This is a genomic window from Bordetella tumulicola (assembly GCF_054779135.1).
Genome location: NZ_BAAGYU010000014.1, coordinates 55289 through 111176 on the forward strand (window position 1 = coordinate 55289; position 55888 = coordinate 111176).

At 60.6% G+C, this 55888-nt stretch carries 54 protein-coding genes (1 of these 54 only partly in view); 17 read left to right on the plus strand and 37 right to left on the minus strand.

The window, feature by feature from the left end:
- The first annotated feature begins 83 nt into the window (after positions 1 to 83).
- Entirely contained in the window at positions 84 to 494 is a 411-nt protein-coding gene (locus ACYVDM_RS25395; protein WP_415793009.1) for a MarR family winged helix-turn-helix transcriptional regulator, read from the plus strand.
- Between the two features lie 38 nt (positions 495 to 532).
- On the opposite strand, the gene pcaD is transcribed toward ACYVDM_RS25395, so the two are convergent.
- The 5 genes from pcaD to ACYVDM_RS25420 are packed head-to-tail and all read right to left on the minus strand — an operon-like array spanning position 533 to position 3335.
- Positions 533 to 1312 carry a 3-oxoadipate enol-lactonase gene (gene pcaD, locus ACYVDM_RS25400; protein WP_415793007.1) on the minus strand — a complete coding sequence of 260 codons (780 nt, stop codon included), beginning with the start codon at positions 1310 to 1312 and terminating at the stop codon, positions 533 to 535.
- A gap of 59 nt (positions 1313 to 1371) precedes the next feature.
- A complete protein-coding gene (locus ACYVDM_RS25405; RefSeq protein ID WP_415793006.1) occupies positions 1372 to 1668 on the minus strand; it encodes a YciI family protein in 297 nt (98 codons plus the stop codon).
- A 23-nt stretch (positions 1669 to 1691) separates the two neighbouring features.
- Positions 1692 to 1967, minus strand: coding sequence for a muconolactone Delta-isomerase (gene catC / locus ACYVDM_RS25410; RefSeq protein ID WP_415793005.1), 276 nt, complete (start codon positions 1965 to 1967; stop codon positions 1692 to 1694).
- Positions 1968 to 2010: 43 nt separating this feature from the next.
- Positions 2011 to 2655 (minus strand): 3-oxoacid CoA-transferase subunit B, encoded by a 645-nt coding sequence (locus ACYVDM_RS25415; protein WP_415793004.1) that lies wholly within the window; start codon positions 2653 to 2655, stop codon positions 2011 to 2013.
- Positions 2652 to 3335: a 3-oxoacid CoA-transferase subunit A gene (locus tag ACYVDM_RS25420; RefSeq protein ID WP_415793003.1), complete on the minus strand. Its 684-nt coding sequence runs from the start codon at positions 3333 to 3335 to the stop codon at positions 2652 to 2654. The genes ACYVDM_RS25415 and ACYVDM_RS25420 overlap by 4 nt, the downstream gene beginning before the upstream one ends.
- A 157-nt stretch (positions 3336 to 3492) precedes the next feature.
- Here ACYVDM_RS25420 and ACYVDM_RS25425 point away from each other — a divergent pair, with 157 nt between their 5' ends.
- A complete protein-coding gene (locus ACYVDM_RS25425; protein WP_415793002.1) occupies positions 3493 to 4269 on the plus strand; it encodes an IclR family transcriptional regulator in 777 nt (258 codons plus the stop codon).
- Between the two features lie 39 nt (positions 4270 to 4308).
- On the opposite strand, the gene ACYVDM_RS25430 is transcribed toward ACYVDM_RS25425, so the two are convergent.
- The 3 genes from ACYVDM_RS25430 to ACYVDM_RS25440 form a co-directional block, all read right to left on the minus strand.
- Complete coding sequence (locus ACYVDM_RS25430) at positions 4309 to 5034, minus strand: SDR family NAD(P)-dependent oxidoreductase (RefSeq protein WP_415793001.1); 726 nt, start codon at positions 5032 to 5034, stop codon at positions 4309 to 4311.
- 22 nt (positions 5035 to 5056) lie between these two features.
- Positions 5057 to 6394: a short-chain fatty acid transporter gene (locus ACYVDM_RS25435; protein WP_415793000.1), complete on the minus strand. Its 1338-nt coding sequence runs from the start codon at positions 6392 to 6394 to the stop codon at positions 5057 to 5059.
- Positions 6395 to 6510: 116 nt separating this feature from the next.
- Positions 6511 to 7440 carry a 3-hydroxyacyl-CoA dehydrogenase family protein gene (locus tag ACYVDM_RS25440; protein ID WP_415792998.1) on the minus strand — a complete coding sequence of 310 codons (930 nt, stop codon included), beginning with the start codon at positions 7438 to 7440 and terminating at the stop codon, positions 6511 to 6513.
- Between the two features lie 396 nt (positions 7441 to 7836).
- Here ACYVDM_RS25440 and ACYVDM_RS25445 point away from each other — a divergent pair, with 396 nt between their 5' ends.
- Positions 7837 to 8775, plus strand: coding sequence for an alpha/beta hydrolase (locus ACYVDM_RS25445; protein WP_460475492.1), 939 nt, complete (start codon positions 7837 to 7839; stop codon positions 8773 to 8775).
- A gap of 58 nt (positions 8776 to 8833) precedes the next feature.
- Here ACYVDM_RS25445 and ppc read toward each other — a convergent pair whose 3' ends face one another.
- Positions 8834 to 11683 carry a phosphoenolpyruvate carboxylase gene (gene ppc, locus ACYVDM_RS25450; RefSeq protein WP_415792996.1) on the minus strand — a complete coding sequence of 950 codons (2850 nt, stop codon included), beginning with the start codon at positions 11681 to 11683 and terminating at the stop codon, positions 8834 to 8836.
- A gap of 252 nt (positions 11684 to 11935) precedes the next feature.
- On the opposite strand from ppc, the gene queC reads away from it, so the two are divergent.
- A complete protein-coding gene (gene queC / locus ACYVDM_RS25455) occupies positions 11936 to 12640 on the plus strand; it encodes a 7-cyano-7-deazaguanine synthase QueC (RefSeq protein ID WP_415792995.1) in 705 nt (234 codons plus the stop codon).
- A gap of 182 nt (positions 12641 to 12822) precedes the next feature.
- Here queC and ACYVDM_RS25460 read toward each other — a convergent pair whose 3' ends face one another.
- The gene (locus tag ACYVDM_RS25460) at positions 12823 to 13422 is read right to left on the minus strand and encodes a GNAT family N-acetyltransferase (protein WP_415792741.1); all 600 of its coding nucleotides are present in this window, start codon (positions 13420 to 13422) and stop codon (positions 12823 to 12825) included.
- Between the two features lie 26 nt (positions 13423 to 13448).
- A complete protein-coding gene (locus ACYVDM_RS25465) occupies positions 13449 to 13838 on the minus strand; it encodes a barstar family protein (protein ID WP_415792742.1) in 390 nt (129 codons plus the stop codon).
- A gap of 373 nt (positions 13839 to 14211) precedes the next feature.
- Here ACYVDM_RS25465 and ilvD point away from each other — a divergent pair, with 373 nt between their 5' ends.
- Positions 14212 to 16071: a dihydroxy-acid dehydratase gene (ilvD, locus tag ACYVDM_RS25470; protein WP_415792743.1), complete on the plus strand. Its 1860-nt coding sequence runs from the start codon at positions 14212 to 14214 to the stop codon at positions 16069 to 16071.
- Between the two features lie 364 nt (positions 16072 to 16435).
- Here the strand turns inward: ilvD and ACYVDM_RS25475 are convergent, their stop codons facing one another.
- Entirely contained in the window at positions 16436 to 17245 is an 810-nt protein-coding gene (locus ACYVDM_RS25475) for an SDR family oxidoreductase (protein ID WP_415792744.1), read from the minus strand.
- A 97-nt stretch (positions 17246 to 17342) separates the two neighbouring features.
- Positions 17343 to 18527: an MFS transporter gene (locus ACYVDM_RS25480; RefSeq protein WP_415792745.1), complete on the minus strand. Its 1185-nt coding sequence runs from the start codon at positions 18525 to 18527 to the stop codon at positions 17343 to 17345.
- Positions 18528 to 18638: 111 nt separating this feature from the next.
- On the opposite strand from ACYVDM_RS25480, the gene ACYVDM_RS25485 reads away from it, so the two are divergent.
- Positions 18639 to 19520: a LysR substrate-binding domain-containing protein gene (locus tag ACYVDM_RS25485; protein WP_415792746.1), complete on the plus strand. Its 882-nt coding sequence runs from the start codon at positions 18639 to 18641 to the stop codon at positions 19518 to 19520.
- An 83-nt stretch (positions 19521 to 19603) separates the two neighbouring features.
- On the opposite strand, the gene ACYVDM_RS25490 is transcribed toward ACYVDM_RS25485, so the two are convergent.
- From ACYVDM_RS25490 to ACYVDM_RS25510, 5 genes are all read right to left on the minus strand, one after another.
- Positions 19604 to 20941 (minus strand): NAD(P)H-dependent oxidoreductase, encoded by a 1338-nt coding sequence (locus ACYVDM_RS25490; protein ID WP_415792747.1) that lies wholly within the window; start codon positions 20939 to 20941, stop codon positions 19604 to 19606.
- A gap of 142 nt (positions 20942 to 21083) precedes the next feature.
- Positions 21084 to 21644 carry a 5'-3'-deoxyribonucleotidase gene (locus ACYVDM_RS25495; protein ID WP_415792748.1) on the minus strand — a complete coding sequence of 187 codons (561 nt, stop codon included), beginning with the start codon at positions 21642 to 21644 and terminating at the stop codon, positions 21084 to 21086.
- A 299-nt stretch (positions 21645 to 21943) separates the two neighbouring features.
- On the minus strand, positions 21944 to 23461 hold the full coding sequence (locus tag ACYVDM_RS25500; RefSeq protein WP_415792679.1) for an efflux transporter outer membrane subunit: 1518 nt from the start codon (positions 23459 to 23461) through the stop codon (positions 21944 to 21946).
- An 88-nt stretch (positions 23462 to 23549) separates the two neighbouring features.
- Positions 23550 to 26747, minus strand: a complete 3198-nt coding sequence (locus ACYVDM_RS25505) for an efflux RND transporter permease subunit (RefSeq protein WP_415792512.1) — start codon at positions 26745 to 26747, stop codon at positions 23550 to 23552.
- A gap of 138 nt (positions 26748 to 26885) precedes the next feature.
- A complete protein-coding gene (locus tag ACYVDM_RS25510) occupies positions 26886 to 28121 on the minus strand; it encodes an efflux RND transporter periplasmic adaptor subunit (RefSeq protein ID WP_415792513.1) in 1236 nt (411 codons plus the stop codon).
- Positions 28122 to 28362: 241 nt separating this feature from the next.
- On the opposite strand from ACYVDM_RS25510, the gene ACYVDM_RS25515 reads away from it, so the two are divergent.
- From ACYVDM_RS25515 to ACYVDM_RS25525, 3 genes are all read left to right on the plus strand, one after another.
- Positions 28363 to 29376, plus strand: a complete 1014-nt coding sequence (locus ACYVDM_RS25515; protein ID WP_415792515.1) for a LysR family transcriptional regulator — start codon at positions 28363 to 28365, stop codon at positions 29374 to 29376.
- Positions 29377 to 29519: 143 nt separating this feature from the next.
- Entirely contained in the window at positions 29520 to 30641 is a 1122-nt protein-coding gene (locus tag ACYVDM_RS25520) for an AI-2E family transporter (RefSeq protein WP_415792516.1), read from the plus strand.
- Between the two features lie 112 nt (positions 30642 to 30753).
- A complete protein-coding gene (locus ACYVDM_RS25525) occupies positions 30754 to 31521 on the plus strand; it encodes a phytanoyl-CoA dioxygenase family protein (protein ID WP_415792517.1) in 768 nt (255 codons plus the stop codon).
- Between the two features lie 427 nt (positions 31522 to 31948).
- On the opposite strand, the gene ACYVDM_RS25530 is transcribed toward ACYVDM_RS25525, so the two are convergent.
- Entirely contained in the window at positions 31949 to 33748 is a 1800-nt protein-coding gene (locus ACYVDM_RS25530; protein ID WP_415793404.1) for an ABC transporter ATP-binding protein/permease, read from the minus strand.
- 158 nt (positions 33749 to 33906) lie between these two features.
- On the minus strand, positions 33907 to 34821 hold the full coding sequence (locus ACYVDM_RS25535; RefSeq protein WP_415793405.1) for a LysR family transcriptional regulator: 915 nt from the start codon (positions 34819 to 34821) through the stop codon (positions 33907 to 33909).
- A gap of 135 nt (positions 34822 to 34956) precedes the next feature.
- Here ACYVDM_RS25535 and ACYVDM_RS25540 point away from each other — a divergent pair, with 135 nt between their 5' ends.
- On the plus strand, positions 34957 to 36123 hold the full coding sequence (locus ACYVDM_RS25540; RefSeq protein WP_415793406.1) for a mandelate racemase/muconate lactonizing enzyme family protein: 1167 nt from the start codon (positions 34957 to 34959) through the stop codon (positions 36121 to 36123).
- Between the two features lie 108 nt (positions 36124 to 36231).
- Here ACYVDM_RS25540 and slmA read toward each other — a convergent pair whose 3' ends face one another.
- The 3 genes from slmA to argB are packed head-to-tail and all read right to left on the minus strand — an operon-like array spanning position 36232 to position 38501.
- Positions 36232 to 36804 carry a nucleoid occlusion factor SlmA gene (gene slmA / locus ACYVDM_RS25545; RefSeq protein ID WP_415793407.1) on the minus strand — a complete coding sequence of 191 codons (573 nt, stop codon included), beginning with the start codon at positions 36802 to 36804 and terminating at the stop codon, positions 36232 to 36234.
- Between the two features lie 45 nt (positions 36805 to 36849).
- A complete protein-coding gene (locus ACYVDM_RS25550) occupies positions 36850 to 37599 on the minus strand; it encodes a pyrimidine 5'-nucleotidase (RefSeq protein WP_415793408.1) in 750 nt (249 codons plus the stop codon).
- Positions 37599 to 38501 (minus strand): acetylglutamate kinase, encoded by a 903-nt coding sequence (gene argB, locus ACYVDM_RS25555; protein ID WP_415793409.1) that lies wholly within the window; start codon positions 38499 to 38501, stop codon positions 37599 to 37601. Before argB ends, ACYVDM_RS25550 begins: the two co-directional genes overlap by 1 nt.
- 234 nt (positions 38502 to 38735) lie before the next feature.
- Between argB and ACYVDM_RS25560 the strand changes: the two genes are divergently transcribed.
- Positions 38736 to 39521 (plus strand): MetQ/NlpA family ABC transporter substrate-binding protein, encoded by a 786-nt coding sequence (locus ACYVDM_RS25560; protein ID WP_415793410.1) that lies wholly within the window; start codon positions 38736 to 38738, stop codon positions 39519 to 39521.
- Positions 39522 to 39535: 14 nt separating this feature from the next.
- On the opposite strand, the gene ACYVDM_RS25565 is transcribed toward ACYVDM_RS25560, so the two are convergent.
- The 4 genes from ACYVDM_RS25565 to ACYVDM_RS25580 form a co-directional block, all read right to left on the minus strand.
- On the minus strand, positions 39536 to 40030 hold the full coding sequence (locus ACYVDM_RS25565; RefSeq protein ID WP_415793411.1) for a peroxiredoxin family protein: 495 nt from the start codon (positions 40028 to 40030) through the stop codon (positions 39536 to 39538).
- 15 nt (positions 40031 to 40045) lie between these two features.
- Positions 40046 to 40780, minus strand: a complete 735-nt coding sequence (locus ACYVDM_RS25570) for a BON domain-containing protein (RefSeq protein ID WP_415793412.1) — start codon at positions 40778 to 40780, stop codon at positions 40046 to 40048.
- Positions 40777 to 41370: a phosphoheptose isomerase gene (locus tag ACYVDM_RS25575; protein WP_415793413.1), complete on the minus strand. Its 594-nt coding sequence runs from the start codon at positions 41368 to 41370 to the stop codon at positions 40777 to 40779. Before ACYVDM_RS25575 ends, ACYVDM_RS25570 begins: the two co-directional genes overlap by 4 nt.
- 94 nt (positions 41371 to 41464) lie before the next feature.
- The gene (locus tag ACYVDM_RS25580; protein WP_415793415.1) at positions 41465 to 41965 is read right to left on the minus strand and encodes a YraN family protein; all 501 of its coding nucleotides are present in this window, start codon (positions 41963 to 41965) and stop codon (positions 41465 to 41467) included.
- A 69-nt stretch (positions 41966 to 42034) separates the two neighbouring features.
- On the opposite strand from ACYVDM_RS25580, the gene rsmI reads away from it, so the two are divergent.
- A complete protein-coding gene (rsmI, locus tag ACYVDM_RS25585; RefSeq protein ID WP_415793416.1) occupies positions 42035 to 42973 on the plus strand; it encodes a 16S rRNA (cytidine(1402)-2'-O)-methyltransferase in 939 nt (312 codons plus the stop codon).
- Complete coding sequence (locus tag ACYVDM_RS25590) at positions 42970 to 43620, plus strand: methylated-DNA--[protein]-cysteine S-methyltransferase (protein ID WP_415793417.1); 651 nt, start codon at positions 42970 to 42972, stop codon at positions 43618 to 43620. Before rsmI ends, ACYVDM_RS25590 begins: the two co-directional genes overlap by 4 nt.
- 5 nt (positions 43621 to 43625) lie before the next feature.
- Here the strand turns inward: ACYVDM_RS25590 and ACYVDM_RS25595 are convergent, their stop codons facing one another.
- Positions 43626 to 44777 carry a septal ring lytic transglycosylase RlpA family protein gene (locus ACYVDM_RS25595; protein WP_460475493.1) on the minus strand — a complete coding sequence of 384 codons (1152 nt, stop codon included), beginning with the start codon at positions 44775 to 44777 and terminating at the stop codon, positions 43626 to 43628.
- A complete protein-coding gene (rapZ, locus tag ACYVDM_RS25600) occupies positions 44768 to 45640 on the minus strand; it encodes an RNase adapter RapZ (RefSeq protein ID WP_415793419.1) in 873 nt (290 codons plus the stop codon). The genes ACYVDM_RS25595 and rapZ overlap by 10 nt, the downstream gene beginning before the upstream one ends.
- 300 nt (positions 45641 to 45940) lie before the next feature.
- Here rapZ and ACYVDM_RS25605 point away from each other — a divergent pair, with 300 nt between their 5' ends.
- Complete coding sequence (locus ACYVDM_RS25605) at positions 45941 to 46603, plus strand: c-type cytochrome (protein ID WP_415793461.1); 663 nt, start codon at positions 45941 to 45943, stop codon at positions 46601 to 46603.
- Positions 46604 to 46612: 9 nt separating this feature from the next.
- On the plus strand, positions 46613 to 47917 hold the full coding sequence (locus ACYVDM_RS25610) for a c-type cytochrome (RefSeq protein ID WP_415793420.1): 1305 nt from the start codon (positions 46613 to 46615) through the stop codon (positions 47915 to 47917).
- 57 nt (positions 47918 to 47974) lie between these two features.
- Here the strand turns inward: ACYVDM_RS25610 and hprK are convergent, their stop codons facing one another.
- From hprK to ACYVDM_RS25650, 8 genes are all read right to left on the minus strand, one after another.
- Complete coding sequence (hprK, locus tag ACYVDM_RS25615) at positions 47975 to 48901, minus strand: HPr(Ser) kinase/phosphatase (RefSeq protein ID WP_415793421.1); 927 nt, start codon at positions 48899 to 48901, stop codon at positions 47975 to 47977.
- 19 nt (positions 48902 to 48920) lie between these two features.
- A complete protein-coding gene (locus ACYVDM_RS25620) occupies positions 48921 to 49376 on the minus strand; it encodes a PTS sugar transporter subunit IIA (RefSeq protein WP_415793462.1) in 456 nt (151 codons plus the stop codon).
- Positions 49377 to 49603: 227 nt separating this feature from the next.
- Complete coding sequence (gene hpf / locus ACYVDM_RS25625) at positions 49604 to 49942, minus strand: ribosome hibernation-promoting factor, HPF/YfiA family (RefSeq protein ID WP_415793422.1); 339 nt, start codon at positions 49940 to 49942, stop codon at positions 49604 to 49606.
- Between the two features lie 153 nt (positions 49943 to 50095).
- Positions 50096 to 50887 (minus strand): LPS export ABC transporter ATP-binding protein, encoded by a 792-nt coding sequence (gene lptB, locus ACYVDM_RS25630; RefSeq protein ID WP_415793423.1) that lies wholly within the window; start codon positions 50885 to 50887, stop codon positions 50096 to 50098.
- 31 nt (positions 50888 to 50918) lie between these two features.
- On the minus strand, positions 50919 to 51557 hold the full coding sequence (gene lptA, locus ACYVDM_RS25635; RefSeq protein WP_415793424.1) for a lipopolysaccharide transport periplasmic protein LptA: 639 nt from the start codon (positions 51555 to 51557) through the stop codon (positions 50919 to 50921).
- The gene (lptC, locus tag ACYVDM_RS25640) at positions 51554 to 52171 is read right to left on the minus strand and encodes an LPS export ABC transporter periplasmic protein LptC (RefSeq protein WP_415793425.1); all 618 of its coding nucleotides are present in this window, start codon (positions 52169 to 52171) and stop codon (positions 51554 to 51556) included. The genes lptA and lptC overlap by 4 nt, the downstream gene beginning before the upstream one ends.
- 14 nt (positions 52172 to 52185) lie before the next feature.
- Positions 52186 to 52791 (minus strand): KdsC family phosphatase, encoded by a 606-nt coding sequence (locus tag ACYVDM_RS25645; protein WP_415793427.1) that lies wholly within the window; start codon positions 52789 to 52791, stop codon positions 52186 to 52188.
- Entirely contained in the window at positions 52788 to 53777 is a 990-nt protein-coding gene (locus ACYVDM_RS25650) for a KpsF/GutQ family sugar-phosphate isomerase (protein ID WP_415793428.1), read from the minus strand. Before ACYVDM_RS25650 ends, ACYVDM_RS25645 begins: the two co-directional genes overlap by 4 nt.
- A 110-nt stretch (positions 53778 to 53887) precedes the next feature.
- On the opposite strand from ACYVDM_RS25650, the gene purT reads away from it, so the two are divergent.
- Positions 53888 to 55102, plus strand: a complete 1215-nt coding sequence (purT, locus tag ACYVDM_RS25655; protein ID WP_415793429.1) for a formate-dependent phosphoribosylglycinamide formyltransferase — start codon at positions 53888 to 53890, stop codon at positions 55100 to 55102.
- A gap of 242 nt (positions 55103 to 55344) precedes the next feature.
- A protein-coding gene (locus tag ACYVDM_RS25660; RefSeq protein WP_415793430.1) for a GbsR/MarR family transcriptional regulator crosses the window boundary here: on the plus strand, positions 55345 to 55888 show its 5' portion. Its footprint extends 2 nt past the window's final position; only the first 544 of its 546 coding nucleotides appear in the window; it begins with the start codon at positions 55345 to 55347; only part of the stop codon is in view: it crosses the right edge, with 1 base visible at position 55888.

Below are 55888 nucleotides of genomic sequence, written 5' to 3' on the forward strand. Positions count from 1 at the left end.
TGAGTTGGTTTCGCTTTTTACTTGTATGGGCATACATATGTAAAAATGCGCTGTTCATTACGCAAGAGAAGTGGGAGTCGGCTATGACAAAGAAAAGCGGTCCGTGGCTTGATCTGATCCAAATCGTCGCCAACGTCGAGGCCGATCTAGGTAAGGTACTGCAAGCACAGCACGGGCTTGGCCTGTCGGAGTATCGCGCGCTAGAAGTGTTGGCGCGTTCTCCGGATTCCGAGCTGCGTATGCAGGAGCTGGCCTCGCATCTGCGTTTGAACCAAAGTTCGGTGTCGCGGATGGTCGAGCGCCTGGTGCGTGCCGGACTGACCATCCGCGACCTGTGTCCGGATGACAAGCGCGGGGTGTATACGGTGCTGACCGAACAGGGACGCAAGCGTCTTGATAGTGCACAGCCCGACTACGAAAGCGCACTGGGTGCCGCGCTCAAGGAGCATGGCGGCGAGAGGCTACTGTCAACGCACGTCGCAAAGGCCGGATAGGCGCCGCATCCCGTGTCGTGTAGGCCGGCGCCGACGGGTCAGGCCGTGAGAAAGTCGACGAGCGCGCGGGTATAGGCGTCCGGTTGTTCCCAATTGGCGATATGCGAGGTGTCGAGCTCGATGTAGCGGGCACCGGCAATGCCGGCAGCCAGGGCTTGACCGTCTTGCGGTGTGGCGGCAGGGTCTTGCGATCCGGAGATCACCAGTGTGGGGACCTTGATGTCGGCGAGTTTGCCGCGCAGATCAGCGTCGCGCAGCGCGGCACAGTTGCCGTTATAGCCCTCGTTCGAGGTACGGCGCAGCATGTCGACCAGCACCTGTGTCAGGCCCGGCTCGGCGGCGCGGTAGGCGGGCGACAGCCAACGCTCGACCAGGCCGCTGGCCATGTTCTCCAGGCCGTTTTCGGTGACGGCGGCTATACGGGATGACCAGCCTTCGACGCTGCCGACGCGAGCCGCCGTGTTGGATAACACCAGCTTGCGCACACGTTGCGGGTGATCAAGCGCCAGTTGCAGACCGGTGGGACCGCCCATGGATAGGCCGCAGAAGCTGGCTTGGTCGATGTTCAGGTGGTCGAGCAGTTCGGCGACATCGCCTGCCAGTTGCGAGAAGGTGTAGTCGCCGGTGGGGACCGACGATTTGCCATGGCCGCGGGTGTCGTAGCGCACCACGCGAAAGTGTTGCGATAGCGTGGGAATTTGGCGTGCCCACATGTCGGAGCACGTGCCGAGCGAGTTGGACAGTACCAGTGCGGGCGCATCGGCCGGACCGTCGATGACGTAGTACAGGCGAACTTGGCTGAGATCAGCGTAAGACATAAAAAATCCTGTTTCCGATGGGTGATCTGGGCGGGGAGAGGGCAGGCAATGTGTCCTGACTACAGAAACAGTTCGCCGCCGACGTAGGCTTTGCGCCAGCGTGTGATGGTGATGCGTTCGAACAGATCCGCTTTGGCGAATGGGTCTGCGGCGATGAACGCCTCGGCTTGCTCGCGGGTATCGAGGTCCACCACGTAGAGTCCACCACCCGCATCCTGACCATCGTCTTGCAGTTTGGCGCCGCAGGCCAGTAGCAACTGTTTGTTGGCGTCCAAATAGTCTAGATGGGCAGCGCGATGTAGTTGACGCAGGGCTTGGTGGCCGGGCCTGTCGAAGGTTTCGATGATGTAGGGCATATGAGGCTCCCAGGTCGAGGGACTTAGATGGCCGAAGGATGGCGCGCCAGCGCGGTGACCTGAACATCCATGTACGGGAACAGCGGCAGCGAGGACAGCAATTGATGCAGTTCGTCGTTATTGTCCACGTCGAAGATGCTGACGTTGGCATAGCGGCCCGCCACGCGCCACAGGTGCGGCCATTTGCCGTCGCGCTGTAGTTGTTGCGCCAGGGCTTTTTCGTCGGCTTTGAGTTTGTCGGCGCGCTCAGCGGGCATGTCGACGGGCAGATTTACTTGCATTTGGACCATGAATAGCATGGAGATCTCCAGTCAGAGTCGTTTGTCGGGATCGTTTGCGCGCTTAGTTGGCAAACTTCAGGGGCAGGCCGGTCAGGCGCAGTAACTCGTCGGCAGTGATGTCGCCGAACAAGTCGATGACGGTGACGTCGCCGCCACGGATATCAAAGACCGCTACATCGGTGTAGACCCGCGAGACGCAGCGCATGCCGGTCAGCGGGTAAGTGCATTCGGCGACCAGCTTGCTTTGGCCTTCGCGGGTGAGCAGTTCCATCATCACAAAGACGTCTTTGGCGCCAATCGCCAAGTCCATGGCCCCGCCTACCGCGGGGATGGCGTCAGGGGCACCGGTGTGCCAGTTGGCCAGATCACCGTGCTGCGAGACCTGGAAGGCGCCCAGCACGCAGATGTCCAGATGGCCGCCGCGCATCATGGCAAACGAATCGGCGTGATGAAAAAATGCGCAACCGGGCAACTCGGTCACGGGCTGCTTGCCGGCATTGATCAGGTCGTAGTCTTCTTCGCCTTTAGCGGGGGCGGGGCCCATGCCCAGCATGCCGTTTTCGGTATGCAGGATGACTTCACGGTCAGCGGGCAAGTGGTTGGCGACCAACGTGGGCAGGCCGATGCCGAGGTTGACGTAGGCGCCTTCAGGGATGTCTTGTGCGACGCGGGCGGCGATCTGGTCGCGGGTCAGTTTGGTGCTCATTGCTGCTCCTTGGCGGCCGGGGCGATTTGCACGACGCGTTGAACAAAGATGCCGGGGGTGACGACGGTTTCGGGGTCGAGTTCGCCGAGCTCGACGATTTCACGAACTTGGGCGACGGCGACACGCGCGGCGCTGGCCATGATGGGACCAAAATTGCGTGCGGTTTTCCGATAGACCAGATTTCCCCAGCGGTCACCGCGATCGGCTTTGATCAGCGCGTAGTCGGCGTGCAGGGGATATTCCAGTACGTAGTGGCGGCCGTTGATTTCACGGGTTTCCTTGCCGTCTGCCAGCGGCGTGCCATAGCTCGTGGGCGTGAAGAATGCGCCGATCCCCGCGCCTGCGGCGCGAATGCGCTCGGCAAGGTTGCCCTGAGGCACCAGTTCGAGTTCCAACTGGCCGCTGCGGTACAGGCCGTCAAAGACCTGCGAGTCGGATTGACGCGGGAACGAGCAGATGACTTTGCGCACCCGACCGGCCGCCAGCAATGCGGCCAGACCTGTCGTGCCGTTACCGGCGTTGTTGTTGATGATGGTGAGATCTTTGGCGCCTTGTTCCAGCAGGGCGTCGATCAGTTCCATGGGCTGGCCGGCGGTGCCGAAGCCGCCAATCATGACGGTGGCGCCGTCGGGCACGTCCGCCAGGGCGGCCGTAGCATTTGCAACGAGCTTTGAGATCATGGGAGTCCGCAATAAAAAGGGCGTGTCATAATTTGTTCTTAATTAGAACTTTCGTTCATTTGAAGAACATCGTTTCATGGTGGCCGGGGAGTGTCAAGGTGGATACGCCACGTGCCACCCCCGGCGGTTTCGGGCTTGCGCGAACATGGTTACAGATATGGAAAACACACAGCAACCCAGTGATACCTATGTACAGTCGTTCGCACGTGGGCTGTCTGTTATCCGGGCTTTTGGCCCGCAACGCCCGCAGATGACGTTGTCGGAGGTCGCGACCGTTTGCGAGTTGACCCGCGCGGGCGCGCGGCGCATTTTGTTGACCCTGGAGCATCTGGGTTATGTGACGGTCGAGGGCCGCCAGTTTTCCTTGACGCCGCGAATCCTGGAGTTGGGCTATGCGTACCTGTCGGCCACGCCGTTGTGGGATTTGGTGTTGCCCTATATGGAGACGGTGGCCGAAGCCACGCGGGAGTCGTGTTCGGTCTCCGTACTGGATGGCACGGATATCGTGTACATCCTGCGTCTGTCCACGCATAAGGTCATGAGCATCAATCTGTCGGTCGGCAGTCGTCTGCCTGCGTGGGTGACATCTATGGGGCGGGTGTTGCTGGCGGGCTTGCCGGCCGACGAACAAGATCGCGTGTTGGCGGCCAGTGATATCCGCAAGCTGACCCCACACACGGTGACGGACATGCCTGATCTGAAACGCCTGTTGGCCCAGGTACGCGCCGATGGATATGCCTGCGTGGTGCAAGAACTGGAGCTCGGGTTGCAGTCGCTGGCGGTGCCCATCATCGATCGAACCGGGCGAGTGATCGGGGCGATGAACGTCAGCGGACACGCGAGTCGCTATTCGCGCGAGGCGATGCTGCAAGCCTTCTTGCCGCCATTGCGCGACGCGGCCGAGCACATCAACCAAGCACTGCGGCGCCGCTAAAGAGCGGCGCGCAGGTGCAGGCGTGACGTAGTGACGCATTTAGATTGGTGCCACGCCCAGCGTGGTGCCGCCGCACACATACAGCATCTGTCCCGTCACAAAACCATTGTCCGGCGACAAGAAAAACATCGCGGCACGCGCGACATCTTCGGGCGTACCCAAGCGCTTGACCACAATGCTGTTAATGATGCGCTGCGTTTGCGGTGCGCCATCGGGGTTGCTATTGCGAAACAGGTCGGTGGCAATAGGGCCGGGGCCGATGGCATTGACCGTGATGCCATCGCCGCCCAGTTCCATGGCCAGCGTGCGGGTCAGGCCCACTAGTCCGGCTTTGGTGGCTGAGTAGACCACGCGATCGGGCTTGCCCAGTGCGGCGCGGGAAGACATATTGACGATGCGGCCAAAGCCCGCTTCGCGCATCGCCGGCAACACGGCTTGCACCAGGATCATCGTGGTGCGCAAATGCAGGGCGACGACATAGTCCAGGTCGGCCAGTGTGGCGGTATCGGCTGTGCCCGGACGGGTGGCACCCGCGTTGTTAACCAGGCCGATAATGGTGTGATCGCGCGTGGCTTGCGCCGCGGCGGCCACTGTTTGCGCCTCGTTAGTCAAATCCGCCTGGATTGACACGAGCCCTTCGGGCGCATTGTCGGGCAGGCGATAGTCGATGTTGACCACGCGATGCCCCGCCTCGAGCAGGGCGCGCACAATCGCGGCGCCGATGCCGGCGCTACCGCCCGTCACGAGATAAGCGTTGGGTTTCATAATGAATACCTCGGGTCGCAGGTTAGTGGGTCAGGATGCCCCAAGCCAGCACGGCGCAGATGTGGATGATGCCCACCCAGACCATCATGATGACGGTGTAGCTCATGACATCACGCAGCTTCAATTTCGATAGTGCCAGTGCCGGCAGTATCCAGAACGGCTGGACCAAGTCGTTCCATGCGTTGCCCAGCATGACGGACATCGAGGTCTGGCTGATCGAGCTGCCAATTTCTTTGGCTGCATCAATCATGAAGGGTCCTTGGATCACCCAGTGCCCGCCACCCGAGGGCGCGAAGAAGTTGATAAAGAACGAACTGATCAGGCCCCAGAAAGGCAGCGTGCCCGGTGTGGCCACATCGACAAAGACGTGCGAGATGGTATTCACAAGGCCGGAGCCCGCCATGATGGCCATGATGCCGGCGTAGAACGGGTATTGCAGAATGATGCCGGAGATGGTCTTGATGCCGTCATTCAGTTTGGCCACGTAGGCTGCGGGGGTGCGCAGCAGCAGGATGCCCAGAAACAGAATGAAGAAATTGATCAGGTTCAGATCCAGCGTGCCGCCGTCGACGAAGTGAAACGCAACATAGGCCATGCCCAGCAGGCCGATCAACAGGCTCAGAATGCGGCTGTTATTCAGCTTTGATGCAATGGTGTTTTGTTCCATCAGATCGCCACTGACCGGGGCTTCGGTCGATTTGTCGATATCGGGATCGACCTCGGTGACTTTGTCACCCGCGCGCGGGTGTAGCCAGGCGTTGAGCAGCGGCAGGGTGATGATGATGACCAAGCTGGTGATCAGCATGGGCACTGAAAAGATCGTTTCCGACAACGGTATCGTGCCCATCACGTCGGCCATGGGGTGCCCGGGGGTAGCGATCAGCACTGGGATGCTGGCCGACAGGCCCAGACCGTACATGGTAAAGCCGCTATAGGCAGCGGCAATGATCAGCGGGTAGTGCACGCCTTTGACTTTGAGCGCCAGTTTTTTGGCGACGATGCCACCAATGACCAGGCCGAAACCCCAGTTCAGATAACTGCCGACACCGCCCACCAGCGTGGCTACGATGATGGCCGTGCGAGGTTGATGTACGTGGCTGACGATACGGTCGAGCAGGCGGTCAGTCAATGGCGCCGTGGCCAGCACGTAGCCCATCGCCAGAATCACGGCCATCTGGGTCGTAAAGGCCAGCAAGCTCCAAAAGCCCTTGCCCCATTCTCTGGTGATCTCGCCCAGTCCTTGTCCCTCGATGCCCATTGCCATCAGCACCGTTAATAGTGTTAGTGCAATGGCGAACACGAATGGGTCGGGCAGATACTTACGCATCAGCTCCGTAAAGAACGACGTTAACTTATTCATGAAGTCTCCAACTTGCTTTGCAATACATGTAAAAGGGGGGATTGATGAGGAGCGCAGGCGTTGGAGCGCGGCGCCTTACTCGAATGAGATCAATCGGCAAGACGGCAACGCCTTCGTCAGGTTTGCCATTTATTGAGCCAAGCGACTAATTCGCCCAGGGCCGCGCTCTTTTCGGCCAAGACCTGCTCGCGGTGCTCTGGGGGCCAGGTATAGAAGCCTTGTCCGCTCTTCGCGCCTAATTGACCGGTGGCGACTTTTTCACTCAGCAATGCCGAGGGCGTCGTGCGGTTTTCCAGGTCGGCGTAGAGATAGGTCGCAATAGCGTGGTGTACGTCGATGCCGTTCATATCGCGTTGTTCTAGCGGCCCGGACAAGGCGAGGCGGATGCCCAGGCTCCACTTCACGACTTCGTCGATGTCTTCGGCGCTGGCAATACCTTGTTCCAATAACGAGATGGCTTCGCGCGCCAGGGCGTGCTGGATGCGGTTGGCAATAAAGCCTGGAATATCGCGATTGACCAGCACGGGTCGCTTGCCCACCAATCGCAAGGCGGCCATGACGCGTTCAACCGTGGCGGCAGAGGTGTCGTCATTGCGCACGACCTCCACGAGCGGAATGACGTCGGCGGGCGTAAAAAAATGCGTGCCCACAAAACGATCGCGTCGGATTACGGACTGGGCGATCGCATTGATGGATAAACCCGAGGTGTTGGTCGCGAAAATCGTCTTCGGCCGGCACAGGGTATCGAGGCGGGCAAAGGTTTCTCGCTTGAGTTCCAGCTTTTCGGGAATGGCCTCGATGACCAAATCGCAGGACGAGGCGGCCTCGAGGCCGGGATCCATGCGAATGCGGCGCCGCGTGTCGGCGAGGGTATCAGGGGCATATCCCCCCAGTTGCCGATCGATGACACTGCTGGCGCGCTCTAGCGCGCCGGGCATCGGGTCGATCAAGACGACCTCGATATTTTTTGCTGCAAATAGGGCGGCAATGCCGCTACCCATGGCGCCCGCGCCGATGACGGCCAAGCTCTGGATAGGAAAATCCATGTTGAAAGGCTCCGAGAGGCCGCGCTCGGTGATGGGCGCGTCGAAGCACGTCTCATCCTAGTACCGTCCGGGTGCGTGCCAGGAATTATTTGTTCTAAATACGAACATTTGTGCGTATCTAGAATTTATAAAAGGGATAGTACTAAGAAATTTGGGCGTACGCCAATGGCTCCGCGCCGTGATAGCGGTCAATGTTTAGCGTGGAGGCAGGATCAAGATGCGGATAGGGCGTGGTGTTCCATCAGCTAGAATTCGAACTTATTCTCATTTACGGTAGCGGATCCACTTGCTGTTCACAGTGCCATCCGACGCGGTTTCCCCCAATAGCGAGTGCTGCCCGCGTCCGTAATCCCCAAATCACTGTTAGCTGGAACGACGTTGAGATTCGCCTTGTCTATGAAATTGTCGATGCTGTCTTTGTGCGGCCTATTGGGATCGACCTACTCTCTCGCGCAGATACCCGCACCCGGGCAAATGCCGGGCATGCAACGCGTCGGCGAGACGATCGCTGATCATCCGTCGCAGTGGTATCGATTCGAACGGCATCAGATCGACTCGGCGGACGGCAAACGTCGCTATCGCATTGAAATTTCGATTCCGCGCGCACCCGCGCCGGCCGACGGCTACTCCGTGCTGTACATGCTGGACGGCAATGCCGCGATGGCGACGCTCAAAGACGAGGATCTGGCCGCATTGTCGCGGAGCAATCCGCCGGTGCTGGTCGCGATCGGCTATGACGTACCGACGCGCAATGATGTGGTGTCTCGCGCATTCGATTACACCCTTCCCATCTACCAAAACGGGCAACGCGTGCCCGCTCAGGACGGGCGAGGGCGGGAAGAGGGTGGGGCCGATATTTTTTTAGACTACATCACGTCGACCGTCAAGCCGCTGGTGCAGTCGCGCGCCAAGGTGAATCCCGGCAAGGCGTACTTGTGGGGGCACTCCTATGGCGGCCTGTTTACGCTGCACACTCTGTTTACGCAACCGGATGCCTTCGCCCGCTATATCGTGGGAGACCCCTCCGCTTGGTGGAATGACGGCATGCTCGTCAAGGAGTGGCAGGCTTTTGCCGTGGACAAGGTGGCGGGCAAGCGCATTGCCATTCTCGTGGGCACCAAGCCACGAGATCCCAATCGACCGATGCCACCGGGCCGCAGCGCGTCATTGAATCAGGCTCGGACGGCGAATCCACGCGCTATCCTTGGCGAGATGGCAGCAGCGTTGCGTCAGGCCGGTGGCGACGCCACGTACGAGTCCTTCCCGCAATACGGGCATGGCGAGATGATTCGGATGTCACTCGAGCGTGCGTTGGAAATCGCCGTTCAGCCATAAGTGTGCAACCTGCAGATCAGGTGCTTCAGATTGCGAAGCCTGATCTGCCGCGTCACCCTTAACCCGAGTTCCTCAATCCCGCCGCGATGCCGTTAATGGTCAGGTGAATGGCGCTGCGCACACGTTTGTCGGGCTCGGTGGTGCCGTCTTGCTGGGCGGCCCGATAGCGGCGAATAAGATCGATCTGTAGATAATTCAGCGGATCGATATAAGCGAAGCGTTCGCGCAGCGAGGCTTGTAGCACCGGATTGTCGGCCAGCAGTTCTCGTTGCGTCAGCAGGCGAAGCATGGCGACCGTGCGGCCATGCTCGGCGCTGATCTGGCTGAAAATACGGTCGCGCAGTGCGCGGGCGGGCAGCAGTTGCGCGTAGCGCGCCGCGATGGCTAGATCCGATTTTGCAAGCACCATTTCCATGTTGGACAGCAGCGTACGAAACGCCGGCCATTCACGCGCCATCTCTCGTAATTGCGCCAAACGGGCGCGCCGCGCGCGAGGGGTGCCTGTCGCGCCCGTCTCGAGATAGGATTCAATGGCCGAGCCCACGCCGTACCAGCCTGTCAGCATCAGCCGGCATTGCGCCCATGAGAATCCCCACGGAATCGCGCGCAGCTCGCCAATGTCCTGGCCTTGTTTGCGCGATGCCGGACGCGAGCCGATATTGAGCCCCGCAATTTCCGTAATGGGTGTCGTCGCAAAGAAGTACTCCGCAAAACCTGGTGTGTCGTAGACCAGTCCGCGGTAACTGCGCTGCGCAGTGTCCGACATGAAGGACATCACAGGGCCGTAGTGAGCCATGTGCGCGTCTTCGGCACTGGTGGCCGCCGCCCGAGGTGTCAAACTGGACTCGAGGGTCGCTGCGACGAGCAATTCCAAATGCCAACGGCCAACCTCGGCATCCTTGTATTTGCTCTGAATGACCTCGCCCTGCTCAGTCAGGCGCAATTGTCCGGCCACGGTGCCAGGGGGTTGCGCGAGGATGGCTTCAAAACTGGAGCCTCCGCCACGTCCGACCGAACCGCCGCGTCCATGAAACAAACGCAATCGCACGCCGCGTGCACTGAACACATCGACCAATGCGCGTTCGGCCTGATAGAGCGCCCAGTTCGACGTCAGGAAACCGCCGTCTTTGTTGCTGTCCGAATATCCCAGCATGACTTCCTGGGTATCGTTTTGCGCGTGTTTCACGCGCTCACGCACCTCAGGCAGATCCAGCCAGGCCGCCATGATTTCCGAGCCGCGCTCCAAATCGGGGATCGTTTCAAACAGTGGCACTACCATGAGTCCATCCTGAGGCTCAATGGCTTGGCCCGCGACAGTCGTCAACCCGCTTTCCTTTTGCAGCACCAGGACTTCGAGCAAATCGCTCAAGGTTTCGGTGTGTGACACAATCGTCTGTTGCACGGATCTCTTGCCGTAGCGGGCGCGGCCCGCAGCCGCCGCACGCAATACCGCCAATTCGCGCGTCGTTTCATCGCTATACGTAATCCAGGGCGATGCTAGCGGTCTGGCCTGCGCCAGTTCTGACCGCAACAAGGCGACACGTGCTTCTTCGTCGAGCTGACTATAGTCCACCGGCTTGCCGTTCAAGAGCGTGCCGGCCCGCGTGAACAACTCGGTCAGCACGCGCTCATGAACATCCGAGCTTTGTCGCAAGTCGAGGGTGGCCAAGTGAAAACCGAAGACTTCAACGGCCTGCTGCAGCCCGCTCAAGTGCAGCCTGGCGATGGGAGCGCCATGGTTTGCCGAGAGCGACGCGGCGACCACGGCCAGGTCCTCTGCCAGTTCGTGTGGCGACGTATAGGCGGGCGCCGGATGCGTGACACGGCGGGCCAGATCCCGGCCGGTCAGTTGTTGTGCGGTCGCCGCCAGACGTGCATACACGCCGACTAGCGCACGGCGATAGGGCTCATCGCGTCGATGGGCGGAATCGTCACCGCCCGCATCAGCCAGGGCCTGTAGTGGGGAGTCGGCATCGATCAACAGCGTCGTGATCGAGAGCTCCGCGCCTAGCGCATGGATCTCTTGCAGATAGTGCTCGAACAGGACCGTGGCCTGGCGCAGCAAGGCGAGCTCCAGCGTGTCGGCATCGACATTCGGATTACCATCGCGGTCTCCGCCTATCCAACTGCCCATGCGCAGAAATGGCGAGAGCGGCGCTGGCGGCGCGGCAAAGGGCTTGACGGGCGCCCGCGTCAAGAGACGCGACAGATCCGAATACACGCGCGGGATGACATTCAGAAACGTGCTGCGGTAGTACGACAGCGCGTTCTCGATTTCGTCGGCGACGGTCAGACGCGTATAGCGCAGCATGCGCGTTTGCCACAGCGTGGCGATACGGCCGAGCAGCGTCAGGTCCAGGTCGGCGATCTCTTGCACCGTCAAAGGCCCCTCGCGTTGCTGCAATACCGTTGCGATTTCACGGTGCACATCCAACGTGCTCTTGCGCTGGACCTCTGTCGGGTGCGCCGTGAGCACAGGCATGACGCAGGCCTCATCCAGCAACCGACGGATGCGGGCGCGTCCAACCCCCTGAGCTTCGAGCAACGCAATGGCTTCGCGCAGACTGCCACGCGTCGGCGTGTCATCGGTCAGGGCATGTGCGCGCTGGGCGCGATTCTGATCGCGGTCTTCGGCGATATTCGACAGATGCAGAAAATAACTAAACGCCCGCGCGACCGAGTTCGGGTCATTACCGCGCAATCGTTTGACGCGTTGCTCCAACAATTTGCCGTCGGCCTTATTTCCCTCACGCCGAAAACGTACCGCCGTACGACGCAGCGTTTCGATCGTATCGAACACCCGCTCACCCTCACAGGCCTGAATCACGTCGCCTAATAATCGTCCCAGCAGCCGGATATCGTGACGCAAGGGTTCGGCAGTATCAGACTGCGGGCGGATGGCTTTCATAGGCGTAGGGATCCGTCGATCTAGAGGGTGGGCAGGAAACTAGGGCAATCGCTAAAAACAACCGGGCGGGTAACGCGAGTTATTTTACGCACGCATACGGGCAAATACCCCTGAAATAAAAATGGGATATTTGCGGTTGGTGTCGTGCCTGTTATTTCGTGGGCCTGCAGGCGGTGCGACGCTGTGTAGTCTGCGACCTTGAGGTACAGTTTCTCCAGGGCGTTTTGCCCGGAAATGAGTTTGAAAGCGGTTATGCAAAATCATCAACGACGCGCGTTAGTCCTGTTCTCTGGCGGCCAAGACTCCACCACCTGCCTGGCCTGGGCGCTAAGCCGTTACGCGCACGTCGAGACGGTGGCGTTCGACTATGGACAACGTCATCGCATCGAACTGGATGCGCGCCTGAATGTCTTGCGCGAACTGCGAGCTCAATTCCCCGATTGGGCCCAGCGACTGGGCGAAGATCACTTGTTGGATTTGAAGGTGCTGGGACAAGTCGGCGACACCGCCATGACCAGCGATCGCGCCATCGAAATGCAAGAAAACGGCTTGCCCAACACCTTCGTGCCGGGCCGCAATCTGCTTTTCCTGACCCTGGCCGCGGCCCTGGGCTATCGCCGTCAACTGGACGTAATGGTGGGCGGCATGTGCGAAACCGATTTTTCGGGCTACCCAGACTGTCGGGATGACACCATCAAAGCACAGCAAGTCACGTTGAGCCTGGGCCTGGGGTCCCGCGTCACCATCGAAACCCCCTTGATGTGGCTAGACAAAGCCGACACATGGGAATTAGCCAATCAACTGGGCGGCCAGCCGCTAGTCGACATCGTGATCGACCACAGCCACACCTGCTATTTAGGCGAGCGCGGCACGCGTCACGACTGGGGCCACGGCTGCGGTACTTGCCCCGCGTGCGACCTGCGCAAAGCAGGCTGGCACCGCTGGATGTCCGCTTAAGCGCCTGCGCATTCTTGCGTTCGCTTGGCTGGGCTGTCCAGTGGCGGCGCCGGCCTTATCGCCTCGGCTCGGCCCAACCAGGGGCCTCGGTCTCGCTGCGCGAGACTTCCCGAGCCTCAAATCGGCCGACGCCGCCACTGGACAGCCCAGCCAAGCGAACGCAAGAAAATCACGTCTTGCGATTATTCGAACAGCTTCGGCGCTGGTTGCGACACCGAAGTGACTCGGCCTTGCTCGCCAGGAGGCGCCGTGTGATCCCCATCGGCTAGCGCGCGTTGCATGAGTACAGTGTCGCGCCATTGCCCGAATTTATAACCGACTGAGCGCAGGGTGCCGGCGGGATGAAAGCCCTGGCGGGCGTGCAGGGCTAGCGAGGCGGCGTTGGCGCTGTCCCCGACGACGGCCAGCATTTGTCGCCAGCCACCCGCGGTGCAGCGTTCAATCAAGGTGGCCAGCAAGCGACCGCCGATGCCTTGGCCCACGATGCCCGGTTTGACGTAGACAGAGTCTTCGACCGTGTAGCGATAGGCGGGGCGGGGGCGATATGGCGTGACGTAAGCGTAGCCAACGATTTCACCGTCTCGTTCTGCGACCAAATAGGGCAAGCGATGCGTCAACACGGCCTCGCGGCGGGCGCGCATGTCCTCCAGCGTGGGCGGATCTAGCTCGAATGATCCCGTGCCATGTTGGACGTGGTGGGCGTAAATCGCCTGAATGGCAGGCATGTCGGCAGGGGTGCTGTCACGGACGATCAGGGTAGGGGTGGATTCAGGCAAGGGCATGTCGGGTCTCGACAACGTTTACACCATTAGTCGGCGATTAATTGAATGCGCGGATGCTGCGCGATGATTTCCAGCACGATCTCAAAATAGGTGGCGCCCGAGCCGTTTTCTAGTTCGACCAGGCGTTGACTGATTTGCGCGACGTTGAATGCTTTGGGTTTCTGCAGCTTGTTTGCATAGAATTGTCTCGTTGCCTCGACACCCAGTGCATTACGGCTCTTTTCCATGTTCTTCCAGATGAGCCTCACCGGCTGATCGGCCTCGGCGGCACCGTAGGAGCCGTACAGCATGTCGTTCAGCGCATCGAGATTCGGGGCGAGTTTCCAGTCTTCACCAGCCATGAACACGTGGTTGATCTCGTCGTAGAACGAAGGAATGTCGGTGATTTTATCGCCCTCGAGGGTGAGCGTTTTCATCCATTACTCCGAGAAACCTCGGCATTCATGCCGGGGAGGAAAGGGGCGCAACCATAAGGCTGCAGGATTGGTCTTATTTGAATTGATGATTGGATAGAAATCCAGTAATTTGATTTGGCGCGGATAGTATCTTGGGCATGCAAACCAAACGTGCCGCCGGGCTGGCGGTGTTAGTGGGAATCCCTTTCCCTTTAGGGAAGGGAGCAGTCAAGAGGTGGCCCTGCCGAGGGTGTCAAGGCGACAACGCGACCTGGCTCAGATCCGTGGTCGGCGGTAGCGCCTATGCGGCTCGAGGGCTGGGGCGCCATGCAGGGCTTGTGCGATCCGGCGTATTATTTAGGACTTTGCGAACTTCACCCGCCCGAGACAGATCATGCCGCAATATCGTTCCCGTACCTCCACCCACGGCCGCAACATGGCCGGTGCTCGCGCCCTCTGGCGTGCTACCGGTATGAAGGACGGCGATTTTGAGAAACCGATTATCGCGGTGGTGAACTCGTTCACGCAGTTCGTGCCGGGTCACGTGCATCTGCGTGATTTGGGCGCGCTGGTCGCCAAGGAAATCGAGGCCGCGGGTGGTGTGGCCAAGGAATTCAACACCATCGCTGTGGATGACGGCATTGCGATGGGTCACGGCGGCATGTTGTATTCCCTGCCGTCGCGCGAACTGATTGCGGATTCGGTCGAGTACATGGTCAATGCCCATTGCGCCGACGCGATGGTGTGTATCTCGAACTGCGACAAGATCACTCCGGGCATGCTGATGGCCGCGATGCGCCTGAATATCCCCGTCGTGTTCGTGTCCGGCGGTCCCATGGAGGCCGGCAAAATCACGTCGCCCACGGATGGAAAAGTGCTGGCCAAGATCGACTTGATCGACGCCATGATCAAGGCTGCCGACCCCAACGTCACCGATGCCGAAGCCGAGCAATTCGAGCGCAGTGCCTGTCCGACCTGCGGATCGTGCTCGGGTATGTTTACCGCCAACTCCATGAATTGCCTGACGGAGGCCATTGGCCTGGCGTTGCCGGGCAACGGTACGATCATGGCCACGCATGCCTGGCGCAAGGGTCTGTTCGAGCAGGCGGGTCATCTGATTGTGGAATTGTGCCGCCGCTATTACGAACAAGACGACGCGTCGGTGTTGCCGCGTAACATCGCCACCAAGAGCGCGTTCCAGAACGCCATGACGCTGGATGTCGCCATGGGTGGCTCCACCAATACCGTGCTGCACCTGTTGGCCGCGGCGCAAGAGGCCGAAGTCGATTTCAAGATGGAAGATATCGACCGCATCTCGCGCAATGTCCCCTGCCTGTGCAAGGTCGCACCCGCGACGGACAAATATCACATCGAAGACGTGCACCGCGCGGGCGGCATCCTGGCGATTCTGGGTGAATTGGCGCGCGCCGATCTGTTGGACCTGAGCTGCGGCAACGTGCACAGCGGCACGCTGGGCCAGGCGATTGAACAATGGGATATCAACGGTGGCGCGGGCGCAGCCGCGCAGAAACTCTTTCGCGCGGCGCCCGGCGGGATTCCCACCACGCAGGCCTTCAGCCAGGACGCGACGTATCTCACCCTGGATCTCGATCGCCAGAACGGTTGCATTCGCAGCAAAACCCACGCCTATTCCCAAGACGGCGGCCTGGCCGTCCTGTATGGCAACCTTGCCACCAAGGGCTGCATCGTGAAGACCGCCGGCGTCGACGAATCCCAATGGGTATTCACCGGACGAGCCCGCGTTTTCGAAAGCCAGGATGACGCCGTCGAAAGTATCCTGGGCGATCAAGTCGTGGCGGGCGACATCGTGGTGATTCGCTACGAAGGCCCCAAGGGCGGCCCCGGCATGCAGGAAATGCTGTATCCCACGTCCTACCTGAAATCCAAGGGCCTGGGCAAAACCTGCGCCTTATTTACCGACGGCCGCTTCTCGGGCGGTTCTTCCGGATTGGTCATCGGTCACGCATCACCCGAAGCCGCCGAAGGCGGCACCGTGGGCCTGATCGAAGACGGCGACATCATCGAAATCGACATCCCCAATCGCAAAATCCACCTGTCCGTCACTGATGACGAACTCGCCAACCGCCGCAACGCCATGGATGCCCGTGGCGACAAGGCCTGGCAACCCGTCAATCGCCAACGCGTCGTCTCACAGGCTCTGCAAGCCTATGCTGCCTTGGCGACGTCTGCCGATCGCGGCGCAGTCCGAGACGTTTCGCAATTGAAGCGGTGATTTTTCTTGCTGGCGGGGTGGTTCTTAAGGCGTCCTTCCGGGCTGCCATGGGCCACGCGGGCCTAATCAGCTCGGCTCGGGCGCATGCGGGCGCCCTCGGTCCCCTGCGGGGACTGCCCGATCTTCAAAAGGCCCCCGTGGCCCATGGCAGCCCGGAAGGACTTGCATTGTGAACATGCCCAGCAGCTGTCGGCCGATCAACGCTTTCAAGTGCTTTTAGCGGCTGTCGGCTGGGGATTCCGTGCGACGAGGCCTGGCAACCCGTCAATCGCCAGCACGTCGTTTCACGGGCCCTGCAAGCCTATGCCGCAAGGACTCGCATTGAGAACATGCCGAACACTGACGACGCTGTGCTGCGGGCCGTTTAAATGACGGACGCCATCCCACCGTCTACGGGAATGATGGCTCCTACGACATAGGCTGAACGAGGGCTGGCCAAGAAGAGCGCCACGTCGGCGACTTCTTCGGCTTTGCCATAGCGGCCCAGCGGGATGCGGGATTGGCTGTCGGCGAGGGCTTGATCGCGTGAAATGCCTTGGCGCTCGGCGTCGAGTTCCAGGACTTGTTCCACGCGCTGCGTGAAAGTCGGGCCCGGGTTGATGCCGTTGATGCGGATGCCGTAGCGAGCGTAATGCGCGGCCAGGCCGACGGTCGACAGCATCAATGCCGCGTTGGCGGATCCACCGGCCAAGTGCGTGCTGGTGGGGCGTTTGCCGCCGTTGCCGATGATGTTTACGACGATGCCGTTCGTGGCGCCGGCCGGCCGAGTGGCGGCACGGGTGCGCATACGTTCCAGAACAGCATCCTGGACGTGAATGTAGGGAAAGAACTTGGCGTCCATGGCGGCACGCCATTTGCTCGCATCGAGATCTTCGGGTTCGTAGCGGCGCGCGGCGCCGGCGCTGTTGATCAGGATGTCGATCGGTCCGATCTCGGATTCGATGCGTTCGATGGCTTGCGCCGCGGCCTGGGCGTCGGACAGGTCGGCCTGGAAGGTAGCGACGTTGTGTCCACTGGCCTGGAGTTCGGTACGTGCCTGTTCCAGCCCTTGCGGGTCGCGCGCGATGATGGCGACAAAGGCGCCTTCGGCGGCGAAGGCGTTGGCGACAGCCAGGCCGATGCCCTTGCTGCCGCCGGTTACCACTGTGACTTTACCGCTCAGTTTGAGATTCACCTGATGCTCCGCAGAGTACGTTGACGATAGCGGTCAACGATACTCCACATTGCGTCCTTGATCCTACTGTGGCGTGAGTGGCTGGGGGCGTCGTGCGTTAACCATTGGACGGCACAGGGACGGCGGGTGCGGCGGTGCGCTGACGACGATCCAGATTCCAACTGTAGAGCGCAACGATGAGTCCGCTGGCAGTGACTGCGGCCGCGACGAGCGGTGTGGCGGCAAGGCCGGGCCCGTGGTCGATGGTAAGACCGCCCAGCCATGCGCCCGCAGCATTGCCCAGGTTGAATGCCGCAATGTTGAACGCCGAGGCCAGGTTGGGCGCGTCACCTGCCTTTTCCAGGACGCGCATTTGCAGCGGTGGTACGGTGGCAAAGGCAGCGGCGCCCAGCACGGCGACCGTGACAATGGCGGCAAACTTGGCGTGTATGGTCAGACTGAATACCGCCAGCACCACGGCCAGCAGGGCCAGGCTCGCGATCAGGGTGGGCATGAGCCGGCGATCGGCGAGTTTGCCCCCGTAGGTGTTGCCTGCCACCAGACCGACGCCGAACAGTAGCAAAATGGGCGACACCATGCTCGGGCTGACGCCGGCCAGTTCTGTCAGCAGCGGGGCGATATAGGTGAACGCCGTAAATACGCCGCCAAAACCCAGTACGGTCATGGCAAAACCCAGCAGCACCTGCTTGCGCCCTAGCGCGCGCAGCTCGCCCATCAGGTCGCTGCCATGATCGCCGCGGCTGCGGGGGACCCAGATCGCAATCGCCAGCATGGCCGCCAAGCCCACCACTGTGACTGCCCAGAACGTCGAGCGCCACCCCCACGCCTGGCCCAGCCAGGTTCCGAAGGGCACCCCCAGTACATTGGCCAACGTCAGGCCGGTGAACATTAGCGCAATGGCTGACGCTTGTTTGTCTGGCCTGACCAGACTGGTGGCCACCACTGACCCCACACCGAAGAACGCGCCATGGGCTAACGAGGTGAGTACCCGAGCGGCCATCAGCGTGCCGTAGTCGGGTGCCAGCGCACAAGCCAGATTACCGAGCGTAAAAATCAGCATCAGGCTCAGCAGTAACGTTTTGCGTGGCAGTCGGGTGGTCAATATCGCGACAGGTGGTGCGCCCACCACGACGCCCAGGGCATAGCCCGTGACCAAGAGGCCCGCACTGGACAGTGATACGCCCAGATCGGCGCCGACTTCGGGCAATAGACCCATGATGACGAACTCTGTGGTGCCTATGCCAAACGCACCCACAGCTAGCGCCCAAAGCGCAATAGGCATTTCAATCTCCAAAAGAATGCAGCGGTTTATCCGTATGGACGACATTGTGCGTCGCAATATTTGTGAGAAAAAGAGGTCTACAATCACTAGACTTGTGTCTAGGAGTCAATAATGACGCTCAATTCCGACGCATTGAGGGTGTTTCTGGCGGTGGTCGATACCGGCAGCATGAGTGCGGCCGCGGAATTCTTGGGGCAGACAGCCTCAGGTGTCAGCCGAGGCCTGTCGCGCCTGGAAACTCAGTTGGGGGTGACTTTGTTGACGCGCACGACGCGTCGCATGGAGCTCACCGAAGAAGGTCAGTTGTTTTTGCAGCGTGCGCGCGGCATCGTCGGTGATCTGGATGAGGCCGAAGAGTGCATGCGCATGCGCCAGCAACAACCCGCCGGCAAGCTGCGCGTCGACGCATCAGCGCCCGTGATGTTGCACTGCGTGACGCCGCATATGGCGGCGTTCCGAGCGCAGTACCCGGAGATTTCGCTAGAGCTGACGAGCAATGACCGGATCGTCGACCTTGTTGAACACCACACCGATATTGCTCTGCGTGCCGGGCCGCTCCCAGATTCCAGTCTGCATGCGCGTGCGCTGCGGCCATCACCGCGTTGGGTGGTAGCCAGCCCCGATTATGTGGCGCGTCGAGGCAATCCCGCCACTGTGGCCGACTTGCGTCATCACGAACTGCTGGGTTTTACCCAGCCCGAGACGCTCAACGTGTGGCCGCTGCAGCAAGCGGACGGCACGGGGCTGACCGTCAGACCGACCTTGGCGACATCCAGTGGGGAAACCCAGCGCGCGTTGGCGATTCACGGCGTGGGAATTGCTTGTCTGGCCGCATTCATGGTGCAAGACGATCTCGCGGCGGGTCGCCTCGTGAAATTGCTGGAGGCCGCCCATACCGATTATCTGCAGCCGATGCATGCGGTGTATTACCGTAATACGCAGTTGGCGCAGCGTATCACGTGTTTCCTGGACTTTTTGGCCGAGCGGCTCTGACACCTGTCGGGCTAGTTGCCCCCGAATTCAGGTCAACTATGGCGTCTCGGCGTATGGCTACGCGGGGGCGCGCCGACAGTGGATCACGCAAACGTCTGTTCCATTTCACGTCGGAACTGCACGGCGGGTGCGTTTTCGTCAAAGTCGATATCGTGCCAACGGATCGGCTGCGATTGTCGAATCGGATTTTTCAGCTTGACCTTGTGGGCCAGTCCTAGCGGCAGATAGCCATCGGCGACAGAGTCGCGTGCGGGCATCAGGCGGCCATACACCGTATAGCCCCCTTCGCCATCGAGTTCTTGACCGGCGGGTAAATCGCGCTTGGCCGTGGCGACGACGTCGCCGTGCCAGCCGGTTGCAGAGCCTGTCGGCTCATGTCGCAGCCCGACACTGGCCACGCTGATGCCGAGCTCCAGTCCAATCAAGTGATAGGGCTTGTACATCGCAGCGTAGTTCCCGCTGGGATCGGTAATCAGGCCATATTCCTTGAAGCAGCGCCGCACGTAGTCGCTATCGGCGGCCAGCGTGACGTAGACGCCCCAGCGCAAATCGCGAAATACCGGGCGGCCATCGCGTTCCAGCGACGAAATCACCTCCACCTGGCCTCGATGGTGCAACATGCCGCCCTCTTCGCGAGGGCGCAGCACGCGCGCCAAATCGTCGACGCCGCAGGGAGGGAAATGCAACCCCGATGGCGAAGGCGCCAGACCGGTGGCATTGGACACGGCTGCCATCTCGATGGCGCTTTTGGTCCCATCCAGAAAACTGTTGAACATTTGGGCATTGAAATCGCCCGCGGCCACCATCTCGTTCGTAAAGCCGTAGTAGGGCCACACCGTCTCGGGCGTCGATGTATGAAACTCGGGCAGATACTTCGTACCTTTGCCCGCCGCAATCACCTCAAAACCGCTCGTACGCGCCCAATCGACCATTTCGCAAATCAGGGCAGGCTGGTCGCCATAGGCCAGCGAATACACAATGCCGGCCTCACGCGCCTTTCGCGCCAACAGCGGGCCGGCCAGTGCATCGGCTTCGACGTTGACCATAATGATGTGCTTGCCGTACTCGCAGCACGCCAGCACATGCGCGATGCCAGCGGCCGCCTGGCCGGTCGCATCAATCACAATCTGCACCTCCGCGCTGGCAATGACGGTCTCGGCATCGTCGCTGAAAAACACCCGGCCGGACTTTGCGGCATCGGACACGCTAGTCGAATGCAGCGCATCGGCCGGCCAGCCCACCCGAGTCAACGCCGCACGGGCCCGATCGGGCCTCAAATCCGCCACCGCGACCAACTGAATACCCGGCGTACGCTGGGCCTGACTGAGAAACATCGAGCCGAACTTGCCCGCGCCAATCAGCGCGACGCGTAAAGGTTTACCGTCAGCCTGGCGTTGCTTGAGCATACGGTGCAGATTCATGGCGTCTCCTAAGCGCGTGAGCCGTCAGGGTGCGACTCATCAACCTGGTATCAGGGATATCGGCAGTGCTGCAGACGCCAGAATAGCGGTTTTCTGTGATGGATAGCGAAAGTATTTGCGTTCAAACGGATGGCTAGCGCAATCAGGCATCCGCCGCATAGAGCTCGCCCGCCAGCACACTACGCCAGTTCGTCCACGTCATGCGGGGTCGATCCGTCACATGCCGGTTATAGGGCGCATCAAACAGAATATGCTTCCACCGAGGCCGGATCGCACCGTTGATCTCTGGCTTATCGTCAATCAACAAATCGCCGTGAACCAGCGTCTTGTCCCGAGTCAAAATCAATCGGTTCGTCGCCTCACGCCCGAGATGCTTCTCGACCCATAAATACTTTTCCATCACGCAGTTCTCGAACTGAGTCAGCGGCGAAGTACAAATGCGAATATCCATTCCCAGCGCCAGCAACGCCTTCACCGCCTCCAGCGCACCCGGCACAGGTGGCAAATCACGCACAAATCCCGGCGCCGTATAAATCGCCTCCGCCCGGCCCCGAAGCTCGCGCGGATAATCCTTCAAAATATGGAACGACTTACGATCCTCATGCTCGACTGGCGCAATATCCGGATACCGCTCTCGCCACACCGTCAGAAAGGCCTGGTCAAAATCAGCCAACACCCCATCTTGATCCAACAAAATAAGCATGGTCAGTTCCCACCGGTAAGCGTGCCGTTGATTGTGCCACGCAACCCTCACCCCCGACCTCGCTCACCCAGCACAAACCCTCTTTGCATCTCACGCGATGTCTCAACACGCGAGGGGAACTACTCCGTTGTGAGTCCCGAGCCGTCTCCGTGGCCCCGCCGGCCTTTTGAACGACGGGAAGTCCCGCGCAGCGGGATCTCGGCCCCTGATCATGGGCCGAGCCGTCGTGATTTGGCCGGCGGGGCCACGGAGACGGCTCGGGACGCCTCAACAGAGATTCTCCCGCTACGTCGAGCGCATCACTCGAACGCCAACTCCGCCGGCAGCGGAACATCCCACCCGCCGCCTAACGCTCTCACCAACCCAACCGCCGATCGGGCACGTTCGCCATCCAATTGCACTGAGACACGCTGCTGCGCCAATACGGTGCGGTCCGCTTCGATGACATCAAGGTAGCTGATCGAACCTTCCTTGTATTGCGTATGCGAGATGCGTGCGGCGCGTGCTGACGCTTGCAGCGCGGCGTCTTGAGCCGACATCTGGCTGGACAGGATGCGAAGGTTGGCCAGATTGTCTTCGACCTCTCTGAATGCCGTCAGGACCGTTTGCCGGTAGTTAGCGACATCCTCCTCGTAGACGGCGCGTGCGCGGTCCAGGCCTGCCTGGCGACGGCCGCCGTCAAAGATGGGAAGCGAAAGGGCGGCACCTACGATGGGGCCCAGCAGGAAGGTGCGGCTGGACCACTCAAACAAATTACCGAGTTCAGACGATTCAAACCCGGCCGCACCCGTGATGTTCAGCCGAGGGAAAAATGCGGCCTTGGCAACACCGACGCGAGCATTAGCAGCCGCCATGGCGCGCTCCGCGGCGGCAATGTCCGGACGACGTTCGAGTAGGGTCGAGGGTAGGCCCGCAGGGATGTTGACAGCGATGCGAGTCAAGGGTTGTGCGGCCAGGTTGAAGTCCGCCGGGGCTTTGCCGAGCAAGACCGCCAGCGCATGTTCCGCCGTGGTGCGGCGGCGTTCGAAACCCAGGGCTTCAGCGCGTGCAGACTCGAGCTCCGAGCGGGCCCGCGCGAGATCGAGCTCGCTGATGTCGCCCGCATCGTAGCGGCGCTCAATGAGTTGTAGTGTCTCTTCGCGCAACGTGACGGTTTGCCGATACAGGCGTAAGCCGGCATCCAGCTCACGTACCTGGAAATAAGCTTGCGCGACGTCGGCCTGTAGCGCTAATAGCACCGACCGATAGAGGGCTTCGCTTTGCTGCGCATCCGCCGTGGCGGCATCGACCGTGGAGGCGACGCGGCCGAACAGATCTACCTCGTAGGCCACGCTGGCCTGGGCGCGCCACAACGTTGAGGGATCGGTCGAGTCGTTGTCGGATAGGCCTTGTGCCGCGGGCGAAGAGCGTTGGCGCGTCGGACCAAAGCCGGCATCCACCGTGGGGAATCGTTCCGAGCGCGCGTCGCCGAGCAGCGCCCGGGCTTGCTTCAGGCGAGCGGCGGCGGCCTGCAGGTTTTGATTGGCCTGTTGCGCCTCTTGCTCCAGCGCATTGAGGGTGTCATCGCCAAAGAGTTTCCACCATTCGCCGCGTAATGCTTGTTCGGCCGGTTGCGCGGCCTGCCACGTGCCCGCTTCATGTGCAGGCAAGGGCGACTCGGCCTGAGCCTCTTTGAACGCGGCCGGGGTCGTCACGCTGGGGCGCTCGTACTCCGGGCCGACCGCGCAGCCGGCCAGGATCAGCAGCATGGCGAGCAGGCCGGACATTTTGGGCAGGGCGGCCCGCACCCGCAAAGGACGCGTGGTCGCGGGCGCCATCGTGGAGCCCTCTGCAGAGAGGGCGTGTGTGGATAAGTGCGTCATGGTCGATGTGTTTTGCATAGCAGTTCTCTGCGTCTGTTCGGGCTTAGTGGCCCACATGCTCGCTAGCCGGTTGCGTTGTCACGGGGGCTTCATGGGCCGTGGCCGAGTGCAGCTTGCGTGTGCCCAGCGATCGCAGCAGTACATAAAAAACGGGTGTCAGGAACAAGCCGAACAACGTTACGCCGAGCATCCCGAAGAACACCGCCACCCCCATGGCTTGCCGCATTTCTGCGCCGGCGCCAAAGGACAGGACCAGTGGCACCACTCCCATGATGAAAGCAATGGACGTCATCAAAATAGGCCGCAAGCGCAAGCGACTTGCTTCGATGGCGGCCTGCAGCGGCGTGCTGCCCTGCATCTCCAGTTCGCGTGCGAATTCCACAATCAGGATGGCGTTCTTCGCGGATAACCCGACCAGCACCATCAACCCGATCTGGGTGAAAATGTTGTTATCGCCGCCCGTTAACCACACCCCTGTCAGCGCCGCCAGGACGCTCATCGGCACGATCAGGATGACAGCCAGGGGTAGCGTCAGGCTTTCATACAAGGCGGCGAGCACCAGGAAGACCAGCAGCACACTGATGGGGAATACCCACAGCCCGGCATTACCCGCCAGGATTTGTTGGTAGGTCAGGTCCGTCCATTCGAATTTCACGCCACGTGGCAAGGTCTCGGCCGCGATACGTTCTGCCGCTTCCTGGGCCTGGTCGGATGAGTATCCGGGCGCCGGTCCGCCATTGATATCCGCGGCCGTAAAGCCGTTGTAGCGCACCACCATTTCCGGGCCAAAGGTCTGACGTACATTGACCAATGCGGATAATGGCACCATTTGCCCGGTATCGCTGCGGGTCTTCAATTGTCCAATGTCGTCAGGGTGGGCACGGAACTGCGCGTCAGCCTGTGCGCGTACTTGGAAAACCCGGCCGAAACGATTGAAGTCGTTGACATACATCGAACCCAGATAGATTTGTAATGTGTCGAACACATCGGTCACGGGCACACCCAATTGCTTGGCCTTGACCCGGTCGAGGTCTACGTCCAGTTGCGGCACGTTGATCTGGTAATTGGAGAACGTCGGGCCGAGCTCCGGCGTCTGCTGTGCTTTGGCCAGGAACGCCTGGGTAGCCTTGTCCAATTCGGCATAGCCCAGCGAGGCACGGTCTTCGATTTGCAATTTGAAGCCGCCCATCGTGCCCAGGCCCATGACCGGAGGTGGTGGGAATACCGCGATATAGGCATCCTTGATCGACGCGAACTTGGCATTGAGCGCGCCCGTGATGGCGTCGCTGGACAGGGCAGGATCGTGACGTTCATCAAAGGGCTTGAGGGTCACGAAGACGATGCCCGCACTGGAGCTATTGGTAAAGCCGTTGATCGATAGGCCAGGAAAGGCGATGGCACTGGCCACGCCCGGCTCCTTGAGCGCGATATCGGACATGCGGCGGATCACGTCTTCGGTGCGGTCCAGCGAGGCACCATTGGGCAATTGCGTAAAGCCGATCAGATATTGCTTGTCCTGGGCGGGCACAAATCCGCCCGGCACCAGTTGTGAAACGCCGACGGTTGCCGCCAGCAACACGACATAGATGCCCATTGCGCCGGCTTTGCGGCGAATCACGCCTGTGACGCCGACCGCATAGGCATCCGATGAGCGCGAGAAAAATCGGTTGAACGCATTGAAGAATCGTCCAAACAATCGGTTCATTACGCGCGTCAGCCAATCGGGTTTGTCGTGATGACCCTTTAACAAGATGGCAGACAGGGCGGGCGACAGGGTCAACGAGTTAAATGCCGAGATGACCGTCGAGATGGCGATGGTCATGGCGAACTGTTTGTAGAACTGACCCGATAGCCCCGTCATGAACGCCAGCGGTACGAACACCGCGCATAGCGTCAGTGCGATAGCGATGATGGGCCCGCTGACTTCGCGCATGGCGCGATAGGTAGCGTCGCGCGGTGTGAGCCCGGCGGCAATATTGCGCTCGACGTTTTCGACGACCACGATCGCATCATCGACCACAATACCGATGGCGAGCACCATGCCAAACAGCGACAGGGCGTTGATCGAATAGCCGAACATCAACAAGAGCGAGAACGTGCCCACGATCGACACCGGCACGGCCAATAGCGGAATCAACGAAGCCCGCCAGGTTTGCAGGAAGACGATCACGACCAGCACCACCAGGGCGATGGCCTCCAGCAGCGTCGTAATCACCGCCTTGATGCTCGAGCGCACGAACTGCGTCGGGTCGTACTCGATACGGTATTCCACCGAGGGCGGAAAGTCGGCGGCGAGTTCTTTCATGGTCTCGCGAACCTGCGAGGAAACGTCCAGCGCGTTGGCGCCAGGTGACTGCATGATTCCCATCCCGATAGCGGGCTTGTTGTCCAGCAACGAGCGCAACCCGTACTCCTGGGCGCCCAACTCGATGCGCGCCACATCCGACAGTCGCGTGATAGCGCCATCAGGAGAGGACTTCAAAATAATGTTGCCGAACTCGGTTTCGTCTTTCAGGCGACCCTGCGCATTGACCGAAAACTGCATGGGCACGTCGCCCACCGTGGGCGAGGCGCCGATCACGCCCGCAGCGACCTGCACGTTTTGCTCGCGAATCGCGTTGACGACGTCGGTGGCGGTCAGGTCGCGTTGCGCGACCTTTTGCGGATCGAGCCACACACGCATGGAATAGCTGCCCGATCCCCAGATTTGTACTTCGCCCACGCCGCTAATGCGCGCCAGACGGTCTTTGACGTTAAGGACGGCGTAGTTGCGCAGATAGGTGCTGTCATAGCGATCGTCAGGCGAAATCAGATGCACCACCAGCGTCAGTGTCGGCGAGCTTTTGGTGGTGGTGACGCCCAGGCGTTGAACGTCCGGCGGCAGGCGCGGCAAGGCTTGCGAGACCCGGTTTTGCACGAGTTGTTGCGCCTTGTCCGGATCGACGCCGAGTTTGAAGTACACCGTCACGGCCAGGTTGCCGTCGCTGTTGGCTTGCGACTGCATGTAGAGCATGTCCTCGACACCGTTGATGGATTCCTCCAGAGGCGAGGCAACGGTATTGGCGATCACGGCGGGGTTGGCGCCGGGATACTGGGCACGCACCACGACCGACGGCGGCACCACTTCGGGGTATTCCGAGATGGGCAGCTGGAACATGGCCAGCAGGCCAGCCAGCAAAATAATCACTGACAAGACGCCTGCAAAGATGGGCCGATCGATAAAGAATTTAGAGATGTTCATGCTTGCTTCCTGCAAGGGGCACGGTGACTTCAGGCAACACGGGATCTAGCCAGCACACGATTTGTGTGCTGGCAGCTCTGCTTGGATAAAGCCTTTTATGTGTTCAGGCGCTGTCATCCCGGCGCCGGCCTAACGTCTTCAGTTGATACTGGCTGTTGTGGTTGCGGTGGTGCTTGTGGCGGTTGTGGCGGCGGTTGTCGCTGTCGGCGTGCTTTGGGGCGAATCTTCCATCGAGACCAGATTGGGCGCCACGATTTCGCCCGGACGCACGCGCTGTAGACCATTGACGACGACACGTTCGCCCGCTTGCAACCCTTCGGTGATGACGCGCAACTTGCCTTGGCTCGCACCCAGCGATACTCGTCGATAGACCGTGCGACCTTCGTCGTCCACGACCAACACGAAGCGTTTGTCCTGGTCAGTGCCAATGGCGCGCTCTTCAACCAGGACGGCCGCGTGGGGTTCCGTGCCACCCAGGCGAATGCGAGCGTACATCCCCGGCAGCAGCGAGCCATCGGCGTTGTTGAACATTGCTCGCACGCGTATCGTGCCCGAGGTGGTGTTGATGCGGTTGTCGACCGATTGCACAACCCCTTCGCGGGAATAATTCTCCTCGTTCGCAAGACCCAGTTGGACAGGGACTGGCGCACCGGAGACACGGGCCGGACTCATGTACTTCAGATAGGTCCGCTCGTCGACGTCAAAGGCGGCATACATCTGAGATACCGATACCAGCGTGGTGAGGGGTGTCGACGTGGCACCGGCCGCTACGACGTTGCCTTCGGTGATTTCCGCTCGCGAGACACGGCCCGCCACCGGGGCGACGATTTCCGTGTAGCCTAGGTTCAGCTTGGCGGCATCCAGCGCGGCGTCGGCCGCTTGTACGTTAGCAGCCGCCTCTCTGGCATCGTTACGTTTTGATTCAAAATCGCGCCGGGCGATCGCGTTTTCCGCCAACAGGCGCTTGCCGCGTGCCAGCTCGGACGCCGTAAATGCGACCCGCGCGCGAGCGGCGGCGAGTTGCGCCTCGGCGCGGTCGACCTCGGCGGCATAGGGGCGCGGGTCGATGGTAAAAAGCGGATCCCCTTTGTTGACCAGGCTGCCATCTTTAAAATGCACCGCGGTCAGGGTGCCGGAGACCAATGGCCGAATGTCGACTCGGTCGATGGCTTCGAGCCGGCCGGAGTAATCCTGCCAGTCGATCAGCGTTTTGCCCAGGGCAGGCGCCACGTCAACGGACGGGGCTGCAGGCGCAGCCTGGGTCTGAGCGGTAGCGGTGCCGGCGGGGTCGCCCCACAGGGAATAACTGCCTGCGGCGGCCACCAGGGCCACAAAAATCGTCAACAGCGCAATAGGCGGGCGCGAAACAAGCATGATGTTTCCTTAGAGCATGAGGGATAATTGACCGAGGCGAAAAGGGCGGCGGTATTGCACCGCGCAGTCCCGAAATCCGGGGCTTGGGGTATCGGTCTAATCAGATAGGACGTATTCTGAGTGTTTTCCCGCGCAGGATAAATATAGCTATTCCGTCAATACTATTCAAAATACTCGACTAATAAAATCTAAAAGCGCGGTATGCTTTAGCCACTGCTATTTTGTTTTTCAGGACGGGACCATGGATCGTTTTCAAGCCATGCAGGTCTTTGTACGTGTCGTTGACGTCAACAGCTTTACCCGGGCCGCCGACAGCCTGGCATTGCCGCGCACGACAGTCACCACCACCATTCAGAATCTGGAGCGCCACCTGGGGGTGCGGCTATTGAATCGCACCACACGCCGCATCAGCTTGACCCCGGATGGGGCGGCCTACTATGACCATAGCCAACGCATTCTGGCCGACGTCGAGGAAACCGAGGCCTGCTTTCAAGAGGCGGCGGTTCGCCCACAGGGTAAATTGCGTATTGATGTGCCCGCCAGTGTGGGCCAGCGGATCCTGGTCCCGGCGCTCTGCGAATTCCACACGCGCTATCCCGATATTGAGTTGGTGCTTGGCATGAGTGATCGTCGCGTCGACCTGGTGCAAGAGGCCGTCGATTGCGTCATCCGAGGCGGCGAACTCGAAGACTCGACCCTCGTGGCGCGTCGTATCGGGTCGTTCCAGTTCCTGACCTGCGCGGCGCCGTCTTATCTGGCGCGCAATGGCGTGCCACATACGCTGGACGACCTGAAAAACCATACTGCCCTGAATTACTTTGCCAGCCGTTCCGGCCGTAATTACAACTGGGATTTTGTGATCGATGGCCAGGTTCACGAAATCGAAATGCCGGGGATCGTCTCTGTCAACGATTCGAACGCCCACTTGGCACTTGCGCTGCAAGGGTTCGGCCTGATCCAGACGGCCCGTTTCATCGCCTTGCCGCATGTGCTGGCGGGTGAACTGATCGAGGTGATGCCGCAGTACAAGCCCCAGGTGTTGCCGATTTCCTTGCTTTATCCGCAAAGCCGTCAACTCTCACCCAAGGTGAGAGTGTTTTCCGATTGGGTGGCGGAGTTGTTCTCGCGGTGTCCTCTGTTGCGTGGAGGCGACGGTACCGAGGCCTGTCACGACGTTCGCTATGCAGAATTGTCCCAGTCTGCAATGCGGGCCCCGCGCCGTGGCGAGCTCGCCGAACCCGAGTATGCGATATAGGACCTGCACGGTCCGACGGCAGGGTCGGGCAGGCCTGGCGAGCGGGAACATTCAGATGCCATGCCAGGGCGAACTGTGACGGGCCGCCCTGGTTCGTACTGTATATTTGAACGCTCGGCTTTTCCGCCTCATCGGCCCGTCCCATGCAGCAGCCCGTCCTACCCGCGTACTTGATTGCCCGCTGGCTACTTTTGCTAGTGCTGCTGGCCGGCGTTTATTTTCTCAGCGGTTTTTTGGTACCGGCGCTGGCGGCCCTGATCATCGGCCTGGCCACATGGCCGTTGTTTCAGCGCCTGGTCGCAGCCTGCGGTGGCCGAACCATGGTGGCGGCCTCATTAGCCCTGGTTGGCGTGATCCTGGTACTGATCGTGCCGCTGACCCTGGCGCTGTCATACGCGGTGCAGGAGGCCAGCAGTTTCATCGCCTGGGCCCTGGCCGCCAACCGTCACGGGGTAGAGGTCCCGACCTGGATCTCGGCATTGCCTGGGGTCGGTGAAAAGCTGTCCGAATATTGGCGCACGTATATCGGCGAGCCCCACGCGTTGGGCGCGTTGGTCGAAATGGTCAGCGGCGAACATCTGGGTAATATCTATCGCATGGTGCTGTCCGCAACCGGCAACGCCTTTCACCTGGTGCTGAATGTCATATTCATGTTGATCACGCTGTTCTTTGTGTACAAGGATGGCGACAACATGATCGAGCAACTGGACGTACTGGGCGAGCGGATTTTGCCGACACGCTGGCAACGCTTCTCCCGCGTGGTACCGGCAACCGTGGGCTCCACGGTGACAGGCATGAGCCTGATCGCCGTGGGTGAAGGGGTTGTGCTGGGCCTGGCGTACTGGATCGCTGGCGTGCCCTCGCCGGTGTTGCTGGGCGTGGTGACAGGCTTTATGGCCATGGTCCCCGGCGGCGCCCCGCTGTCATTCACCCTGGTGTCCCTGTATTTGGTGGGATCGGGGCAGTTAGTGGCCGGCATTGCGCTGTTAGCCTGGGGCACCATTGAGCTCTTCATCGTCGACAAGACCTTGCGCCCGCGCCTCGTGGGCGGACCGGTCAAATTGCCGTTTCTCCCCACGTTTTTTGGTTTGATCGGCGGGGTAAAAACCATGGGCATCGTGGGTCTGTTCGTAGGCCCGGTGCTGATGGCATTGCTGGTCGCCGTATGGCGCGAATGGGTGCGCAATGTCAGGCGCGACCGCGATCTGGCTCGATTAAAGAATGCAGAGGCGCCGACCAGGACGCAGGCCGACGAACCCGCGTAAAGCGATATGATTAAGCCTGCGTATGAAGCGTCGGCTCGTCCGATTGCATCGTGCGCGGGGCTCTTTCGACACATCCAAGTCGATTGTTCTCGTCGATATCATCGAGGAAAAAATGTCTGCATCATCCGTGGCGGCCCAAGTGGCCACTCTGCGCGAGCAGGGGTTTGTGGTCGCCCGCCAGTTTGCTTCACCCGACACCGTAAAGGCCCTGCGCGCTGAGACACAACAACAGTTGGCCCAGGCCGTTGCCCCACTGGAATACGAGGCCGATTTGCAATATCCAGGCGCGCCCACGTCCCGTCAGGCGCAAGGCGGCGCAACGGTGCGCCGTCTGCTCAATGCCTATGGCCGCGGCCCCCTGTTTCAGGCATGGTCCACCACACCAGCCGTGGCTAGCTGGCTCAGGACGTATTTTGCGGACACCCCCGTGTTGTCCACCGTCCATCACAATTGCGTCATGACCAAACACCCGGCCTACGGCAGCCTGACCGGCTGGCACCAGGATATCCGCTATTGGTCGTTCACTGACGATGACCTCGTCTCGACTTGGCTGGCGCTAGGTCCCGAGACCGCGGATAACGGTGGCCTGTTTTTCTTGCCGGGCTCCCACACCGCCCCATTCTCTGCCGAGCAATTCGACGAGCAAAAATTCTTTCGCGCCGATCTCCCGGAAAACCAATCCTGGATCAATCGCGCAGTCTGCCCGGATCTCGAACCCGGCGACGTCGTCTTCTTCCATTGCCGGACCCTGCATGCGGCGCGCCAGAACAGCAGCACGCAAGTCAAACTCTCCGTGGTCCACACCTATTATCCGCAGACATGTGCACCGTTGCCGCAGACCCGGTCGGCGTCCTTGCCTGGCGTACCGTTGTTGGCGTAGGTGTCTGCTGTGGGTGGCGGTTGGTCTCTGTCTAGGCGTCCCGTGCGCGTGTTATGGGTCACACCGGCCAGATCGCGACGGCTCGGCCCATAAGCACGGGCCGAGGTCCCGCTGCACGGGACTTCCCGCCGCTCAAACTGGCCGGCGTGACCCATAACACGCGCACGGGACTCGCAGTGCAGTGATGCCGATCCGCTCTCTATCCTGTGTAGCAGACAGCTTGCGCGTGGAGAAAATGCGAGCCCCGGTGTGGGATGCGAAGCGGCGCCGGGCCTATCACGACGGCTCGGCCCGTGACCAGGGGCCTCGGTCCCGCTGCGCGGGACTGCCCGTCGCTCAACGGCCCGGCGCCGCTTCGCATCCCACACCGGGGCGCCAATCGCACCACCGACGCATGCCCGAGCCAAGACCGACGCATTAAGCCGCCCTAAAGCGCCGCAATTTGCCATCCCCCGTGCCCATCCAGACGCAGCACGTGACCATGAAATGCGTCCAGTGTGCTGCGATGTCCCACGCTGACGAGCATGCTGTTCGGTAGTGTTTCGCGCAGCAACGTATAGAGCGCATGTTCCAGTCCTTCGTCGGTGGCGGAGGTCGCTTCGTCGAGAAAAACGATGGCCGGTCGGTTGAACAGAACGCGAGCAAAAGCCAGGCGTTGTTGCTCGCCGAGGGAGAGGACGCGTGACCAATCGTTAGGTTGGTCCAGGGCTTTGGTCAGGTGTCCGAGTTGCGTCTGGTGCAGTGCCTCGATCAGACGGGGATCGTCTGCAGGCGTGGCGTGAGCGGGGTAGGCCAACGCGGTGCGCAGGTCGCCCAATGGCAAGTAGGGGCGTTGCGATAAGAATAGCGCTTGTGCCTGTGTGGGACGTTGCACCAGGCCATCGGCATGCGGCCATAGGCCTGCCAGGGCGCGTAGCAGGGTTGTCTTGCCGCTGCCGGAGGGGCCTTTGATCAACAAGGCTTGGCTGGGTGTCAGGCGCAGGTGCAGGTCGCGTAGCAGAGGGTGCTCTTGATCGTCGGGGCGATAGACGTTTACGCCGTCGATGTGCAGGGCATCGGGCTGTGATCGGGTTTGCACGTGCGGCAGGGCGCGTGCTTGTTGGTTGGCATCCTGAAAGCCGTCTAGTCGCGTCAGGGTGGCACGGTACTGGGCGAAGGTGTCGTACGAGGTCCGAAAGAACGATAGTGAGTCCTGGACCTGGCCAAAGGCCTGGGCGGTTTGCATGACGTCGCCTAGCTTGATGGCGCCACTGAAAAAACGTTGGGCCTGCAGCATGAACGGGAATATGACCGCGATCTGGCTGATGGTGAGGTTCAATCCGTCGAACTTCACCATGCGGCGGATGAGCGCCCATTGGTTGGCGATGAATGCGGCAAAGCGTGTGGCCAAGGTCTGTCGTTCGACGGCCGCTCCTTGATAAAAGGCGACGTTCTCGGCGTTTTCGCGCAGTCGCACCAGTGCATAGCGGAAGTTTGCTGTGAGTTGCTCGGCGAGGAAATTCAGTCGAATTAACGGATGCCCGACTTTAAAGGCGAGGAGCGTGGCCACAATGACGTAGGCATACACCAGCATGACCATGGCGCGAGGCACTTCGATGCTGCCCAGGGTCAGCGGGCCGGATTGGATCCACAGAATCTGTGTGAACGCCACGAGCGACACGAGGGCGCTGATCGCACCGAACGCCAGGGCACGCGAGCCCGCCACAAATGCCGTGATGTCCAGTTCAATGCGTTGGTCGGGGTTGTCGATGGGGTCATCGAGAAATTGACCGCGGTAGTAAGCGCTGCCCGCCAGCCAATCTTCTGTCAGGCGTTCATTGAGCCAGACGCGCCAGTGAATTTCAAAGGCCTGGCCGATGTAGTAATCGATCAGCGAGCGCGCGACGTGGATGGTGGCCAAGATACCGAATACGCCCAGCATGATCCTGAACGCCCCGGCGTTCAGGGCCTGCAACGCGTTGTAGAACCCTTGGTACCAGTACGAAAACAGGACCGTCATGCGTACCGCGGCCAAAGCAAGCAATAGCTGCAGCGCCAAGCTGAGTAGCGGCCCCCAGCTACGGCGCGGGTCCAGGTACGGCCACGTCAGCCGCCAGAACTGACGACCCCACTGAGTCGTGCGCGCCAGGATGTAAATCAGTACTGCCGAAACACTGCCGGCAATAAGAAAACTGTACAGCAGCCAAAGCAGGCTGCTGCTTAATTGCTGATGCCAATTCAGATCCATAGGGAGCGGTGTACCTTGCGGGTGATTTGTTATGGGCGGGTTTGCCCCGCTAGTTAGCCCGGCTCCCGGGACGCGTGGATGACGCGATACAACGTGGGTGCCCTTTTAAAATTAGAGGGGAGATTGATAAATAGTTCCCTGGGGCAATCACAGGCTTGTCAGGTACTCGTCGCGTGTGCGGCGATAGCGGCTTGCCAGAAGGCTTCGGCCGCGGGTGTGAGCGTGGTGGTGGGGCGGTACAAGCAAATGTCGGTGCTGACCCGCCAATCGGCAGATCCTGCCTCGACGAGTCGGCCATCCTGTATCTCGGTCTCGATGAGACTGTGTGGTAACCATGTGATCCCGCGACCATCCAGCGCCATGTTTTTCAGGACAGTCGCCAGGTGGGCGGTGAAAACCGGTTCTACGCGCGCCTGCTGTAGTGCAGCCCCCAGTCGGGCGTGGATCAGGCGGCCCAGGCCGGATTCGATGCTGTAGGTCAGCATCGGGACGGTGTGATTCGCGTGTTCCGACAAGGTATGGCGAGGCCGGCCGGCACGATCAGGCGAACATACGGGGACCAGCGTGTCGCTGCCGATAGTCAGGGCTTGATAAGCCGGCGTGTCCAGGCGGCTGGGGGCTTGGGCATGGGTGTGGCACAGTAGAAACTGCACGCGACCTTGCTGCATCCAGGCTTCGCATTGTTGCAGCATGTCTGAGACGAGTTGAATCGGACCGATAGGGGTGCGCGACTCCAGGCCGCGCAGCCATTGCGGCAGGAAGGTCAGCGATAAGGCGTGGGTGGCCGCAAAGCGCAGGGTGGCGGAGCCGGCTGCCGCGACGGCACGGGCTTCGTCGGGCACGCGTGCGACACGTCCAAGGATTTCTTGCGCCGTCTCGCGAAACCAGGCGCCGGTCTCGGTCAAAGTGATCGGATGCGTGCTGCGGTCAAATAATTCGACGCCAAGCCATTCTTCGAGCGCGCGGATGCGACGACTGAAAGCCGGTTGAGTCATGTGCCGGTCTTGCGCCGCGCGCGAGAAATTACCGCTGGTGGCCAAGGCCTGAAAGTCTTCTAGCCAGGACAAATTCATGGCAATGCCTAGAAAGCATGAAAGCAGAAAAAAATGGCATTGGGCAAACCTCATGCCAAGCCTTGATAATACGCTGCATCGTTGACCGACACCTCGGTACAGCCCTGATTCCTCGAACGACCGGAGACCCTGTTCATGAAGATTGTCGACATCCGCGAATCTACGCGCCCGATTAAGTCGAATATTCGCAACGCGTATATCGATTTCTCGAAAATGACACTCAGCCTTGTGGCGGTCGTGACGGATGTGATCCGTGATGGCAAACCGGTCATCGGCTACGGATTTAACTCCAATGGCCGCTATGGGCAGGGTGGTTTGATTCGGGAGCGTTTTGCGCCACGCGTTTTGCAAGCCGAAGCCGATAGTCTGCTCGACGATACGCGTAACAACCTGGATCCTCACAAAATCTGGGCGACGTTGATGACGAATGAGAAACCGGGGGGGCACGGTGAGCGCTCGGTTGCTGTCGGGACGATCGACATGGCTGTCTGGGACGCCGTCGCCAAAATCGAGGAAAAACCCCTGTACCAACTATTGGCTGAGCGCTATGGAAATGGCAAGGCGAATCGCGACGTGTTCGTGTACGCCGCGGGTGGGTATTACTGGCCGGGGCAGGGGCTGGAAGGTCTGCGCCGCGAAATGCAAAGTTATCTGGACCGTGGTTATTCGGTCGTGAAAAAGAAAATCGGCGGCGCCTCGCTAGCCGAAGATTGCGCGCGTATCGAGGCCGTCTTGAAACTGCTCGGACCGGGGCAGCGTTTGGCGGTCGATGCGAATGGCCGGTTTGATTTGAAGACGGCGGTGGAGTATGCCAAGGCCTTGTCTCAGTATGATTTGTTCTGGTACGAAGAGGCGGGCGATCCGCTGGATTACGCCTTGCAGGCGGAGCTGGCGAATCACTACGCGGGATCGATGGCAACGGGGGAAAATCTGTTTTCTATGCAGGATGCGCGCAATCTGATTCGTTATGGCGGTATGCGCTCCGATCGGGATTGGCTGCAGTTCGATTGTGCGTTGAGTTATGGGCTAGTGGAGTATTTGCGCACGCTGGACATGCTGAAAGAAAACGGCTGGTCCGCATCGCGCTGCATCCCTCACGGCGGCCATCAAATGTCGCTGGCCATCGCGGCCGGGCTCGGACTAGGCGGCAATGAGTCCTACCCCGATCTGTTCCAACCCTATGGCGGTTTCCCTGACGGCGTACAAGTCAAAGACAGCATCGTGACCTTGCCGGAACTGCCTGGCATCGGCTTCGAAGGCAAGGCCGACTTGTATGCGGAGATGCGGGCGTTGGCTGAGTGATTGTGTGCGCGTGCTGGCGTTGTGGGATGTCTCTATGTTGGCGTCCCTGCCGAGTGCCTGGGGGTCGCTCCGGCCCGCCTCGACGTCCAGAAGAACAACACCCCCCGCTTAAAGCACAACCCGCAGGTGCTCATCCAAGTGCCCGGTCGGAGTAACCCGCCAGCCGCTTTGGGCGTAGCGCAACCAGCGACCCAGCACCAAATGGGTCAGCAGGCTGGCCCGTGCGCTGATGTCGGTGTCGGGGGGCAAGTCGCCATCGGTGACCGCAACACGCAAGGACTGCTTGATCGAGGCCTCGATGCGGTCGTTGATGTGGTTGATGCGTTCTTGCAGTCGGTTGTCTTCCGTGACCAGCGCATCGCCGGTCAGCACGCGAGTCATGCCTTTATTGCGCTCGGAAAACGCCAGCAGCATCGACACCGTCTTGCGGGCTTGGCCCACGCCATGGGGCTCTGCCGTCGCGATCTGGTTGACTAGCGTAAACAGGCTGACTTCGATGAATTCAATGAGGCCCTCGAACATTTGGGCCTTGCTGGCGAAATGTCGGTACAGCGCGGCTTCGGACACTTGCATCCGTGCTGCCAGGGCGGCCGTCGTGATACGGGCCGCGTGTGGCTGCTCTAGCATTTCTGCCAGGGTTTGCAGGATCTGGTTCTTGCGCTCGCCGGGTTTGCTCGCCATGGCTGACAACGGATGGGTCCGACAAAAAGGGAAAGGGCGTGTATGCTACACCGCACGCACTGGACGGCGGCGCAGCAATAAATCACTGACCGAGTTTACCCGCAAGTCGACATAGCTCGGTCGCTGGTTGTTGCGACGAGCAAAAGGTGTACCCGAGTGATACACGTGCACGGTGCGCAGACCGACCTGGCGAGCGCTGCGCAGGTTAGGCAGCGTGTCCTCCACGAGCACGGCGCGTGCCGCGGGGACGCCTTCGCGAGCCAACACGTAACGGAGCAGCGCCGGTGAGGGCTTGGGGCGGAATTCGCCGTGCAAACGCATATGCTCGATGGCCCATAGACTGTCGAACTGTTGCAGGATACCCAGATGCCGCAGCACGCTGCGCGCGTAATGAAACGGTGCGTTGGTCAGCAGCACCTTGCGGCCGGGCAACTGTCGCAGCTTGGCTGACAGGCCGGTTTCGGCGCGTATCAGGGGGCGCACGTCGAAGTCATGGCTGCGATGCAGGAAATCACGCATATTGATGCCGTGGTGACGTTCCATGCCGATGGCCGTCGCGCCGTAGCGCAGCCAGTACTTTGCGCGTAGCGCATTGGCGGTCTCGATATCGACATTGAGCGACTCGGAGACGGCGGCGGTCATGCCGCGATCGATGCACGGGAAGATCGCGTGCGAGCAGTCGTGCAGCGTGTTATCCAGATCGAACAGCCACAGGCGTTCGGAAACGCCCGCGGCAATGCGGCGCGAGCGACGCAGGCGCGCCGCGGGTCGCAGCAAGTAGCGATGCGCGAGCATCAATGCGAGCTGATCATGGTGCCAACGCCTTCGTTGGTCAGGATCTCCAGCAGCAGGCAGTGGGGGACGCGGCCATCGACAATGTGTACGGAGTTCACGCCATTTTTGGCGGCATCCAGCGACGACGAGATCTTGGGCAGCATGCCGCCAGAGATGGTGCCGTCGGCGAACAACTCGTCGATGGTCTGCGCGGACAGCTTGGTCAGCAGATTGCCGGCCTTGTCCAGTACGCCCGGCGTATTGGTCATCATCAGCAGTTTTTCCGCGCCCAGCACTTCGGCCATTTTGCCGGCGACCACGTCTGCGTTGATGTTGTAGGCCGTGCCGTCCTCGCCATAGCCGATTGGCGAAATCACCGGGATGAACTGGTCGTCTTGCAGCGCTTTGACGACGGCGGGCTCGACCAAGGTGATGTCACCCACGAAACCGATATCCAGTGGTTCAGCGGGATTTTCCTTGTTGGCCATGAGCTTTTTCTGGGCCTGGATCAACATGCCGTCTTTGCCGGTCAGGCCGACGGCTTTACCGCCTGCCTCGTTGATCATCATGACGATGTCCTGCTGGACCTGGCCGCCGAGTACCCACTCGACGACCTCCATGGTCTCGGCGTCGGTGACGCGCATGCCTTGTACGAACGTGCCTTGTTTGCCGATGCGGCGTAGCGCATCGTCGATCTGCGGCCCGCCGCCATGGACGACCACCGGGTTCAATCCCACCAGCTTGAGCAGGACCACGTCGTGCGCGAAGCTGCGTTGCAGGCGCTCTTCAGTCATGGCGTTGCCGCCGTACTTCACCACGATGGTCTTGCCGTGGAATCGTCGTATATACGGCAGCGCTTCGGAAAGAACGGCCGCCTTGATGGCAGGCGACGAAACGGGGGCAGGGTCGGGGGTGTCGGTCATGGCAACAAAAACTCAGCTAAAGAAGGAGTTAGTAGAAAAGTAAAATGCCTGCGCCGGCGCGGACATCGGCGCTGCCAGGGCAAGCATACGGCAGATTGTAGACCCCGCCTATGTCATATAGCCAAAACCTATGTTGTTATGCCCGACAAATAACCGCTATTCAGGTAAATTGGGGGCGTTTTTGCAACGGCCCCGGCCCGGTAGGCCGGGCTTTTCTACTTCACGGGGTGATTTATGCGCTTCTCATTTGCCCGGACGGCCCTCTTGGCCTCCGCGTTTTTTCTGGTCGGCACCGCGCATGCGGACAAGTTGATCGTGGGTGCGACCCAGGTGCCGCACGCCGAGATCCTGGAAGTCGTCAAGCCCGAGCTGGCCAAAGAGGGTGTCGAGCTGGATATCAAGGTGTTCAGCGATTACGTGCAGCCTAATTTGCAACTGGCTGATAAAGAACTGGATGCGAACTTCTTCCAGCATCAACCGTATCTGGACACTTTTAACAAGGATCGAGGTGCGAAGCTGGTGTCGGTCGGTCTCGTGCATGTCGAGCCCTTTGGCGGCTACTCGCGCAAGCTCAAGTCTCTGGACAAGCTACCCGAGGGCGCAACCATTGCGATTCCGAACGATCCGTCCAATAGCGGTCGAGCCTTGTTGTTGCTGCAAAAACAAGGTCTGATCAAGCTGAAAGATCCGACCAACATCGCGGCAACGCCACTCGACATCGCGGAAAATCCCAAGAAATTGAAGTTCCGCGAACTTGAGGCCGCGATTCTGCCGCGCGCCCTGGAGGATGTTGACTTGGCGCTGATCAACACCAATTACGCCCTGGAGGCCGGTTTGGTTCCAACCAAAGATGCGTTGTTCATCGAGGGCGCAGAGTCACCCTACGCCAATATCGTGGTCGCGCGCGAAGACAACAAGGATGCACCCGCGATCAAGAAACTGGTTGACGCCCTGCATACCCCCGCAGTCAAGAAGTTCATTGAGGAAAAGTACAAGGGCGCCGTGGTTCCGGCGTTCTAGGCTCGTCAGGCTGATCAGCCTGCGGCCAGGGCTTTTTTGAGGGTGGCGTGAAACTCGGCGACATCGTAGTCGCCGAGATAGCGCTTGATGATATGCCCTTGTTTATCGATCAGAAATGCGGTGGGCGTGAGCTTGACGTCGCCAAAGGCGCGCGCGAGCTCGCCTTTAGTGTCCAGGGTCACCGGAAACGGCAGTTTGCGTGTTTCGGCGTAGTTGAGCACATAGTTGGGCGGGTCATAGCTCATCGCGACGGCGACGGTCTCGTAGCCCTTGGGCGCGTATTCGTTGTAGGTCTCAATCGCGCCGGGCATCTGTTTGACGCACGTGACACAACTGGTCGCCCAGAACTTCACCATCACGACCTTGCCACGCAGATCCTGCATGCTGAAGGTCTTGCCTTCGATGGTGGTGAAAGCCACATCCGGGGCGGTGGGAGCTGGCCGCCATACAAACCAGGCCCCGATACCCGCTGCCACCAGAACGGCCAGGGCAAGAACAATTTTTTTCATGGCTTGCTTTTTCAGTTATTGGATGGGCATGACTTCTACGCCACCCGAGCTGCTGCTGCCGCCCGACTCGATGGGGGCGTTGGTCTGCGTGCCCGACGATGACGAGTCCTTGGGTTTGGAGGACGAGGTTCCTGACAGGCGAAGGGCTTCTTCGCGGCTGATGAATTCGAAGATTTTCACGACCTTGGCCACGCCGCTGACGCCTGACGCGGCGGTGGCCGCGTTATTGCCTTCGGCTTCGGTGACCAGACCCATCAGGTAGACCACGGCATGATCGGTGGTGACATCAATCGTTGCCGAAGGCACGTATTCGGTATTGAGTAGTTTGGTTTTGACCTTGGAGGTCAGCCAGGTGTCGCTCGAGCGGGTGCCGAACGAGGCGGCCGGTCCGATATTGAGCTGGTTGACGACCTTTTTGACGTGCTGAACGTTTTGCGCCAGGGCGGTGGCCTGATTTTTGGCCTCGGCGTTGGGGACGTCACCGGTCAGCAGGACCACGTTGTTATAAGACATGGCGTTCACGCGCGCCGCGTCGCCGAGCTTGGCGCTGATATCCCGCTCGGCTTTGAACTCGATATTCTGGTCTTCGAGTTGAGCGCCCGAGGTACGCCGGTCGGTGACCACCACGGCGGTCGTAGCCGCGGCACCGCCCACGAGCAGGGGCGCACACGCCGACAGGGAACCTGCCGCAGTGGCGATCAGAGCTGCCAACAGCAGGGGGCGGGCGATCTTCTTGGTATCGTGGATCATTCAGTGTCTCCGAGAAGTAAGGCGTCTATACCGTCACACAGCGCATGCAAGATCAGGGTGTGAACTTCCTGGATGCGCATGGTGCGGTCATGAGGCACACATAAATTGACGTCGTGCTCGGTCAATAGTTCACTCATGACCCCCCCGCCTTTGCCGGTCAGGGTGATGATGGTCATCTCGCGTTCGTGAGCGGCCTCCATGGCGCGGATCACGTTGGGGGAATTGCCGCTGGTGGAAATTGCAACCAGCACGTCGCCGGGTTGGCCCAGGGCGCTGACTTGGCGTTCGTAGATTTCTTCGAAACCATAGTCGTTGCCCACAGCGGTCATGATCGCTGTGTCGGTATTCAGAGCGATTCCCGCCAACGGCAGTCGTTCGCGCTCGAAGCGGCCGACCAGCTCGGCAATGAAATGCTGCGCGTCAGCGGCCGAGCCGCCATTGCCGCAGGCCAGAATCTTGCCGTTATTGGCCAGCGCCGCGAACAGCAGGTCGACCGCGCCGGCCAGCGGGGCCGATAGCGCGTGCATGCTTGCTTCGCAGACTGCCATGGCGTCACGAAAGTGTGACGTCATCCTAGAGGTCATATCCATGGCCGCCATTATCTCACGGTGGCGGGCGCAAGGGCGGACGGGGAAGAGGTCGCCTCTAAGGATAAGGATACAAGTGTCACGAGAACTCTCTGCGTCAAAGTGTAAAGGCCGCCGTTAGCCATTCGATCTCATCCGCATCAAAGGCCACGACATCAAACCGCACAGGCGGCGTGCGACCCTGCCAATGCTGGCGAGCCAGGCCGGGCAGCAGCAACGCCGCACTGCGGGCAACGCGGGCGCGCTTCATGTGACCTACGCTGGCGGCCGCCCCGCCATAACGACTGCTGGCCCGCGCTCGTACCTCGACAAACACCAGGGTGTCGCCATCGCGCATGATCAAATCGATTTCTCCGGTGCGGCAGTGCACATTGCGAGCCAGCGGGATCAGCCCCGCGTCTGTCAGTCGTCGCAAGGCCCGATCTTCGTGGGTGGCGCCCACGCGCTGTGTGGGTGAAACCTTGGGCTCGGACCGGCGCACATCGGTCGTTGTCCGCGCTAGCGCCGCCTTACGCATGGCGACGCGGCGCCGTTTCAATTGGCGTTGCTGTGCCAGACGGGCGCGTTCATAGGCAATATCCAGAAAAGGATCGTGCATGTCGTGAGATGCCCTGCTCGTGTCGGGCGGCTACACTGACATACTTTGCTGTCAGGTTGCTATTGCCCCATGAATCAAAATGTCCCGCTTGCGCACGCTGGCGATGTATGGAGCCGCATGGCTGAACGTGTGGCCGGCCAGCATTGGCCTACGGCCACCTTATACGTCGTGGCCACCCCCATCGGCAATCTGGGGGACTTGGGGTTGCGTGCCTGGCAGGCCCTCGCCCAGGCGGATGTGATCGCTGCCGAAGACACACGCTCCAGTCGCAGCCTGCTGGATGCATGGGGCATCAGCACACCATTGATCGCCGCGCATCGTCATAACGAGGCGACCGCCGCCCAAGATATCTGCCAGCGCCTCGAGCAGGGGCAGCGCGTCGCCCTCGTCTCCGATGCCGGCGCACCCGCCGTCAGCGACCCGGGTGCGCGTGTCGTAAGGGCCGTGCGGGCCGCCGGCTATATCGTGGTGCCCGTACCGGGCCCCAGTGCCGTCATCACGGCCCTCATGGGCAGTGGTGTCACCTCCGACGAAAATCCCGCCTATGCCTTTGCAGGCTTCGCTCCCCCCAAAGCCGTCGCACGGCAGCGTTGGCTGCGGTCATGGTGTGCCTTGCCCGCGCCCGTCGTCATGTTCGAATCCCCGCATCGCCTGACCGCGACGCTGAACGATTTGCTCGAGGTTTGCGGCGGACAGCGCGAGCTCACGATCGCCCGCGAACTGACTAAACGTTTCGAGCAAATCGCCACGCTGCCGCTATCTCGTGCCGCCGACTGGCTCGCCGAAGATCCTCATCGCGCGCAGGGTGAATTCGTTCTGATCGTCCACGCTGCCGCTTCCTCGGGCGACGACGATGTCGGCCCGGATGACCCCGCGACGATCGTCCTGCTCGATGCCTTGCTCGATACTCTGTCCGTGCGCGACACCGCTAAAGTCGCTGCCAAAGTCACAGGCCAACCCCGCGATGTTCTTTACGCGCTGGCGCTGGCCCGCAAGGAGGGCACATGAAAATCCCCTCGGCCACAGACCACGTAATTTATCTTGATACAGAAACCCCGTTGGGGCTCATGCGGCTAGCGGCTCGCGCCTGCGCCGCAAACGAGGTGTCCGGCCCGACTCGCCAATTGGCCAATCGTCCTACCGCGCGGGATCCTGACAGTGATGACACCGTTGTCGCTTTGAGTGGCGCCTGGTTTCTGGATCAATCCGACTTGCCCGCGCCCTCGGACGCCTGGCAGCAAGACACGCAACACCCCATCTTGCGCCAGGCTCAAACCGAACTCACCGAATGGTTCGCCGGTCAACGCCGCGAATTCGACGTTGCCCTGGCGCCGCAGGGAACGCTTTTCCAGCAAGCCGTGTGGCAGGCTCTGCTCGATTTGTCTTTTGGCACTACCTGCAGCTATAGCGATCTGGCGAGCGCGATCGGCAAACCCAAATCGTTCCGAGCTGCCGCCCAAGCCATCGGCCGCAATCCGATCTCAATCTTCATTCCTTGTCATCGAGTGGTCGGCCGCGACAGCTCGCTCACAGGATTCGGCGGCGGCCTGCCTCGCAAGCAAGCGCTGCTCCAGCATGAAGGCCATCGCTATCCGGGCCATCACGCCCGCGTGCGCCGTATCGACAACAGCCAATTGGCACTGCCTTGGCAGTGAATGGATTACTGCGCAGCCAGTTGCGGCAAAATCCCTGTCTGACTTGCCACCTGGCGCGCCACATCAAGCGCCGCTGCACGGTCAACATAAGGACCCAACCGGACCCGGTATAGACCGGCATTCTGTTGCACCACGGCCGTATCGCCTGACGAATTATCAAGCTGGCTATTGACCCGCTGTACGAGCGCCTGCGCGTTGGTGGGCTGACTAAACGCACCCATCTGCAGATAGATACCATCCGATCGCGACAACATCGACGGCCCGCTCGAACGGCTCGCGACACGGGTTACGTTGGAAGCCGGCGCAGGCGCCACTTCCTTGGTGGTCAACGTTCCGATGGGTGAGGGCGTTGGCTTCGATTCGGCTTTGGTCTCTTTCGCGGCCAACTTTGCGGTGGGCGACGGCGTCGGTTGCGCTTCGGGTTCGATCACCTTCATGGTCAGTTTTCCGACCGGCGCTGGCGTCGGTTTCGCCTTTGGCGCCTGCGCTATCTTGTCTGGCGCCGGCGTCCCCGTAATGTTAGTGCCTTCGGCCTGCGCCAGGCGGATTTCCTCAGGCAAAATGCGCTCCACCGTCACCTTGGCGCTACCCACCTTGATGAGTCCCAACTTCTTTGCCGCGGTATAAGACAAATCCACGATGCGACCGCGGTGAAACGGCCCGCGATCATTGATACGCACAATCACCGTGCGGCCATTGACACTGCTGGTGACCCGCGCATAACTGGGTATCGGCAACGTCGGATGGGCAGCCGTCATGGCGTACATGTCATAGGTCTCGCCGTTAGACGTGCGCCTGCCATGGAATTTTTTACCGTACCACGACGCTTTGCCGCTTACCTTGTAGGCTTTGTTCTCGTCGGTGATGGGCACATAGCGTTTGCCGAACACCTTGTACGGGCTATTACCACCACGGGACAATGGCTCAAGCTGCGGGATAGCGTCCGCGGTCTTTTCAATGCCTGCCGGCACGTCACGCTCGGGGCCGTCATCTTTGTAATAGCCTCCCCCCTTGCTCGTGCTGGAACTGCTGCTGGGGGAATGGGTAGGGGATTGGCTGCCCGTGTGCGACGGCGCTGTGGAAGTGCAACCTGCAATTACCACAGCCAAGCCGACCAATAGCGGGGTCAGGATCTGGCGGGTGTTCTTCAAGAGGATTCGTCCGGTAATTGTGCGCGATGCCGCACTAACAATGGGTCATGGTCGGCAAAGCGCTTGGCTAATTGCTCGACGACATAGACAGACCGATGTTGGCCGCCCGTACATCCGACCGCGATCGTCAGATAGCTGCGCGTATCTTGCGTGTATTGAGGTAACCAGCGCTGCAAAAAGCCCGTAATGTCGTCGATCATCTGGCCGACAATCTCAAAACTGGCCAGCCACGTCGCGACGGGCTCGTCGCGGCCTGTCAGGGGGCGCAAGTTGCGGTCATAGTAGGGATTAGGCAGACAGCGCACGTCAAAAACCAAGTCGGCATCGTTGGGGACGCCGCGCTTGTAGGCAAAAGATTGAAACGTCAGCACCAGTGGGGGCCGGTCGTCCTGGATCAGGTCTGCGATCCAGGAGCGGAGCTGGCCCGGGGTGAGGCCCGAGGTGTCAATGACGTGTTCTTGTTCACGCAACGGAGCCAGCAGATCGCGTTCCAGCGAAATGGCATCCAGGAGCGAGGGGGCTTGCCCGCCGCGCGACAGCCGGTCAGTGAGGGGGTGGCGGCGGCGGGACTCGGAATAGCGTTGCGCCAACGTTTGGGTGTTGGCGTCGAGGAATATCACGCGCAACGAGGTACCCATGGCACGTAACGCTGTGATGGTATCTGGCAAGTCGGCGAGCTCGCCTGGGGAACGCACGTCGATCGCGACCGCTACGCGTTCGAGCTGCTCATCGCGCGCGTTGGCGATGAACTCGCTCAGGAATCGAACCGGCAGATTGTCGATACACGTGTAGCCGGCGTCTTCGAGCATGCGCAGCGCCACGGATTTCCCTGAGCCGGAAATTCCAGTAATAAGGACAACTCTTAGCATGACCTCGATTGTTGCATGATTTTGCTTACCTGACACGCACTGGATGCCCGATGATAGGATCAGTAGGCATCAAGAAGAAGGAGTTTTGTTGTATCAAATTGATGTGACAGCGTAAGATGAGGCACCCGTACTACCCTGGCGAGTGGTCAAGCACGCCCGGCAGTGCCTCGTCCCCATTTTTCTTCGCAGCAATCAATGTCAGCATCTCCCATGTCAGCATTTCCCTGTGTGAGCCGCACGAGAGGGCCCTTGTGCCTGCTACTCATCCTGATATGGGCCGTGCTGTCCGGCGGGACTGCCATGGGGCAACCCGCAGCGCAGGGCCCGACCCTGCGTCCGGACACGATGCAGGCACGCGTGGCCGCCTGTACCGCCTGCCATGGCGCACAGGGCAAAGCGGGGACGGATGGCTACTATCCTCGCTTAGCCGGCAAACCTCGTGACTATCTTTACCATCAGTTGCTGAATTTTCGCGACGGTTTGCGTCAATATCGACCAATGACACATTTGCTAACAGGTCTGCCTGACGACTACCTGCTGGAAATTGCCACTTACTTTGCCGATCAGCATGTGCCGTATCCGCCGGCATCGCGGCCTGCGGTGTCCGCGAGTACGTTGGAGCACGGTCGCGTGTTGGCGACCCGAGGAGACACCGCTCGCGGCATTCCCGCCTGCGTGGCCTGCCATGGCACGTCATTCAGCGGACTGGCGCCCGCGATTCCGGGCCTGTTGGGCTTGCCGCGAGACTACATCGGCTCGCAAATCGGGGGTTGGAAAAACGGTTTGCGTCGAGCGGCGGAGCCAGATTGCATGGCCGATATTGTGCAGAAACTCACGCCAGAGGATATCGGAGCCCTGTCGGCCTGGTTGTCCTCGCGTACGATCGTGGAGCCTTATGTGCCAGATCCCGCCGGTTCAACGACCTTGCCTGCCGAATGCGGCAGCCAAGCCCAGCAGCGCTAAGGGGGCGGCATGAAACGCGTCATTTTGTATGTTCTGCTGGCCCTGGTCGTCGCGTGTGTGGTGGCGCTTGGCGTCGTGTACTGGCTGGGGACTCGCGATGAGGCGGTCCCGGCCGCCGCGGGGAACCCTGTCCAGGTGAGCGGCGCAGTGCAGACTGAAGGTCTGATCGAACAAGGCCGTTATCTGGCTCGTCTGGGCAATTGCATGGGATGCCACACAGCGCAAGGCGGTCAAGCCTATGCGGGAGGAACGCCGATCCCTACGCCATTTGGCACCTTGTACGGCCCCAACATCACGTCCGACGTACAAGCCGGCATAGGCGACTGGGACGCCGACGATTTTTGGCATGCCCTGCATAACGGTAAATCGAAAGATGGGAGTTTGCTGTACCCCGCTTTTCCTTATACCGAATACACGCGTGTATCGCGTGCTGATTCGGATGCGTTATTTGCTTTTCTGCGTACGGTGCCGCCATCCAGTCAGCCCAGTCGCGCGCATGAGTTGAAGTTTCCCTATGATCAAAGGGAGTTGCTGGCGTTTTGGCGGGCCCTGTATTTTGAGCCAGGGGTGCTGCAGCCGGAGGCCGGGCAATCGACGCAATGGAATCGTGGCCGCTATCTGGTCGAAGGGCTGGGTCATTGTGCTGCTTGTCACGCGCCGCGTAATAGCCACGGGGCCACGCGTGCCGCGGACGGCCTGGCCGGAGGAATGATTGCGGGGCTGGGGTGGTATGCCCCTTCTCTGGCCAATGACCCCGTGAGGGGGCTGGGCAAATGGAGCGCGCAAGATATCGCGACCCTATTGCGTACTGGGGTGGCGACGCACTCCACGGCCAGCGGGCCGATGGCGGAAGTGGTGCTGGGGAGTTCCCAATACCTGACCGAGACCGACGCGCTGGCGATGGGCCAGTATCTGAAATCCTTGCCAGCATCGTCAACGGATAGCGAGAACACGGTCACCCAACCCTCGACGGCGTTGCTGAACCACGGGGGCAAGCTGTACGCGCAGCACTGTGCCCAGTGCCATCAGGACCAAGGACAGGGCAGCGGGGTGGCCTGGCCAGCGTTAGCCGGTAATCCCACGGTGACGGCGCCGTCACCCGTCAACGCGATCCGACTGGTGCTCGATGGTGCCTACGCGCCCGCGACCGCCGCGAACCCGCGGCCGCACGGCATGCCGCCGTTTGGGCAGGTGCTGGGGGACAACGATATTGCGGCGCTGGTCTCGTATATCCGGTTCAGTTGGGATAACCGGGCGAGCGCTGTCACGGGATTTGACGTCAAGCGCGTGCGAGACGCGTCAACGTTGAACTGAGTTTGCAAGGGGGGCACGGCGCGATGGGGTGGCGCCGGCCCATTGATGTGATGGGGTTTATTTACTGCTTTGCAGAATCGCCATGGCCTGGCGTTCCATGAACTCGCCCAGCGTGTCGATGCCGCGCAGTTTCAGGATGGTGTTGCGCACGGCGGCCTCGACCAGCACGGCCAGGTTGCGACCGGCGGCCACTTGCAGCATGACTTTGCGCACAGGCAGGCCGAGCATGTCCTGGGTGATGTCCTGTAGGGGCAGGCGCTCGAATTTGTCTTGCGCCGTGGCGCGCACGAGGTGCACGATCAGTTTCAGGCGCATTTTGCGGCGGACCGAGGTTTCGCCAAAGATGGTGCGAATGTCCAGCAGGCCCAGGCCGCGAACCTCAAGCATGTTTTGCAAGAGCTGCGGGCAGTGACCCTCGATCATGCTGGGCGCGATGCGGGAAAACTCCACCGCGTCGTCGGCCACCAGGCCGTGTCCGCGCGAGATCAGCTCCAGCGCGAGTTCGCTTTTGCCCAGGCCGGATTCGCCTGTGATCAGCACGCCCAGGCCCAGCACGTCCATGAAAACGCCGTGTACGGTCGTGGTGGGCGCCAGTTTTTTGCTGAGATAGATACGTAACAAATCGATGAGCTGGGCCGCTGCGACGGGCGTGGACAGCAGCGGCACCTGGTGTTGCTCGCACTGATCGATCAGTTCTTGTAGGGGTGTCAGTCCATCGCCCAGCAGGATCGCCGGTACGCCGCCGAGCAAGAGCTCATCCATCAGATGGGTGCGGCGGCGCCGATCCATCCGCTCGTAGTAGGCGAGCTCTTCTACGCCAAAAACCTGGACGCGCGAGGGATGGATGAGATTCAGGTGACCCACCAGGTCGGCGGCCGCCATGCCATTATCGGGGACGGAGCGTTGGGCCGCAGGTTGGCCGGCGACCCAGTTGAAGGGGATATCGCCGACGTTATCGTCGATCAGTTCCTGGACCGTCAGCATGGCAGTAGTTCCGCGAACGTCAGCGTTGGCCCGTGGTCAGCATGCGATGGACTTCGGTCGGATCCGTCTCGGTGACCAGGGCTTCGCGCAACGCTTTGTTGGACATCAATTGCGCCAGTTCGGCCAGGATGTCCAAGTGTTGCTGAGTGGCCGTCTCGGGCACAAGCAGACACATCAGCATGATGACCGGCTCACCATCGGGCGCATCAAACGGCACCGGCTGCGCCAGCCGCACAAATGCGGCCAGGGGGGTTTCCAGACCTTTTACGCGACCATGCGGGACTGCCACGCCTTGGCCCAGGGCAGTGGATCCCAGGCGCTCGCGGGCAAACAGGCTGTCGAACACGATGGTTCGGGCCAAGCCATGATGGTTTTCAAAGAGTAGCCCGGCCTGCTCGAATGCCCGTTTCTTGCTGGTAACGGCCATGTCGAGCATGATGTTGCCGGCGGGTAGGATGCGCGACAAATGATTCATGCGGATCATTATAGGTGTTATCCCGCAGTGCAACAAACACTGCGTTCGCTCGCCTGTTGGAATCCACAAGCATAGTCGGTTCCGGGCGGGAATGGGAGGGGGTAACTTGCCGATGCCCCGGCGGGATCGAAACCATCCAGCGGGACACCGGTGTCAGGGCGATCCGTGAGGATCTTAAGGTTCAGTCCGGCCGTAGCGTGGCGCGAACAAGTAATGCTGTGCCTGCCTTATGGGCTGGGCGGTGCGCTGATATCGGGCAACCGCTTGACGGACTCTGCCGTGTGGCTCTGCATCTTGTCTTTGTGTTTCAAGACCTGACGGTCGATTTTGTCGACCAATAGATCGATGGCTGCATAGAGGTTTTCATCCACGGCTTCGCAATGGATATCCTTGCCGCGCAGTCTCATGGTGATTTCGGCTTTATGCCGCAGGGGCTCTACTGAGAGCATGACCTGGGTATCGATCACATGATCGAAATGCCGTAGCACTCGCGCCAGTTTGTTCATGACATATTCCCGGATGGCCGGGGTGACGTCGAGATGACGACCGCAGATGCTCAGGTTCATAGTGTGCTCTCCTTCCATATCAAAGAGAAATAAGTGCGCGTATTGCGCGGGAAAATGAGTAAAAAGGACCTCCTGTAGAAAAATAGAAATAGAACTGACTCAGTACTAGTGTATAGACTCTGCCCGGTAAAACAAGGGGCCCGGTCGCCGGGGTTACATCCGAAAATGTTCGCCTAGATAAACGCGCCGCACGGCGGGGTCGCCGACGATCTCGTCGGGCTGACCGTCCGTCAGAACCTTGCCCTCGCTGATGATGTACGCGCGGTCGCAGATCCCCAGTGTTTCCCTGACGTTGTGATCGGTGATGAGCACACCGATGCCGCGACCCTTGAGAAAGCGCACGATGCGTTGAATTTCGATGACGGCGATCGGATCGACGCCGGCAAAGGGCTCATCGAGCAGGATGAAACGCGGACGTGTGGCCAGGGCGCGGGCGATCTCGACGCGGCGGCGCTCGCCACCGGACAGCGAGATCGCGGCATTATCCCGGATATGACCGATCTGCAGGTCGTCGAGCAGGGCTTCAAGCTGCTCTTTAATTTCGGCCTGGGACAAGGCCTTGCCCTGCGCATTGAGTTGCAATTCCAGCACGGCCCGGATGTTTTGCTCAACGGTCAGACGTCGAAACACGGACGCATCCTGTGGCAGATAGGACAGCCCCATCCTCGCTCGTTTGTGAATCGGCATGGACGTGATGGTGGTGCCGTCGATTTCTATCCGGCCGGCGTCGGCGGGCACCAGTCCGACGATCATGTAGAAACTGGTGGTCTTGCCGGCGCCGTTGGGGCCCAGCAGGCCCACGACCTCGCCGCTGACGACCGACAGTGAGACATCTTGCACGACGGTGCGACCGTTGTAGATTTTGCGTAGGCCGGTGGCACGCAGGCTACCTTGTTTGACCCTGGGGGCGGACGACGAGGAAGACGGCGTGGAAGTCTGGGTCATTGCAACGGTATGAGCGGACGGCGAGGATGAATTAGCCATTTTGTTTGGCGTCTTTGGGGCCTTTTCCGCCACGGCATTCCGCGGCTGCGGCATCGGCTTTGGCACGCGGCTCGACAATCGAGCGTACGCGGCCGCCGGGCGCCGAGGAGTTGGCTCCCCCCTGGGCTTGGTATACCCCGGTTTTTTCGTTGTAGCGTACCCGCTCGCCACGGATGGTGTCGAAGGGTTTGCCACAGACGTAGCGGATGATGACGGCTTGCCCGATCAGGTCGAACTGACTTTTGTTGCTGTCATATTCGGCGCGCAGGCCTTTGCCCTCGATCACCTCGTAGGTGGCGGGCCGCTCTTGGCGGATGGTGACGACTTTACCTTTGTTGGCCCGGGCCGTGCCGTGCTGGTTGCCCGCGTCGTCTTCAGTGACCTCGAGTTCATCGGCGGTCAATTTCATGAGTCCGCGCGTCAGCACAACGTTACCAGTGAAAACGCTTTGACGCTTGATGTCATCGTAGTGCAGCGTGTCCGACAAAATCATCGTGCTGGGATCTTCGGCGGGCGCGTTCTGGTCTTGCGCGTGCACGCCGGCACCCATGCCCAGCAGCACGGTGGCGAGCAGGAACGTGATCGCGTGGCGGCGTGGCCGTGGGCTAAAGAAAGTCCGTAAGTCGGTCATGGTGGATTCTGGTTGGAGCCGTCTCGAGTGCGGCTGCGTGTTTCGGATCCGGCAATCTCGACGTCGGTGGACGCCGAGACCTGCAATTGCCGGGTTTTGTTGTTGTAGCGCATGCCAGTGCCGCTCATGCGTGAGTTGCCCTTGAGGACGATCGCAGGCAGGTCGGTGTAAATGACGTCCTCGTCAGGCAAGATGATGAGCTGTTCGCTACGTACGTCAAGCGCGTCGTTCTTTGCGTCTGGTTGGCGATGGACATGCGCCGAACCATTCATGATGATGCGATCACCGCCTTTTTCCATGATGGCGCTGTTGGCGGTGGCGACAGTGATAGGGTTGGCTTCTTGTTGGCCAACGGCCCGCGGGTCGGTGACATGGTAGGAGTCATCGTCCGGAAAGTGTTCGGCGTATGCGCCTTCCATACGATTGACGGGTTTGCCGCTGGCGTCCGTGCGCAACATGACGAAGTCGCGCGCCCAAGAATCCATCTCGTGGGTCAGGCGACGAGGCGGGTCGATGGGAATGGCACGCTGCGCGTAACCCGCCGCCCACCAGGTGCCGACCACTAGTGCAATCAGCAGCAGCAGGGCGATCAGCGCGGGAAGTCGTTCTTTCATGCGACGCCCTTGCGTTACTGAATCGCGCCCGGACCGAGCAGGCCGGGCGCGTTCATGAAGGCGCCGAGCCGGCCTTGGGCGGCCAGCAGCAGGTCGCAGCATTCGCGTACGGCGCCGCTGCCGCCGGGAACCGATGCCACCCAGTGCGCGGTCTGGGTGATGTAGCCGGGGGCGTTGGGGACGCTGGCAGCGAAACCGACCCGCTGCATGGCGGGCAAATCGATGATGTCGTCACCCATATAACCGATCTGGGAGAGTTCCATGCCGTGCCGTTGCGCCAGTTCGGTCAGTGCGGCGGCCTTGTCTCGTATGCCTTGCATGACATCGGCGATGCCGAGTTCGGCGGCGCGACGACTGACGATGGGGCCCGAGCGACCGGTAATCAGTGCGACCTTGAGGCCGCCTTCTGTGAGCAAGCGCAAGCCGTGGCCGTCCAGGGAATTAAAGCGTTTGAATAATTCGCCGCTCTCGCCGTAGTACAGGCTGCCATCGGTCAGGACGCCGTCGACGTCAAAAACCATCAGGCGTACGGCCGCGGCGCGCTGGCGTATGGCGGGAGCAATGCGGGCGAGCACCAGGGCTTCGGCGGGGTGGGGAAGAGGAGAAATCGTCATGGTCATACTACCTTCGCGGCCATCAGGTCATGCATGTGTAGGGCGCCCAACAGGGCGCCGTCGGCATCGACCACGAGCATCTGGTTCAGCCGTTGTTCGTCCATTTCCCGGGCGGCATCGACGGCCAGCGCATCGGGGCCGATGCTGCGCGGCAGGCGGGTCATGCCCTGGGCGACCGTTAGATTGCGAATGTCACCATGGCGTTCAATCAGGCGACGTAAATCGCCGTCAGTGAAAATGCCGACCGGCTTGCCTTCTGAATCTACCACGATGGTCATGCCCATGCCTTTGGCGGACATGACTTCGAGCACCGGAAAGAGGCTGGCGTCTTCGGTGACCAGGGGGAGCGCGGCGCCGTCGCGCATGACATCGCGGACGTGGGTCAACAGCCGGCGACCTAGCGTGCCGCCGGGATGCGAGCGGGCAAAGTCCTCGGGACCGAAGCCGCGGGCCTCCAGGCAAGCCACGGCGAGCGCGTCGCCGAGAGCCAGGGCGGCCGTCGTGCTGGCGGTCGGGGCCAGATTCAGCGGGCAGGCCTCTTGGGCCACGCTGGTGTCCAGGTGCCAGTCGGCCAATCGCGCCAATTCGGAGTCCGGGTTGCCGGTGATGGCGACCAGGGTGGTTCCCATACGACGGGCAACGGGCAAAATGGTGAGCAATTCCTGACCGGATCCGGAGTGTGAAATCGCGATCAGGACGTCGTCACGCGTAATCATGCCCAGGTCGCCATGGATGGCCTCGGCCGCATGGACGAAAAACGCCGGGGTGCCGGTCGAGGCAAAGGTGGCGGCGACTTTGCGGGCAATATGGCCCGTTTTGCCTATACCGCTGACCACGACGCGCCCACGACACGCCAGCAGCAGGTCGACGACGTGTCTAAAGTCGTCGTCCAGCCGTGCCGCCAGGTCGGTGAGGGCCTGTGCTTCGATTTGCAGGGTGCGGCGCGCCGAACTGAGCGCCGTCGCGGACGAGGGGGTGGGATGATCGATCATGGACGGATTTTAATCGCACTATGGCCAGTTGCTGATGGTCGGGGGGTATGGCATGCTGGCGCGGCAAATTTGCGTTTCCTTTCGCATCCATTCTTAGTCAGGTTCCTATCATGTCCTCGTTTCCCGCGCCCGTGCTAGGCACGCCTTTGTCCCCAACGGCCACCCGTGTCATGTTGCTGGGTTCTGGCGAGCTAGGTAAAGAAGTCATCATTGCCCTGCAACGGTTGGGTATCGAGGTTATCGCCGTGGATCGCTATGCGGATGCACCAGGTCATCAGGTCGCGCACCGTGCGCACGTCATCCCCATGACTGATCCCGAGGCCTTGCGGCGCGTGATCGAACAAGAACGTCCCGATGTCGTGGTGCCCGAGATCGAGGCGATTGCCACGGATGTGCTGGTGGCGCTAGAGGCCGCCGGCGCCGTGCGGGTGACGCCGACCGCGCGGGCTGCACAATTGACAATGAATCGCGAGGGGATTCGGCGTTTGGCCGCAGAAACCCTGAATCTCCCGGTCTCGCCCTATCGTTTCGTCGATACCGAGACCGAGTTGCGCCAGGCGATTGATAGTGGCATTGGCTATCCCTGCGTGGTCAAGCCCGTGATGTCCTCGTCGGGCAAAGGGCAATCCGTCATTCATGGGCCTGACGATATTGAGGCTGCCTGGCAATATTCCCAAGAAGGCGGCCGCGTGGGCGCCGGTCGCATCATTGTCGAAGGCTTTATCCGCTTTGATTACGAAATCACTCTGCTGACCGTGCGAGCACGCGGTGCGAATGGTGACATCGAGACGTTTTTCTGCGACCCGATCGGTCACCGCCAGGTCGACGGCGACTATGTCGAAAGCTGGCAGCCGCATCCCATGTCGCCGATCGCGCTGGAGCGCTCGCGCGAGATTGCCCGTGCCATTACGAGCGATCTGGGCGGAATGGGGGTCTTTGGGGTCGAACTGTTCGTGGCCGGGGATCAGGTCTGGTTTTCCGAAGTCAGTCCGCGGCCGCACGATACGGGCATGGTGACCATGATTTCCCAGGTACAAAGCGAGTTCGAATTGCATGCTCGTGCGTTGCTGGGTCTGCCTGTCGATACGGCGCTGCGTCAGGCCGGCGCCAGCAGCGTGATTTACGGGGGGCTCGACACGCGTGGAGTGTCGTTTCACGACGTCGCACAGGCGCTGGCCGAATCCGGCACCGATCTGCGGCTATTCGGCAAGCCCGAATCTTTTGTAAAGCGTCGCATGGGCGTGGCGTTGGCGGTTGCCGACAATGTCGAGGCCGCTCGCGAAAAGGCCAAACGCGTTTCGTCGACGGTGACCGTCAAGGCCTGAGTCTGATCGGGCAGGTGCCACGGCGAAAAATGCCAAGGGTTTGATCTTTATCAGGGTTAGGCAGTTTATCCGCGCGGTCCTTAATACAAAGTCATTTTTGCGGCCGTATCATGCCGCGATATGACGTCTTTGATCTTTTTTCCGAGTTGCCGTGAGTGTGGCTGCGCTACATCACAGGATTTGCCTTCGTATTCTGTTTGTTCGATAATTTCAGGAATTTCTGAAATCAACGTAATAAAATAATGCCACTCAGCCCTCAAACCGAACGTTTCGTCCTGCATTTTGGCGAGATGGGCAGCCGCTGGGGAGTTAACCGGACGGTTGGGCAGATGTATGCATTGCTGTTCCTGTCTCCGCAGCCGTTGCATGCGGATGACATTGCCGAGGCGCTGGGATTTTCGCGCTCGAACGTCAGCATGGGACTCAAAGAGCTGCAGTCCTGGCGGCTGGTCAAGCTGATTCACCAGATTGGAGATCGGCGCGATTACTTTGAAACCCCCAAAGACGTCTGGGAAATCTTCCGCATTTTGATGGAAGAAAAGCGTAAGCGCGAAATCGATCCGACGTTGACGATGCTGCGTGACACGCTGTTGGAGGCGCCTATGGGCGAGGCCGAGGCTTATGCGCATGAACGTATGGACGAAATGCTCAAACTCATCGAGCTCACCACCGGTTGGTTCGATGAGGTGCATAGCCTACCCCCAGAAACGCTGCAACGGCTGATGCGGATGGGCACCAAGGTTCAAAAGGTTCTGGATTTTGCCGGCAAGCTGCGGGGCCGGGATT

Coding starts and splice junctions, on each gene's coding strand:
- ACYVDM_RS25395 (WP_415793009.1), top strand. CDS start 84: ATGACAAAGAAAAGCGGTCCGTGGCTTGATCTGATCCAAATCGTCGCC.
- pcaD (WP_415793007.1), bottom strand. CDS start 1,312: ATGTCTTACGCTGATCTCAGCCAAGTTCGCCTGTACTACGTCATCGAC.
- ACYVDM_RS25405 (WP_415793006.1), bottom strand. CDS start 1,668: ATGCCCTACATCATCGAAACCTTCGACAGGCCCGGCCACCAAGCCCTG.
- catC (WP_415793005.1), bottom strand. CDS start 1,967: ATGCTATTCATGGTCCAAATGCAAGTAAATCTGCCCGTCGACATGCCC.
- ACYVDM_RS25415 (WP_415793004.1), bottom strand. CDS start 2,655: ATGAGCACCAAACTGACCCGCGACCAGATCGCCGCCCGCGTCGCACAA.
- ACYVDM_RS25420 (WP_415793003.1), bottom strand. CDS start 3,335: ATGATCTCAAAGCTCGTTGCAAATGCTACGGCCGCCCTGGCGGACGTG.
- ACYVDM_RS25425 (WP_415793002.1), top strand. CDS start 3,493: ATGGAAAACACACAGCAACCCAGTGATACCTATGTACAGTCGTTCGCA.
- ACYVDM_RS25430 (WP_415793001.1), bottom strand. CDS start 5,034: ATGAAACCCAACGCTTATCTCGTGACGGGCGGTAGCGCCGGCATCGGC.
- ACYVDM_RS25435 (WP_415793000.1), bottom strand. CDS start 6,394: ATGAATAAGTTAACGTCGTTCTTTACGGAGCTGATGCGTAAGTATCTG.
- ACYVDM_RS25440 (WP_415792998.1), bottom strand. CDS start 7,440: ATGGATTTTCCTATCCAGAGCTTGGCCGTCATCGGCGCGGGCGCCATG.
- ACYVDM_RS25445 (WP_460475492.1), top strand. CDS start 7,837: ATGAAATTGTCGATGCTGTCTTTGTGCGGCCTATTGGGATCGACCTAC.
- ppc (WP_415792996.1), bottom strand. CDS start 11,683: ATGAAAGCCATCCGCCCGCAGTCTGATACTGCCGAACCCTTGCGTCAC.
- queC (WP_415792995.1), top strand. CDS start 11,936: ATGCAAAATCATCAACGACGCGCGTTAGTCCTGTTCTCTGGCGGCCAA.
- ACYVDM_RS25460 (WP_415792741.1), bottom strand. CDS start 13,422: ATGCCCTTGCCTGAATCCACCCCTACCCTGATCGTCCGTGACAGCACC.
- ACYVDM_RS25465 (WP_415792742.1), bottom strand. CDS start 13,838: ATGAAAACGCTCACCCTCGAGGGCGATAAAATCACCGACATTCCTTCG.
- ilvD (WP_415792743.1), top strand. CDS start 14,212: ATGCCGCAATATCGTTCCCGTACCTCCACCCACGGCCGCAACATGGCC.
- ACYVDM_RS25480 (WP_415792745.1), bottom strand. CDS start 18,527: ATGCCTATTGCGCTTTGGGCGCTAGCTGTGGGTGCGTTTGGCATAGGC.
- ACYVDM_RS25485 (WP_415792746.1), top strand. CDS start 18,639: ATGACGCTCAATTCCGACGCATTGAGGGTGTTTCTGGCGGTGGTCGAT.
- ACYVDM_RS25490 (WP_415792747.1), bottom strand. CDS start 20,941: ATGAATCTGCACCGTATGCTCAAGCAACGCCAGGCTGACGGTAAACCT.
- ACYVDM_RS25495 (WP_415792748.1), bottom strand. CDS start 21,644: ATGCTTATTTTGTTGGATCAAGATGGGGTGTTGGCTGATTTTGACCAG.
- ACYVDM_RS25500 (WP_415792679.1), bottom strand. CDS start 23,461: ATGGCGCCCGCGACCACGCGTCCTTTGCGGGTGCGGGCCGCCCTGCCC.
- ACYVDM_RS25505 (WP_415792512.1), bottom strand. CDS start 26,747: ATGAACATCTCTAAATTCTTTATCGATCGGCCCATCTTTGCAGGCGTC.
- ACYVDM_RS25510 (WP_415792513.1), bottom strand. CDS start 28,121: ATGCTTGTTTCGCGCCCGCCTATTGCGCTGTTGACGATTTTTGTGGCC.
- ACYVDM_RS25515 (WP_415792515.1), top strand. CDS start 28,363: ATGGATCGTTTTCAAGCCATGCAGGTCTTTGTACGTGTCGTTGACGTC.
- ACYVDM_RS25520 (WP_415792516.1), top strand. CDS start 29,520: ATGCAGCAGCCCGTCCTACCCGCGTACTTGATTGCCCGCTGGCTACTT.
- ACYVDM_RS25525 (WP_415792517.1), top strand. CDS start 30,754: ATGTCTGCATCATCCGTGGCGGCCCAAGTGGCCACTCTGCGCGAGCAG.
- ACYVDM_RS25530 (WP_415793404.1), bottom strand. CDS start 33,748: ATGGATCTGAATTGGCATCAGCAATTAAGCAGCAGCCTGCTTTGGCTG.
- ACYVDM_RS25535 (WP_415793405.1), bottom strand. CDS start 34,821: ATGAATTTGTCCTGGCTAGAAGACTTTCAGGCCTTGGCCACCAGCGGT.
- ACYVDM_RS25540 (WP_415793406.1), top strand. CDS start 34,957: ATGAAGATTGTCGACATCCGCGAATCTACGCGCCCGATTAAGTCGAAT.
- slmA (WP_415793407.1), bottom strand. CDS start 36,804: ATGGCGAGCAAACCCGGCGAGCGCAAGAACCAGATCCTGCAAACCCTG.
- ACYVDM_RS25550 (WP_415793408.1), bottom strand. CDS start 37,599: ATGCTCGCGCATCGCTACTTGCTGCGACCCGCGGCGCGCCTGCGTCGC.
- argB (WP_415793409.1), bottom strand. CDS start 38,501: ATGACCGACACCCCCGACCCTGCCCCCGTTTCGTCGCCTGCCATCAAG.
- ACYVDM_RS25560 (WP_415793410.1), top strand. CDS start 38,736: ATGCGCTTCTCATTTGCCCGGACGGCCCTCTTGGCCTCCGCGTTTTTT.
- ACYVDM_RS25565 (WP_415793411.1), bottom strand. CDS start 40,030: ATGAAAAAAATTGTTCTTGCCCTGGCCGTTCTGGTGGCAGCGGGTATC.
- ACYVDM_RS25570 (WP_415793412.1), bottom strand. CDS start 40,780: ATGATCCACGATACCAAGAAGATCGCCCGCCCCCTGCTGTTGGCAGCT.
- ACYVDM_RS25575 (WP_415793413.1), bottom strand. CDS start 41,370: ATGGATATGACCTCTAGGATGACGTCACACTTTCGTGACGCCATGGCA.
- ACYVDM_RS25580 (WP_415793415.1), bottom strand. CDS start 41,965: ATGCACGATCCTTTTCTGGATATTGCCTATGAACGCGCCCGTCTGGCA.
- rsmI (WP_415793416.1), top strand. CDS start 42,035: ATGAATCAAAATGTCCCGCTTGCGCACGCTGGCGATGTATGGAGCCGC.
- ACYVDM_RS25590 (WP_415793417.1), top strand. CDS start 42,970: ATGAAAATCCCCTCGGCCACAGACCACGTAATTTATCTTGATACAGAA.
- rapZ (WP_415793419.1), bottom strand. CDS start 45,640: ATGCTAAGAGTTGTCCTTATTACTGGAATTTCCGGCTCAGGGAAATCC.
- ACYVDM_RS25605 (WP_415793461.1), top strand. CDS start 45,941: ATGGGGCAACCCGCAGCGCAGGGCCCGACCCTGCGTCCGGACACGATG.
- ACYVDM_RS25610 (WP_415793420.1), top strand. CDS start 46,613: ATGAAACGCGTCATTTTGTATGTTCTGCTGGCCCTGGTCGTCGCGTGT.
- hprK (WP_415793421.1), bottom strand. CDS start 48,901: ATGCTGACGGTCCAGGAACTGATCGACGATAACGTCGGCGATATCCCC.
- ACYVDM_RS25620 (WP_415793462.1), bottom strand. CDS start 49,376: ATGAATCATTTGTCGCGCATCCTACCCGCCGGCAACATCATGCTCGAC.
- hpf (WP_415793422.1), bottom strand. CDS start 49,942: ATGAACCTGAGCATCTGCGGTCGTCATCTCGACGTCACCCCGGCCATC.
- lptB (WP_415793423.1), bottom strand. CDS start 50,887: ATGACCCAGACTTCCACGCCGTCTTCCTCGTCGTCCGCCCCCAGGGTC.
- lptA (WP_415793424.1), bottom strand. CDS start 51,557: ATGACCGACTTACGGACTTTCTTTAGCCCACGGCCACGCCGCCACGCG.
- lptC (WP_415793425.1), bottom strand. CDS start 52,171: ATGAAAGAACGACTTCCCGCGCTGATCGCCCTGCTGCTGCTGATTGCA.
- ACYVDM_RS25645 (WP_415793427.1), bottom strand. CDS start 52,791: ATGACCATGACGATTTCTCCTCTTCCCCACCCCGCCGAAGCCCTGGTG.
- ACYVDM_RS25650 (WP_415793428.1), bottom strand. CDS start 53,777: ATGATCGATCATCCCACCCCCTCGTCCGCGACGGCGCTCAGTTCGGCG.
- purT (WP_415793429.1), top strand. CDS start 53,888: ATGTCCTCGTTTCCCGCGCCCGTGCTAGGCACGCCTTTGTCCCCAACG.